At 49.2% G+C, this 54,682-nt stretch carries 73 protein-coding genes, 2 tRNA genes, 1 other RNA gene and 1 pseudogene (2 of these 77 cut by a window edge); 37 read left to right on the top strand and 40 right to left on the bottom strand.

The features are described from left to right. The 22 genes and pseudogenes from secY to K9W43_09750 form a co-directional block, all read right to left on the bottom strand. Nucleotides 1-1,439, bottom strand: partial view of a preprotein translocase subunit SecY gene (gene secY / locus K9W43_09855; protein ID MCF2137521.1) — the 5' portion only. The gene continues 64 nt to the left of window position 1, outside the view; only the first 1,439 of its 1,503 coding nucleotides appear in the window; it begins with the start codon at nt 1,437-1,439; its stop codon lies off the left edge, out of view. Between the two features lie 205 nt (nt 1,440-1,644). Then, nucleotides 1,645-2,094, bottom strand: a complete 450-nt coding sequence (locus tag K9W43_09850; GenBank protein MCF2137520.1) for a 50S ribosomal protein L15 — start codon at nt 2,092-2,094, stop codon at nt 1,645-1,647. A gap of 18 nt (nt 2,095-2,112) precedes the next feature. After that, a complete protein-coding gene (locus K9W43_09845) occupies nt 2,113-2,655 on the bottom strand; it encodes an Hsp20/alpha crystallin family protein (protein MCF2137519.1) in 543 nt (180 codons plus the stop codon). An 18-nt stretch (nt 2,656-2,673) separates the two neighbouring features. Then, nucleotides 2,674-3,156, bottom strand: coding sequence for a 50S ribosomal protein L30 (locus K9W43_09840; protein MCF2137518.1), 483 nt, complete (start codon nt 3,154-3,156; stop codon nt 2,674-2,676). Continuing rightward, entirely contained in the window at nt 3,156-3,830 is a 675-nt protein-coding gene (locus tag K9W43_09835; protein MCF2137517.1) for a 30S ribosomal protein S5, read from the bottom strand. Before K9W43_09835 ends, K9W43_09840 begins: the two co-directional genes overlap by 1 nt. 208 nt (nt 3,831-4,038) lie before the next feature. Further along, a pseudogene (locus K9W43_09830) lies at nt 4,039-4,608 on the bottom strand (50S ribosomal protein L18). Beyond that, complete coding sequence (locus tag K9W43_09825; protein MCF2137516.1) at nt 4,609-5,061, bottom strand: 50S ribosomal protein L19e; 453 nt, start codon at nt 5,059-5,061, stop codon at nt 4,609-4,611. Continuing rightward, nucleotides 5,058-6,032, bottom strand: coding sequence for a 50S ribosomal protein L32e (locus tag K9W43_09820; protein ID MCF2137515.1), 975 nt, complete (start codon nt 6,030-6,032; stop codon nt 5,058-5,060). Before K9W43_09820 ends, K9W43_09825 begins: the two co-directional genes overlap by 4 nt. Nucleotides 6,033-6,045: 13 nt before the next feature. After that, nucleotides 6,046-6,609: a 50S ribosomal protein L6 gene (locus K9W43_09815; GenBank protein ID MCF2137514.1), complete on the bottom strand. Its 564-nt coding sequence runs from the start codon at nt 6,607-6,609 to the stop codon at nt 6,046-6,048. A 15-nt stretch (nt 6,610-6,624) separates the two neighbouring features. Next, nucleotides 6,625-7,017 carry a 30S ribosomal protein S8 gene (locus tag K9W43_09810; GenBank protein MCF2137513.1) on the bottom strand — a complete coding sequence of 131 codons (393 nt, stop codon included), beginning with the start codon at nt 7,015-7,017 and terminating at the stop codon, nt 6,625-6,627. Between the two features lie 15 nt (nt 7,018-7,032). After that, nucleotides 7,033-7,206: a 30S ribosomal protein S14 gene (locus K9W43_09805; protein ID MCF2137512.1), complete on the bottom strand. Its 174-nt coding sequence runs from the start codon at nt 7,204-7,206 to the stop codon at nt 7,033-7,035. 9 nt (nt 7,207-7,215) lie between these two features. Then, nucleotides 7,216-7,809, bottom strand: coding sequence for a 50S ribosomal protein L5 (locus K9W43_09800; GenBank protein ID MCF2137511.1), 594 nt, complete (start codon nt 7,807-7,809; stop codon nt 7,216-7,218). Beyond that, on the bottom strand, nt 7,806-8,561 hold the full coding sequence (locus K9W43_09795) for a 30S ribosomal protein S4e (protein ID MCF2137510.1): 756 nt from the start codon (nt 8,559-8,561) through the stop codon (nt 7,806-7,808). The genes K9W43_09800 and K9W43_09795 overlap by 4 nt, the downstream gene beginning before the upstream one ends. Nucleotide 8,562: 1 nt before the next feature. Further along, nucleotides 8,563-8,952: a 50S ribosomal protein L24 gene (gene rplX, locus K9W43_09790; protein MCF2137509.1), complete on the bottom strand. Its 390-nt coding sequence runs from the start codon at nt 8,950-8,952 to the stop codon at nt 8,563-8,565. Nucleotides 8,953-8,963: 11 nt separating this feature from the next. Then, nucleotides 8,964-9,386: a 50S ribosomal protein L14 gene (locus K9W43_09785; protein ID MCF2137508.1), complete on the bottom strand. Its 423-nt coding sequence runs from the start codon at nt 9,384-9,386 to the stop codon at nt 8,964-8,966. A gap of 3 nt (nt 9,387-9,389) precedes the next feature. Next, entirely contained in the window at nt 9,390-9,755 is a 366-nt protein-coding gene (locus tag K9W43_09780) for a 30S ribosomal protein S17 (GenBank protein ID MCF2137507.1), read from the bottom strand. Between the two features lies 1 nt (nt 9,756). Then, nucleotides 9,757-10,041, bottom strand: coding sequence for a ribonuclease P protein component 1 (locus K9W43_09775; protein ID MCF2137506.1), 285 nt, complete (start codon nt 10,039-10,041; stop codon nt 9,757-9,759). Next, nucleotides 10,038-10,250 (bottom strand): 50S ribosomal protein L29, encoded by a 213-nt coding sequence (gene rpmC / locus K9W43_09770; protein MCF2137505.1) that lies wholly within the window; start codon nt 10,248-10,250, stop codon nt 10,038-10,040. Before rpmC ends, K9W43_09775 begins: the two co-directional genes overlap by 4 nt. A 2-nt stretch (nt 10,251-10,252) precedes the next feature. Beyond that, entirely contained in the window at nt 10,253-11,185 is a 933-nt protein-coding gene (locus K9W43_09765) for a 30S ribosomal protein S3 (protein MCF2137504.1), read from the bottom strand. Then, nucleotides 11,186-11,650: a 50S ribosomal protein L22 gene (gene rplV, locus K9W43_09760; protein MCF2137503.1), complete on the bottom strand. Its 465-nt coding sequence runs from the start codon at nt 11,648-11,650 to the stop codon at nt 11,186-11,188. 435 nt (nt 11,651-12,085) lie between these two features. Next, nucleotides 12,086-12,475, bottom strand: a complete 390-nt coding sequence (locus K9W43_09755; GenBank protein MCF2137502.1) for a hypothetical protein — start codon at nt 12,473-12,475, stop codon at nt 12,086-12,088. 75 nt (nt 12,476-12,550) lie between these two features. Further along, the gene (locus K9W43_09750) at nt 12,551-13,261 is read right to left on the bottom strand and encodes a hypothetical protein (protein ID MCF2137501.1); all 711 of its coding nucleotides are present in this window, start codon (nt 13,259-13,261) and stop codon (nt 12,551-12,553) included. Between the two features lie 112 nt (nt 13,262-13,373). On the opposite strand from K9W43_09750, the gene K9W43_09745 reads away from it, so the two are divergent. The 3 genes from K9W43_09745 to K9W43_09735 all read left to right on the top strand — a co-directional run bounded on the left by K9W43_09745 (nt 13,374) and on the right by K9W43_09735 (nt 14,986). Next, nucleotides 13,374-13,595, top strand: a complete 222-nt coding sequence (locus K9W43_09745; GenBank protein ID MCF2137500.1) for a 4Fe-4S binding protein — start codon at nt 13,374-13,376, stop codon at nt 13,593-13,595. A gap of 65 nt (nt 13,596-13,660) precedes the next feature. Next, nucleotides 13,661-14,251 carry a hypothetical protein gene (locus K9W43_09740; protein ID MCF2137499.1) on the top strand — a complete coding sequence of 197 codons (591 nt, stop codon included), beginning with the start codon at nt 13,661-13,663 and terminating at the stop codon, nt 14,249-14,251. A gap of 126 nt (nt 14,252-14,377) precedes the next feature. Continuing rightward, nucleotides 14,378-14,986: a hypothetical protein gene (locus K9W43_09735; GenBank protein ID MCF2137498.1), complete on the top strand. Its 609-nt coding sequence runs from the start codon at nt 14,378-14,380 to the stop codon at nt 14,984-14,986. A 13-nt stretch (nt 14,987-14,999) separates the two neighbouring features. On the opposite strand, the gene K9W43_09730 is transcribed toward K9W43_09735, so the two are convergent. Further along, the gene (locus tag K9W43_09730) at nt 15,000-15,296 is read right to left on the bottom strand and encodes a DUF211 domain-containing protein (protein ID MCF2137497.1); all 297 of its coding nucleotides are present in this window, start codon (nt 15,294-15,296) and stop codon (nt 15,000-15,002) included. A gap of 190 nt (nt 15,297-15,486) precedes the next feature. On the opposite strand from K9W43_09730, the gene K9W43_09725 reads away from it, so the two are divergent. Beyond that, nucleotides 15,487-15,807: a hypothetical protein gene (locus tag K9W43_09725; GenBank protein MCF2137496.1), complete on the top strand. Its 321-nt coding sequence runs from the start codon at nt 15,487-15,489 to the stop codon at nt 15,805-15,807. Between the two features lie 71 nt (nt 15,808-15,878). Continuing rightward, nucleotides 15,879-16,958 (top strand): hydrogenase formation protein HypD, encoded by a 1,080-nt coding sequence (hypD, locus tag K9W43_09720; GenBank protein MCF2137495.1) that lies wholly within the window; start codon nt 15,879-15,881, stop codon nt 16,956-16,958. Here the strand turns inward: hypD and K9W43_09715 are convergent. Both K9W43_09715 and K9W43_09710 read right to left on the bottom strand, forming a co-directional pair. Further along, nucleotides 16,955-17,584, bottom strand: a complete 630-nt coding sequence (locus K9W43_09715; protein MCF2137494.1) for a molybdenum cofactor guanylyltransferase — start codon at nt 17,582-17,584, stop codon at nt 16,955-16,957. The genes hypD and K9W43_09715 overlap by 4 nt on opposite strands. Nucleotides 17,585-17,633: 49 nt before the next feature. After that, the gene (locus tag K9W43_09710) at nt 17,634-19,613 is read right to left on the bottom strand and encodes a CoB--CoM heterodisulfide reductase iron-sulfur subunit A family protein (GenBank protein ID MCF2137493.1); all 1,980 of its coding nucleotides are present in this window, start codon (nt 19,611-19,613) and stop codon (nt 17,634-17,636) included. Nucleotides 19,614-19,830: 217 nt separating this feature from the next. Here K9W43_09710 and K9W43_09705 point away from each other — a divergent pair, with 217 nt between their 5' ends. The 5 genes from K9W43_09705 (at nt 19,831) to K9W43_09685 (ending at nt 24,023) form a co-directional block, all read left to right on the top strand. Beyond that, the gene (locus tag K9W43_09705) at nt 19,831-20,484 is read left to right on the top strand and encodes an isoprenylcysteine carboxylmethyltransferase family protein (GenBank protein MCF2137492.1); all 654 of its coding nucleotides are present in this window, start codon (nt 19,831-19,833) and stop codon (nt 20,482-20,484) included. 73 nt (nt 20,485-20,557) lie between these two features. Then, nucleotides 20,558-21,331: a geranylgeranylglyceryl/heptaprenylglyceryl phosphate synthase gene (locus K9W43_09700; GenBank protein MCF2137491.1), complete on the top strand. Its 774-nt coding sequence runs from the start codon at nt 20,558-20,560 to the stop codon at nt 21,329-21,331. Between the two features lie 52 nt (nt 21,332-21,383). Further along, on the top strand, nt 21,384-21,776 hold the full coding sequence (locus K9W43_09695) for a roadblock/LC7 domain-containing protein (GenBank protein ID MCF2137490.1): 393 nt from the start codon (nt 21,384-21,386) through the stop codon (nt 21,774-21,776). A gap of 74 nt (nt 21,777-21,850) precedes the next feature. Then, nucleotides 21,851-22,792: a type II methionyl aminopeptidase gene (gene map, locus K9W43_09690; GenBank protein MCF2137489.1), complete on the top strand. Its 942-nt coding sequence runs from the start codon at nt 21,851-21,853 to the stop codon at nt 22,790-22,792. Nucleotides 22,793-23,054: 262 nt separating this feature from the next. Then, the gene (locus tag K9W43_09685) at nt 23,055-24,023 is read left to right on the top strand and encodes a transcription initiation factor IIB (protein ID MCF2137488.1); all 969 of its coding nucleotides are present in this window, start codon (nt 23,055-23,057) and stop codon (nt 24,021-24,023) included. A 51-nt stretch (nt 24,024-24,074) separates the two neighbouring features. Here K9W43_09685 and K9W43_09680 read toward each other — a convergent pair whose 3' ends face one another. Next, nucleotides 24,075-24,416, bottom strand: coding sequence for a translation initiation factor (locus tag K9W43_09680; GenBank protein MCF2137487.1), 342 nt, complete (start codon nt 24,414-24,416; stop codon nt 24,075-24,077). A gap of 101 nt (nt 24,417-24,517) precedes the next feature. Between K9W43_09680 and K9W43_09675 the strand changes: the two genes are divergently transcribed. Both K9W43_09675 and K9W43_09670 read left to right on the top strand, forming a co-directional pair. Continuing rightward, complete coding sequence (locus K9W43_09675) at nt 24,518-26,098, top strand: B12-binding domain-containing radical SAM protein (GenBank protein ID MCF2137486.1); 1,581 nt, start codon at nt 24,518-24,520, stop codon at nt 26,096-26,098. Between the two features lie 61 nt (nt 26,099-26,159). Continuing rightward, nucleotides 26,160-26,303: a DNA-directed RNA polymerase subunit P gene (locus K9W43_09670; GenBank protein ID MCF2137485.1), complete on the top strand. Its 144-nt coding sequence runs from the start codon at nt 26,160-26,162 to the stop codon at nt 26,301-26,303. A 60-nt stretch (nt 26,304-26,363) separates the two neighbouring features. Here K9W43_09670 and K9W43_09665 read toward each other — a convergent pair whose 3' ends face one another. Continuing rightward, the gene (locus K9W43_09665) at nt 26,364-27,212 is read right to left on the bottom strand and encodes a hypothetical protein (protein ID MCF2137484.1); all 849 of its coding nucleotides are present in this window, start codon (nt 27,210-27,212) and stop codon (nt 26,364-26,366) included. A gap of 262 nt (nt 27,213-27,474) precedes the next feature. Continuing rightward, on the bottom strand, nt 27,475-28,440 hold the full coding sequence (locus K9W43_09660; protein MCF2137483.1) for an ArsA family ATPase: 966 nt from the start codon (nt 28,438-28,440) through the stop codon (nt 27,475-27,477). A gap of 280 nt (nt 28,441-28,720) precedes the next feature. Here K9W43_09660 and K9W43_09655 point away from each other — a divergent pair, with 280 nt between their 5' ends. Next, nucleotides 28,721-29,443 carry a hypothetical protein gene (locus K9W43_09655; GenBank protein ID MCF2137482.1) on the top strand — a complete coding sequence of 241 codons (723 nt, stop codon included), beginning with the start codon at nt 28,721-28,723 and terminating at the stop codon, nt 29,441-29,443. Here K9W43_09655 and K9W43_09650 read toward each other — a convergent pair. After that, nucleotides 29,435-30,280 (bottom strand): undecaprenyl-diphosphate phosphatase, encoded by an 846-nt coding sequence (locus K9W43_09650; protein MCF2137481.1) that lies wholly within the window; start codon nt 30,278-30,280, stop codon nt 29,435-29,437. The genes K9W43_09655 and K9W43_09650 overlap by 9 nt on opposite strands. A gap of 33 nt (nt 30,281-30,313) precedes the next feature. Between K9W43_09650 and K9W43_09645 the strand changes: the two genes are divergently transcribed. The 8 genes from K9W43_09645 (at nt 30,314) to K9W43_09610 (ending at nt 35,206) form a co-directional block, all read left to right on the top strand. After that, complete coding sequence (locus tag K9W43_09645) at nt 30,314-30,976, top strand: DUF47 family protein (GenBank protein ID MCF2137480.1); 663 nt, start codon at nt 30,314-30,316, stop codon at nt 30,974-30,976. 18 nt (nt 30,977-30,994) lie between these two features. Next, the gene (gene endA, locus K9W43_09640; GenBank protein MCF2137479.1) at nt 30,995-31,564 is read left to right on the top strand and encodes a tRNA-intron lyase; all 570 of its coding nucleotides are present in this window, start codon (nt 30,995-30,997) and stop codon (nt 31,562-31,564) included. Between the two features lie 84 nt (nt 31,565-31,648). Beyond that, the gene (locus tag K9W43_09635; GenBank protein ID MCF2137478.1) at nt 31,649-31,969 is read left to right on the top strand and encodes a hypothetical protein; all 321 of its coding nucleotides are present in this window, start codon (nt 31,649-31,651) and stop codon (nt 31,967-31,969) included. A gap of 65 nt (nt 31,970-32,034) precedes the next feature. Further along, a complete protein-coding gene (locus tag K9W43_09630) occupies nt 32,035-32,868 on the top strand; it encodes a hypothetical protein (protein MCF2137477.1) in 834 nt (277 codons plus the stop codon). A gap of 21 nt (nt 32,869-32,889) precedes the next feature. After that, a complete protein-coding gene (locus K9W43_09625) occupies nt 32,890-33,198 on the top strand; it encodes a hypothetical protein (protein MCF2137476.1) in 309 nt (102 codons plus the stop codon). Between the two features lie 350 nt (nt 33,199-33,548). Next, nucleotides 33,549-34,541, top strand: a complete 993-nt coding sequence (locus K9W43_09620; protein ID MCF2137475.1) for a hypothetical protein — start codon at nt 33,549-33,551, stop codon at nt 34,539-34,541. Nucleotides 34,542-34,597: 56 nt separating this feature from the next. Continuing rightward, nucleotides 34,598-34,819 carry a hypothetical protein gene (locus K9W43_09615; protein MCF2137474.1) on the top strand — a complete coding sequence of 74 codons (222 nt, stop codon included), beginning with the start codon at nt 34,598-34,600 and terminating at the stop codon, nt 34,817-34,819. Between the two features lie 39 nt (nt 34,820-34,858). After that, complete coding sequence (locus K9W43_09610) at nt 34,859-35,206, top strand: LysR family transcriptional regulator (GenBank protein MCF2137473.1); 348 nt, start codon at nt 34,859-34,861, stop codon at nt 35,204-35,206. A gap of 27 nt (nt 35,207-35,233) precedes the next feature. Here the strand turns inward: K9W43_09610 and K9W43_09605 are convergent, their stop codons facing one another. Together K9W43_09605 and K9W43_09600 are read right to left on the bottom strand one after the other, a co-directional pair. Then, nucleotides 35,234-36,295 carry a 4Fe-4S binding protein gene (locus tag K9W43_09605; protein ID MCF2137472.1) on the bottom strand — a complete coding sequence of 354 codons (1,062 nt, stop codon included), beginning with the start codon at nt 36,293-36,295 and terminating at the stop codon, nt 35,234-35,236. Between the two features lie 82 nt (nt 36,296-36,377). Then, the gene (locus tag K9W43_09600; GenBank protein ID MCF2137471.1) at nt 36,378-36,785 is read right to left on the bottom strand and encodes a hypothetical protein; all 408 of its coding nucleotides are present in this window, start codon (nt 36,783-36,785) and stop codon (nt 36,378-36,380) included. 93 nt (nt 36,786-36,878) lie between these two features. On the opposite strand from K9W43_09600, the gene selB reads away from it, so the two are divergent. From selB to K9W43_09580, 4 genes are all read left to right on the top strand, one after another. Continuing rightward, nucleotides 36,879-38,261, top strand: a complete 1,383-nt coding sequence (gene selB, locus K9W43_09595) for a selenocysteine-specific translation elongation factor (protein ID MCF2137470.1) — start codon at nt 36,879-36,881, stop codon at nt 38,259-38,261. Further along, nucleotides 38,262-39,578, top strand: coding sequence for an O-phosphoseryl-tRNA(Sec) selenium transferase (gene spcS / locus K9W43_09590; GenBank protein MCF2137469.1), 1,317 nt, complete (start codon nt 38,262-38,264; stop codon nt 39,576-39,578). Nucleotides 39,579-39,605: 27 nt separating this feature from the next. Beyond that, entirely contained in the window at nt 39,606-40,256 is a 651-nt protein-coding gene (locus K9W43_09585) for a hypothetical protein (GenBank protein ID MCF2137468.1), read from the top strand. A gap of 37 nt (nt 40,257-40,293) precedes the next feature. Further along, nucleotides 40,294-40,384: transfer RNA gene (locus K9W43_09580), tRNA-Sec, on the top strand. A gap of 8 nt (nt 40,385-40,392) precedes the next feature. Here K9W43_09580 and K9W43_09575 read toward each other — a convergent pair. After that, a complete protein-coding gene (locus K9W43_09575; protein MCF2137467.1) occupies nt 40,393-41,148 on the bottom strand; it encodes an AAA family ATPase in 756 nt (251 codons plus the stop codon). An 89-nt stretch (nt 41,149-41,237) separates the two neighbouring features. After that, on the bottom strand, nt 41,238-42,182 hold the full coding sequence (locus K9W43_09570) for a transcription initiation factor IIB (GenBank protein MCF2137466.1): 945 nt from the start codon (nt 42,180-42,182) through the stop codon (nt 41,238-41,240). Nucleotides 42,183-42,436: 254 nt separating this feature from the next. Between K9W43_09570 and K9W43_09565 the strand changes: the two genes are divergently transcribed. The 8 genes from K9W43_09565 (at nt 42,437) to rnpB (ending at nt 47,053) form a co-directional block, all read left to right on the top strand. Continuing rightward, a complete protein-coding gene (locus K9W43_09565; GenBank protein MCF2137465.1) occupies nt 42,437-43,042 on the top strand; it encodes an isoprenylcysteine carboxylmethyltransferase family protein in 606 nt (201 codons plus the stop codon). Between the two features lie 83 nt (nt 43,043-43,125). After that, a complete protein-coding gene (locus tag K9W43_09560) occupies nt 43,126-43,713 on the top strand; it encodes an adenylate kinase (protein ID MCF2137464.1) in 588 nt (195 codons plus the stop codon). Nucleotides 43,714-43,719: 6 nt separating this feature from the next. After that, nucleotides 43,720-44,271: a TMCO1/EMC3 family protein gene (locus K9W43_09555; protein MCF2137463.1), complete on the top strand. Its 552-nt coding sequence runs from the start codon at nt 43,720-43,722 to the stop codon at nt 44,269-44,271. Between the two features lie 98 nt (nt 44,272-44,369). After that, nucleotides 44,370-44,636, top strand: a complete 267-nt coding sequence (gene rpl34e, locus K9W43_09550) for a 50S ribosomal protein L34e (protein MCF2137462.1) — start codon at nt 44,370-44,372, stop codon at nt 44,634-44,636. A 4-nt stretch (nt 44,637-44,640) separates the two neighbouring features. Next, nucleotides 44,641-45,186 carry an AAA family ATPase gene (locus K9W43_09545; protein ID MCF2137461.1) on the top strand — a complete coding sequence of 182 codons (546 nt, stop codon included), beginning with the start codon at nt 44,641-44,643 and terminating at the stop codon, nt 45,184-45,186. Nucleotides 45,187-45,326: 140 nt separating this feature from the next. Continuing rightward, entirely contained in the window at nt 45,327-45,608 is a 282-nt protein-coding gene (locus tag K9W43_09540) for a 50S ribosomal protein L14e (protein MCF2137460.1), read from the top strand. Nucleotides 45,609-45,641: 33 nt separating this feature from the next. Continuing rightward, a complete protein-coding gene (locus K9W43_09535; protein MCF2137459.1) occupies nt 45,642-46,640 on the top strand; it encodes an RNA-guided pseudouridylation complex pseudouridine synthase subunit Cbf5 in 999 nt (332 codons plus the stop codon). Between the two features lie 69 nt (nt 46,641-46,709). Continuing rightward, an RNA gene (gene rnpB, locus K9W43_09530) (RNase P RNA component) lies at nt 46,710-47,053 on the top strand. Between the two features lie 39 nt (nt 47,054-47,092). On the opposite strand, the gene K9W43_09525 is transcribed toward rnpB, so the two are convergent. Then, nucleotides 47,093-47,629: a DUF367 family protein gene (locus K9W43_09525; GenBank protein ID MCF2137458.1), complete on the bottom strand. Its 537-nt coding sequence runs from the start codon at nt 47,627-47,629 to the stop codon at nt 47,093-47,095. Between the two features lie 359 nt (nt 47,630-47,988). On the opposite strand from K9W43_09525, the gene K9W43_09520 reads away from it, so the two are divergent. Then, complete coding sequence (locus K9W43_09520) at nt 47,989-49,323, top strand: tRNA(Ile)(2)-agmatinylcytidine synthase (protein ID MCF2137457.1); 1,335 nt, start codon at nt 47,989-47,991, stop codon at nt 49,321-49,323. A 33-nt stretch (nt 49,324-49,356) separates the two neighbouring features. Here the strand turns inward: K9W43_09520 and K9W43_09515 are convergent, their stop codons facing one another. The 3 genes from K9W43_09515 to K9W43_09505 are packed head-to-tail and all read right to left on the bottom strand — an operon-like array spanning nt 49,357 to nt 50,874. After that, nucleotides 49,357-49,752 (bottom strand): 30S ribosomal protein S11, encoded by a 396-nt coding sequence (locus K9W43_09515; protein ID MCF2137456.1) that lies wholly within the window; start codon nt 49,750-49,752, stop codon nt 49,357-49,359. Next, nucleotides 49,749-50,408: a 30S ribosomal protein S4 gene (locus K9W43_09510; GenBank protein ID MCF2137455.1), complete on the bottom strand. Its 660-nt coding sequence runs from the start codon at nt 50,406-50,408 to the stop codon at nt 49,749-49,751. The genes K9W43_09515 and K9W43_09510 overlap by 4 nt, the downstream gene beginning before the upstream one ends. Nucleotides 50,409-50,427: 19 nt before the next feature. After that, on the bottom strand, nt 50,428-50,874 hold the full coding sequence (locus K9W43_09505; protein MCF2137454.1) for a 30S ribosomal protein S13: 447 nt from the start codon (nt 50,872-50,874) through the stop codon (nt 50,428-50,430). A gap of 245 nt (nt 50,875-51,119) precedes the next feature. On the opposite strand from K9W43_09505, the gene K9W43_09500 reads away from it, so the two are divergent. The 3 genes from K9W43_09500 (at nt 51,120) to K9W43_09490 (ending at nt 51,857) form a co-directional block, all read left to right on the top strand. Beyond that, nucleotides 51,120-51,431, top strand: a complete 312-nt coding sequence (locus K9W43_09500; protein ID MCF2137453.1) for a hypothetical protein — start codon at nt 51,120-51,122, stop codon at nt 51,429-51,431. 27 nt (nt 51,432-51,458) lie between these two features. Further along, complete coding sequence (locus K9W43_09495; protein MCF2137452.1) at nt 51,459-51,677, top strand: hypothetical protein; 219 nt, start codon at nt 51,459-51,461, stop codon at nt 51,675-51,677. A 61-nt stretch (nt 51,678-51,738) separates the two neighbouring features. Further along, nucleotides 51,739-51,857: transfer RNA gene (locus tag K9W43_09490), tRNA-Ser, on the top strand. Nucleotides 51,858-51,880: 23 nt separating this feature from the next. Here the strand turns inward: K9W43_09490 and K9W43_09485 are convergent. The 3 genes in view from K9W43_09485 to K9W43_09475 are tightly spaced (at most 48 nt apart) and all read right to left on the bottom strand, a layout consistent with a single transcriptional unit that may run on beyond the window. Further along, nucleotides 51,881-52,930 carry an asparaginase gene (locus tag K9W43_09485; GenBank protein ID MCF2137451.1) on the bottom strand — a complete coding sequence of 350 codons (1,050 nt, stop codon included), beginning with the start codon at nt 52,928-52,930 and terminating at the stop codon, nt 51,881-51,883. A gap of 48 nt (nt 52,931-52,978) precedes the next feature. Next, on the bottom strand, nt 52,979-53,953 hold the full coding sequence (locus tag K9W43_09480) for a ribonuclease Z (protein MCF2137450.1): 975 nt from the start codon (nt 53,951-53,953) through the stop codon (nt 52,979-52,981). A 21-nt stretch (nt 53,954-53,974) separates the two neighbouring features. Further along, nucleotides 53,975-54,682 carry the 3' portion of a winged helix-turn-helix transcriptional regulator gene (locus tag K9W43_09475; protein MCF2137449.1) on the bottom strand. Its footprint extends 669 nt past the window's final position, so 708 of the gene's 1,377 nt are visible here — the last part of the coding sequence; the start codon falls outside the window, past its right edge — the gene reads right to left on this strand; its stop codon occupies nt 53,975-53,977.

Here is a 54,682-nt window from a genome sequence, read left to right as displayed (position 1 = left end):
ATCTGCTCGTAGTATTGCTTGATGATAGATACCATCAGCAAGATACCCGTGCCACTCGCCAGAGCACCCATGATATCCGCAACTGCGGCTAAGATACCAATAAGGAATCCACCAAGGCCTGCAACTATGGGGATGTAGCGATCCAACAATCGCTGGAGGACCTTCTCGCTTCGTCTGAACCCTGGAACAATGTAACCAGAGCTGAGGAGCTGCTGTGCCACATCACGTGGTGCGATCCCGCTGATATCGACCCAAATCACACTGAAGCCCCAACAGAGGAGGATCATAAGAAGCGCGTAGATGATGATATGTAATATCCCATCAGGTTGCTGAAAGACCATGAGCCCCTGTGGAGGAGTGATATAGCGGGCGAGACCTCCATCCGCAATCATCCTACTACTACCTTCCTGTTGCGTGAACGTCCCAAGAAGATTGAGGAATGGATTGCTTCGATCAGAGTTCCAGTTGTTATAGACGATCTGCCCAAAGAAGAGGATGTTCGCATACAGAGCCTGTGCGAGAATGACAGGAATATTTGAGGTATAGAGCAACTTGATCGGGTAACGCGCCTTCATGCCCCTATACTTTGCATATTGAAGCGGGATCTCAACACGGACGGACTCCATCCACAATACTGCAAAAAATATGCCAAAGGTGACAATCAGCGCAAAGATACTCGGATCGTAGCCATTCCTGAAGAACAGCCAAACAGCGTCAACGGCGGGGTTTGTCTGTGTACCAATACCAAACCATCGGAGAATGTTGACAACTATTGCTGCAATGATCCCCTTGGGCAGCCGTGTGCCACCAGGACCAGTGTAACCATCAGGTGCGGCGGACTCGAGTTCAAGCAAGTTGAAGGAGTTCCACATGACACGACCAGCAACATTGGTCATGATGAAGAGTGAGACTCCTGAACCAAGGCCCCAACCCTTCTGGATCAGTTCGTCCATGAGGATGACAATGACACCAGAGGCGAAGAGCTGAATAAACACCAAGACCTGCTGGTTTGGTGTGAGCTGACCGTAGGCATTGCCGAGAATGTATGCAATGGCCTGAAAGGCAGTCATCAACATTGCAAGGACTTTCTGACCACCAGTGAACAGGGCTCGATCCTCAGAATCGCTGTAGTCCACATCTATGATCTTCGAACCGGAGAGGAGCTGCATCACAAGACCTGCAGTGACTATTGGTCCAATTCCGAGCTCCATGAGTGTACCTCTGGTGCTTGCAAGAATGACTCGCATGGCCCAGAGATAGTCGGTTCCAGCTGTCTTGTCAACACCATAGAGTGGCATATGTGACATGACCAAGAATATTATCAGGACCACAATGGTCCAGATGACCTTTTCTCGAAATGAAACCTCTCTGTCAGGTGCCTTGACCTCAGGCATTATCCGAACGAGAGGTGACAGGGCTTTTAGAAACTTAGATGGCAAGACCCAATGTCTCCTGCAGGTTTTTTGTGGTTCCATCTGGGTTTGACCTTTAAAGATAGTGGTCGCTTCGCGATGGTGATTTATAGAGAATTAGTGGACTCGTATCTAGCAGCTTTTGCTAATGATAGTCATAAGAAAAAGTAGAGAATGCCTGAACAGAACAAAACTGCGGTCCTGTTCAGACGATCATACGTACGCGAAGAGATCAAGCGGCTGGGAGATCTAATGTTCCACCGACCTCGGTGACCTTAGTTCTCGCACTCTCGCTGATAGCCTTCACACCTATCAGGTCCAGCTTGTGTTTGACCTTTCCTCCACCAAGAATCTTATCGACTCCTAGCTTGGAAACATCAACAACATATCGGGCGCCCTTCTTGCTTGCAATTCCGCGGTCTACGTATCGGTCGACTTTTTGGTCGATCTCACCGATATTGAGGATTCGAACCTCCTCAACGAGCCTTGCAGGGCGTTTGAACCCCCATTTGCCGAAGTATCGGGGATTCTCCATCATGACCTTAATGTAGTGGTGCTTCTTAGAGCCTGCATTGCCCTTACCACCACGTTGACCAGAGGCGCGATGACCCTTGATACGGCCGTAACCTGCGGTTCTTCGCCCTCTCAGCTTTGTGATTCGTTTTGGTCTTCGATTTTGCATCTGATGTCACTCCTCATTCTATGCCTTCTTTAGACGGACTTCTAATACTCCATTTCTCATGGCGGACTTGGCCTGTTCTTTCTTGACTTTCTTTGGCAATTCGATACTCTTGTGGTAAGGTCGTTCAGGATTTGTCACATCAATGGTCAGCGTCTTCCCTTTGACCTTGACTTTGACCTGATCGTGTTCGACACCGGGTAGCTCAGCAACCACTATGATCTCATCGTTTTCTTCAATCACATCAACAAGTGGTTCCAGCTCGGGAGTCATTCTAGGCCCGTCGGGTGCAGGCCTATTTCCGAATCGCTGAATTACAGGCTTGCCATCTGGGCCGACCTTGACAGAGAACCCAAAGACAAAGGGGCTGATGTTGCCCGAGGTTCGCATGAGATCGTCCATGCGTTTGGGATCAAAGACACCACCCTCTGCCACCTCTCGAAAGATCTGGTCCATCATCTCTTCTAGATTCTGGAAGACCTCGTCTGGAAGAAAGTCCCCGAACCATTTACGCAGGGCCTTTCGCGGATCATCCGAATCATCAAATGGGTCGTCCCATGACATTTGGCACACCTCTTATGTTCATATCATCTTCTTAGCAAATTCGTTTATACCCTTACCTCTATAGCCATTGACTCCGCCCATTCCAACCGGCAGATGGCGTTTGCCTTTGAAGCCTCCTGTTGGAGGGGTGAGCCGAAATACGGGTTTGAGACCCTCAACATCCTTGACACTTGCTTTGCCCGCTGCAAGATCTTTTGCAAAGGCCTTGATACTGCTGTAGTCAGAATGCTTCTTCACATATGCATCTGTGAGGCGTTCGCCACCGGGCAAGCGTCCTCGCTTTGTAAGAAGCAGTTCAGCGGTTTCCGCATCAACTTCGCCCCATGTGATATAATCCTTTGATTTCGTGATCATCCCACGCAGACTTGGCGTGAGCTTGAGGATTACCGCATGATGAAGCCGAACAAGATGTAGCTTGTTGAGTGTGTCTTCGATCTGAGGGCGTACACTGACGGTCCCACGTAGTCGAATTGCAAGAACTACTGGCTCTTCTGCACTCATTACTCATACACTCCTGGTGTGGTCCATTCTTGAGGTGGCAGCATCTTGTAAGTCTTGGACAATGCATTGACGAATGCCTTTGCAAAGTTGGAGGATGTGCGTGATCGTCCCTTTGTGATTGACCAGACATCATTAAGTCCGGCGATACGGAGCACGATCTTGCCCACGTCTGCCGTCACAAGTCCAGTACCCTTAGGTGCAGGACGAAGCGTGACCTTTACAGAACCTGAACGCCCAGATACTTGGAAGGGTATACTGTGGGGTTCGCCACAACGGCATTCCCAAGAGCCGCAACCACGTCTGAAGACAGTAATATTGAGTTTCGCTCGCGATTCGGCCGCACGGACAGCAGGAACGAATTCTGGTGCCTTTCCAACACCTATACCTATAACGCCCTCACCGTTTCCGACAACGACCGTGACCCTGAAACTCTTTTGCTGACCACTATCCGACTGTCGCTGGACCATAGTCACATCGACAACTTCCTGCCGAAGATCGGGAAAGAGAACATCCACAACCTCTGGCTCACGAATGCGGAAGTTGTTCAGGAATATCTCTTCAAGAGAGTTAATGTGACCCTCTTTGACCATGCGGCCGAGACTGGTCTTTGGAACCCAGTCTTGAAGTGGGTCATAGTCGGATCGGGGTGTGCGTCGTCTTCTCTGTTTACTCATTATCATTCATCCCCTACTTCTTCTTTTTCTTGCCCTTCTTGCCTTTACTACGGGCAATCAGCTTCTTGGGCTTAGGCTTGCGTGGGACTGCACGTGGCGCCCGAACCTCAAGTCGTTCCCGTTTGGGCTTGGCCTTCTTGGCCGCAGCGGACTTGGCCTTAGCTGGAGCCTTTTTCTTTTTCTTTCGTTTCAGGTCAGCCGGAGGAATATCAAGAAGTGCCTTCTTGACTGTTTCGAACTTCTTTGGTAGTGAGGTGAGCGTCGTCTTTTTCACACCAAGTTTTGAGAACTGGGTGGTGCCTGAGATCTCGCTGAAATGCTTGTACGCTGCCACAATGTGTTGCCCGGAGATCCTCTCATCAGGAGGCAGGATCTCTGGATCATGTGGTACGTCAAGCTCGCCATCCAGAGCACCCTTGAGTGCGGCAAAGACCTTGGAGCCACGAATGGGCGGATTGAGTCCAATGTCCAAGATGGCCTTACCAGTGCCTCGTGCCTTTGCTCGTCGTGCTGCAAGGAGTCCTGTCAGATACGCTGCAGGGAGATTTGCAGTGCTGGCATCCCAGCCATAGTTCTTCAACTCAGTGGACACAGCCGACGCAATCGTCGAATCGCCTTGTACATGGGCACTCACCACTTGTACTATGATCTGAGTGTTCGTCTTTCTAACAACAAGACGCGGGAGCCTTGACAGAAGCAGACGTCGACGCCTGTAATAGTCTGTCTTACCTTCTCTGCGTCGTCTAAACTTGACTCGATATGTCGGTCCATGGGCCATTTACTTGGACACCTCCAACTTGTGTTCCGCAATGTAGGTCTTGAGGTGCGCTGTGTTACGGAAAGCATTGCCCTTTGCCTTGAGGTAAAGCTCGCGGTAGGTGCTCCGAGTGATCCGTCCCTCATCACGAAGTCGTCTGAGCTCATGTCGCATGGGTCGGATCTTGCGCATCCAGCGTTCCTTACCGGAGAGCTTTGCAGTGGCCTTGCCTTTTCGATGACCAGGCCCCTTTCGCTGCCCTTTCCGTTTTTGTCGCATCACATAACGGGCACGGCCTCGACTGACACCTTTCTTTTGATGCCTTTGAATTGCACCCTCATCAATAAGCCGACGAATGTCCTCTTTTGTAATTGCAAGAGATACTTCATCGATAAACTCTGGATCTATCCAGACACGAGACCTGCCTACTTTCATGACCTGTGCAGCAAGTCGCTTCTGTGTACTCAATTTCATCGTGTTCCGACCTCCATGTCAATGCCATCTAGCTCTGTAAAGAGGTCTTCTTCCATGATGCTCTCCGGAGTACCAGCATTGAGCACCCGAATCATCATGGTCTCAGCCTTCTTGATGATATCTTGACGCTTACGACTTCCCACGGTCCTAGCAATTCGGACTGCATGGATATCAGGATTGAGACCATCAAGATCGGCAGGTCTGTACACAAGCACTTCAACGAAACCTGAGGGGTGGAGGCCCCTGACCAGTTTGGGCTTGCGGAATCCGGCCTCGACCATAGCGATACGGCCGCGACGCTTCTGCCGAGTAGGACTGTCTATTCCTCGAACCTTACGCCACGAGTCTTTGACACGAATCCAGCGGTGTGCTTGATCATGTCTGAAAGCGGGCTGTCGATGGCGCATTGCCTGAGCAATACGAAATTCTCTTGACTTGAGGACCATCTCACGTGTGAGCGGGCCCTTGGGTTTAGCCTTAGGCTTTGCCTTGGCGGAAGCCTTCTTTTTCGGCTTGGTCTTGGTTGTGGTCTTTGCCTTGGCTGTTGTCTTTTTGGCTGCCGCCTTTGGCTTCTCTTCCTTGGCCTTTGTCTTCTTTGCGGGGGCCTTCTTTGGTTTTGCAGCCTCTGCCTTGGTTGACTTTTTGGTAGTCGTCTTCTTCTTGGCCGCCTTTGGCTTCTCTTCCTTTGCCTCAGACTTCTTTGCAGTCGTCTTCTTCTTGGCCGCCTTTGGCTTCTCTTCCTTTGCCTCAGACTTCTTTGCAGTCGTCTTCTTCTTGGTAGTCGTCTTCTTGGAGGACGTCTTGCTCTTTGGAGCCGCCTCGGCCTTCTTCGCGGTCGTCTTCTTGGTGGTTGTCTTCTTGGTGGTTGTCTTCTTGGTGGTTGTCTTCTTGGTGGTTGTCTTCTTTGGCTCCTTTGGAGTGTCTTCGGTCTTCTTCGTCTTTGACTTGGTCGTCTTCGACTTCTCTGACATCAATTACTCCTCCTTATACAATGGACTTTACTTCCTCGCCCTTCCGTTTCCGGATGACATAGATACCATCCAAGAAGACTCGGCGGTCTTTGTCACGAATCTTGCAGGCGAGCTGGATATTCGCCGCGCTCTGGGAGACGTGTTCAATGTTGATCCCGCTGATGATGATATCATCCTCCGTAATCTTCACTTCCACATCGCCAATGAGGCGGGCCTTTCGTATTCCTCGTTCACCGATGAAATTCTTGATAATGATCTCTTGACCACGCTGTTCCGCAGTGATTGGGAAGTGTGAGAACACAATCTTCATCTCATAGGTGTACCCATGAACTACACCGATGAACATGTTTCTAAGATGTGCAATGATCGTACCGACTAGGGCACGTGTGCGTTTACGTGAGATATTTGTGGAGGCCACTATCTCATTCCCGTCAAGACGGATCTCGGTGTAAGGCTCAGGGAAAACCCTCTCAAGGGTGCCCTTTGGCCCAGTCACTTTCACTGTCTTATCATCAACCTCGACTTGACATTCACTGGGAACTTCAATACGCTTCTCATAGAGTGCTTCTTTGGGCATTATCTTTGACCTCCATTAATACACGTAAGCGAGGAGCCGTCCTCCAATCCCGCGTTTCTTGGCCTCCTCGTGGGTCATCACTCCTTGCGGGGTGGTAACAATGAGGATACCATAGTTATAGGCTGGAAGGAATCGTTTCTCGAACTTTTCAAAGCCATCTCGTTTGACAGGGTAGCGTGGTTTGATCACACCGCATTTATTGGTCCGGCCCATGAGTTGAATCCGGAACCGGCCAGCCTTTCCATCGTCGATTCTCTCGAACTCGCCAATGTAGCCTTTTATCTGCATCACATGCAGTACACGCTCAATGAGGCTGGAGGCAGGTGCGATTACCACCTCAGATCTGCCGATGATCTCGCTGTTGTAGATGCTTGACATTGCATCAGCCAGTGGATCTAGTAGCGTCATTCTTTCAAGACCTCCCTACCTGTATTTGCGGAATCCCATCTTCTCCGCAGTTTCCCTGAAACAGCGGCGGCACATGTTGAGACCATAGGAGCGGATGATTGCGCGGTGCGTTCCACACCGGGTGCACGTCCTGCTTCCCTTTCCCATCTTGCGCTTCTTATCACGTTCTCGTCCTTTACTACTCATCATTAATCACCTCTAGAACAGATACGTGCGTTCACGCTCCTTCTCCAGAATCTCGACTCCAAACTCGTTCTTGACGAACACCATGCTCTCTTCACGAGTAAGCCTATGGCGCCAAGGAACCTTGTTCTTACGTCTACGGCGTCTCTTGACTCTGAAGCCTGGCCGTTCCAAGACCACGGTTATGTTCATGCCTTGAATTCCAAGCTGTGGATCATATTTGACTCCGGGAATATCGATGTGTTCTTTTATTCCGAAGGCAAAATTACCGTCTTCATCCCAGTTCTTGATCAGAAGGACATGCTCCTTGGCTTCTAATGCTCTCTTGAGAAAGTCTTTGGCCCGCTCATGACGAAGAGTCACACGGACTGCGATTGCCTCTCTCTTTCTGATGCCGAAATCACGAATTGTCTGCTTCGCGCGACTCTGAACAGGAGTCTGCCCCGTCAATTGCTCAAGGATAGTTGATGCGCGCTTCAACGGTTCTCCACCGCCTGTACACATATCGACAATGACCTTTGAGATGAAAGGCCGGCGCATGGGATATGCTTCCCATTCCTTGACAATGACATCTTCATGGGGTGTAAGAGTCTCTTCTACAGCGGTCATGCTGCAACACCTCCAGTTGACTCAAGTCTGACCTCTGGGTGATCGCTGCCCACAACAAAGACGTATTCAAGTGCTGTCTGGACGCGCGTGCCATTTGGATCCTCAAGAGTGACCGTACTGGCATGAGTGCCGAACCGTCGCTCAATAGCAATGATTCGCCCCTCGATACCGACGTTCTTGCCCTGAGTGATTACTGCATAGGCGCCCTCCTTGAGAGGATATGACTCGAGAAGTTTCTGATCGGGAACTGTGATCTTAATCGTATCGAGTGTCTTAAACTCGGATGCATTTCTACCCTCAGGTAGAAGGATGTTACGACCATCATGAAGGGTCATCTGGAGCTTTCCTCCAGACACCATCATCTTTCGCTCTATACGACAGAGCTTGATGGTCGCCTCGCTATCATCAATCTGAACAAGTCGAAGACCGCCACGGGTCTTTGGTAGAAGTCGGAACCGTTCGCCTGAAGAGGTGATCTCTATAACATCCATGACACCTACTGGGAATCGAGGCTCAGTTCTCACTCTGCCATCCACTAAGATCTGACGCGAGTTGAGGATACTCTTCACTTCTCGCATCGTCTCGGCGTAACCCAAGACCTCTCTGAGAAGTATAGCGAGAGTGAGTGACTCTTCTTTGGGGTGTGGCCCCGGAATCACTCGGGTCGCAAACTTACCATGTTTTCGTTGAATTGGCCAGTGTTTAGGTGCTGGCAGTCGTTTGAGATGCTTCTTTTGTCCTCGTCGCGCCACTCTACTCATCCTCCATTAATGTAGCAGCTCTGCGTTGAAGAATCTGCTTTCGTTCATTATCGAGTTCCATCTTGACAATCATGAGGTTCGATGGGTGCAGAGGAACTGGTGCCTCCTTGCCGTCTGCCTTTGCTGTAGTTGCGGCATCGACATAGACTCGAACATGTCTATAGTCTACATTTGTCACCTTAGCCTCAGTGTCACGAAATTGACCACGCATGATACGAACAAGATCGCCCTTTCTGACAACCATCGATCTTACGCCATATTCCTCTCTGAGCAACTCGTCAAGTTTACACCTGAGCAGTTTCTTGTGCGTGTGCAAGGGGGTCTGGGGGGATATACGTCGTCGCTGCTTGCGGGGAGACTTGCTACTCGGCTTTTTTGTCATCTTTCTCGACCTCATACTATCTTTGAAGCAATGGCTGCTACACGGGGCCATTTCAGAGTGACCTCACGAGCCATTGGACCGCGCATCTCAGAACCTTGTGGTTCACCACCTGGTTTGATGAGGACCGCAGCGTTGTCTTCGAACTGCATCCATGTGCCATCGGGTCGTCTGTAGGCTTTGCGCTGGCGGACGATGACTGCTGTAAGGACTTGTTTTCTCAATTCCTGCTTGCCTTTGGTTACTGCAACATTGACTCTGTCACCTATACCTGCCTTGCCAAGCTTGCGCAGCTTACCCTTGTAACCGAGGACTGTGATCAGTCTGAGCTCCTTGGCACCAGAGTTGTCTGCACAGACGAGTGTGGCACCAATAGGCAGACCACGGGACATCCTCGGAATGAACTTTCTAATTCCTCTGCTTAGCTTCCTCGACATTGATTACTCCTCCTGACCAACCTCGGGGTGTTTCACTTCAATAACAACGCACGAAACCGTCTTGCTGAGTGGGCGGCATTCTACAACTCTGACTGTATCTCCAACCCGTACCTCCATGCAATCGGGAACATGTGCATGCTTTTTTGATCTGCGTCTTTCGTATCGTGAGTATTTCTTGACGAGACTCAGATAGTCCTGTTGAAACGTACAGGCCTTATGCATTCGAGTACTTGTGACCACTCCCTCCATGATCCGACCACGAACAGGAAGACTTCCGTGGAAGGGGCAGTTCGGATCTTCACATGTCTTTTCAGGTGGCGTTACATTAGGGATGCCAATATTGCGCACCTTGACCTTACTCTTACTCATTTTACCATCTCCTCTTGATGGGCCTCTTTAGCCTGTCTTCCGGACGACCCGCAAGAAGGTGTCCGTCAACCCTGACAACTGTATCATTTGGCAATTGCATATCAAATACAGATACTGACTTGGGGACTTTTACAAGCCCGGAGAGGGTCTCAAGATAGACCATGTTCCGAGTTTCCCCGATGATAGTACCCTCTCTGCATACAAGGCCAGGATCACGAGCATCAACGATATGGGCGTGTAACCCCGTAATCTCATGCTTCACGAGAGATTCAGGTGTGATTGTCATTTGAGGGCCTCCAACTCCGATTCGCGTTGAATAGTGAGAATTCGAGCAATGGCTCTTCGCACACCGCGGATCTTGTAGGGGTTCTCGGTGCCACCACCAGTTGCAAGTTGTATTCTCACAGTGGAAAGCTCGTCATAGAGATCATCGAGCTTTTTCTTACGCTCGGCATCAGTAAGACTTCGAATGTCCTTAGCAGTAAGTCGTGCCATGATTACTCATCTCCTTCAATCTTGTCCAGTGCGTCGAGCTCTGAGAGATCCACATCGGTCGGACCCTCTTCCACTGGTTTTTCAGCCTCGGCGGTCTTCTCCGTAGAGGGCTCCTCAGCAGGTTGTGTGGAGTCTGTATCAGTCACAGGCTCACTTGATGTGGGTTCTGTGGGAGTGTCCTCGACAAGATCCAAGGCGTCCAATTCTTCAAGCTCGCGAAGCTCGTCGATATCGGTGATACCTTCGAGTTCTTCCTCGATAGCCTCAGCCTCTGTGACCTCTTCTTCAGTGGGTTCTTCAGGGGCCTTGATCAGTTCACGCTCTTTGACCTTCTTCACCTTTGGTTTCTTGACCGTAATGACGCCTGGCAGTTTAGCATCGGGTTTCATAATTCGAACTTTAACACCAATGACACCGGGTTTGAGAACCGCAATGTCATCAGCCTCATCAACAAAGACTTCGGCAGGACGCCCAGTCTTGGCGATAGTTGCCTGCCTGAATTTCTGATAACGTGCTCGCCGGCTTGACAGTTTACCTTTGACTATAATCTCGCAGCCCAATGCTCCTGCACGCATGACACGACGCAGAATCCAGTAGGCCATCCTACGAAATCGTACACCACGCTCAAGCTGGCGTGCCAATCGTGAGGCCATCACCTGCGCGCTGAGCCATGGGTTCTCGATTTCTGCAACTTCCACCTGTACATTCCGAATGCCAAAGTCGTGGTCCAAGATGTCTGTGAGCTCACGAATCTTTGAGCCGCGACGACCAATAACAACACCCGGTCGAGAGGCATGAATAATGACCTCGGTACGAGTGGGCATCTTGCGAATCTCGACACCACCATAGCCTGCCGAGTTGAGTTCCATTGCTAAGAACTCATCAATTCTCAATCGCCGGGCATTTTGTTCAATAAAATATTTGACTGCCGACACTTAGGCCACCTCTTCAACTACAATCTCAACATGTGATGTGATCTCGAAGTAAGGCGAACTCCGACCGAAGGCTCGTTCAATGAATTGTTTGTATGTCCGGCCCTTCTGGGTTGCGGCATGTACAATCTTCAGGCGATCGATATCAAGGCCCTTGTCATCGGCGTTTGCCTCTGCATTCTTGAGGACCTTCAGAATCATCTTTGATGCCTTTACCGGATGGCCTCCTGCAGCCCACTTCTTCATTCCTGCATGATGACCGCGTTTCTTTTTGTGTCGTCTGTAGGGGATCCATGCCTTTTCCTCGATCACACTCTCGAGAAGCTCAATTGCCTTATCGAGCATCATGCCTTTGATCGCTTTACAGACTTCTCTGCTTTGTTTCGGGGAACATCTCATATTCCTGCCGCTTGCTATGGCGGTCTTATCCGGGTCAATGCCTATTATGCTATATCGGTATGATGGCATGGTACCACACTTCCGGTGCTAATGACATGGCGTGGCCAAGTCTCTCACTATTGTGAGCCTGACTAATCGGTCGTTTTCCCTCAATAACCACCCCAAGACGCTCCGGCACACGTATACAGGCGGTTCCGCGAGCAGAAGTCAATGCCTGTACTGCTTCCTTCGGTCTTGAAACAGCTATTCCGTAAAGGGATACCAGCCCACCGCAGGGATTATCATTTAAACCTTATCACTCGACCATTTTATAGAAAAAGTAGGCCACTATCACTTCTTGGAACCTGTTATTCAAAGCACATCTGTAATATTTCAGATCTCTAATGTTGAATGTATTTTTGCCGTATTCGAGGGGCCATGCGGGAATAAAACGGTCCCGTATTCGGAGAAGCAGAGATAAATAATAATATAATAGATGCTTTTTATAGCGTGATTCAATTCGGTCTATGGATTATTTCCAAACTCGGCAGTCACACGCCTCAAGGAGGGTGTATCAATTGTCCCCTCAACAAGACGCACTCCCTTTTCGGTTAACGTTCCTTTGACGAAGAGATGCCCGGACGACCTGATATAGGCAAGCCCTTTCCGTTTCAACCGATCAAGGCTGCCAAGTACAATCTGGGTCAGTTCGTCATCGGTTATTGGAACGCCCCCATCAGGGGACTGAATGCTCTCAGTCATGCGCAGAACATTCTTCATACTGGAGAGTTGTCTGCGTTTGCTCTCATACGGATTCGAGTATAGCCACAGTAGGACAATTAGATCGATTATGTTGAGGCCTATATCAGGGGAATATCTCAGAATCTTCTTGGCGACCAACTCAACTATCGGCATTCTCTTTGGCGTCCCTTTCTTATTCTCTTGTTACCTTAGTCACTCTCTGAACCTTTTCATTTAAGCTCTCGGGAATCACAACGCACGCACGTAGTTTGGCTTAGGCTGATAGATCTCATTCTGTCGCATCAGACGTTCAAGTGCCGCATCAACCGACTCCTCAGATACCCCATGTTGCGCATAGTGAGCGTACAAATCTTTAACAGAAACCTCTTCATCATGTTTCCGCAGATAGGCCAGCAATTCGTTCGTGATATCCACAATCGTGCTGGGCTTCTTCTTGTCCGCATGCGCACCAATGTAACGAATCTTCCAAGGGGTTGGATAAAAGACTTCACCAGCAGCAAAGAGCTTCTCCAGTTGAGCCTCAGCCCAAGACCATTGAAGACCATACTTTTTGCATGCGTCCTCCAACTCACCAATAGTGCAGGGTTGATCAAGAGCCAAGCGTTCAAGAAGCATCATGAGCCGACGAGTCTTCCCAGTCGGTAGCGTCTCTCCTTTGACATCATCAGCAACGTCCCCCACCTTGAGGCGGGAAGGAGGTAACAACCGAAGGATCTTCTCACGGGACTCCCGCACAACCTCCTCGAAATCGTGATCCTTACCGGCATTGAACTGCTTGACGGCCTCGGCCGCAGCATGCGAGTCATCAAAGAGAGCAGTTGCAGCCTTTGAGATGTCGATGATCTTTCCACAGTAGCTACAGACCCTGCGTTTCTGACCGACTGGTGCGTTTGTGTAGTGCCTACATCGAGGGCACATGAAGACAAGATACTGTTTCATCGTGCGAACTCCAATCAACTCTCAGTAATCTGTGTATTTAATTGACACTCTCGGCCGCCGAATGCCAAGCATTATATCGGGGACGCCTGAGGCCCAGAGTGGTGACTAGTCAGTGCCTCGAAAAGCGAAGGAAATAGCCGTTGACGGTAAGTTGTGCAAAGGATGTGGGATATGTATCTCGGTCTGTCCTCATGATGTTCTTGCACAGGCCGACAAAGTTGATAATAGAGGGTTTTACCTGCCTGTAGTTGCCGATCTCGAAGCTTGCGTTGTATGTCACATATGTGAGATGGAATGCCCTGATTTCGCTATCAGGGTCATCGAAGATACGTGAATATAATACAAGCGAAGATATACAAGTGCAGGAAGACTTACCTGCTCGGGCAAGTCTTTGAAAAGGTGGTGCATGCACTGGAAGATCCTCGCATACGAATTCTCTTAGAATTGAGAAAAGAACTTGATGAAGAATACGAGAGACTCAGTGCACGGTTAGAAAAGATCCGAGCATACCGTCAGGCACTGGATAATACTATAGGCGTTGGGAGCTTTGCCACTGCCGATACGGCCCTTGGAAAGGTCGATACCACACAACCAACAGCCACAGTGCAGAGGACACCGGAGACCGCTGCACCCGAGACCCCCAAGACCATAGAGGTCTTCAATAAATCACGAACGACTCTCTTGGCCACGATACAGAACGAGAATGGCACGCTCGTGATCACCCCTGCTGAGGATGCACTCTATGACATCAAGCGAGGTGCATTTGCAAGGTTCTTTGTAGAACGAATACTCGGCAAGTTCCAGCAGGAGGATCGTCATAGGGTCGAGAATGGCGAGATCACATGGGATCAGGTCTTCGACTTCAACGTGAGTGATGAAGAGGGATTCTTGAAGGAGATAATCATTAAAAATTATGGAACAAAGGCACGATTGGAAGAGATTCAGCGTGCGCTACGATGGGCCTTGGAAAAGGTTTACACAAAACGATAGGCAAAAACGTCGAAAAACGGCAGCGCGCGGAATCCCCTCACCTCAACTTCGCATGCAAAATGGTTTATATTCAGAAAATCCCCGAGAGAACATGGCTGTCGGTTAGAGACGGCAGGAGAGAGCATCGTGTATCATAGCGAGAACACGGAAATGGTTGTCAACCCGCAAGTAGTAGTGAATTTTGTGCGCGATGCTCACGGATTTTACGAGGAGAACAGGGTTGACGAACGCTATCAGTCAGTAGCGTTGGACTTGGTCAGACGATACATCTCCCAAATGGGTGCCCCACGAGAGGCAGACTCCCTTTTTGGTGCAGCATTATACATTGTCTCACGACATCCTTGGAGCCACCCCAACCCACTGACAAAGAATGAGTTTGCCATGCGACTCAGATTGAAAGAATCGAGCCTCGAATGGTATACGGATAGCATAGTTGAGACCTTGGGATTCCTTGTCTTCCGCGACAGGACACAGTTACCCTTCTTTGCAGACCCGAATGGCACAATCGCTAGCGTGATAAATTCGATTGTGAAATCAAGCGTTGGAGAAGAAGTCGTACTGAGTATCGTACGGGGCGGAGCAGTATCGCCAGCCGCACTTGCGGAACGCATCGTAGACAGGCTCTGTAATGTCGTGAAAATAATTCCAACGGTATTTGAGCAGGAACTACTTGGAATCGTAAAAAGAAAGATCGAGGTCGAGAGTCAACGACTGGTCAAAGAACTTGACCATTGACTCTCAACAGACATCAGCTATTCTCTGGTTGAAGAGTGACCTCTTCCACGAATCGCTTTCCAGCGACTACTTGATCAATTGAATGGATGACAGCACCTGCTTGCTCAAGAATCTCCTTGATCGATTCAAAGTCGAGGTCATCACCCTCAATTGTCACCGAAATTGACTCTGTATTCTGATCAACCTCTTTGAGAGAGAGATTAATACCGTTCACCCGCTCATCCCGCGAGATCATCAACGCAAGGTCGGTGATTCGTGGTGTGTGCGGTTTCAAAACGTCCAAAACTATTCTACGGATGCCGTGTGGCAATTGGTAATCATTCCCCAGGTTGCTGGCTCGAGGCCAGTAATCTTATACTATTAGACCACTCAGAAGCATCTAGTTAAAGCTTACTAAATTGGCTAATGTCCAGTTCATCTCCCTCAATGTTTAAAACATTCTTGAGAATACTATCCTTGGACTCAGTCCACGCCGGGATGCACTACCTGAAGGGATGCAGATGAAACAGAAGAGATTGACGGATCATTTTGAACCAGCAACTCCACTCTCAAAGACGAACACATCTTCAATAGGACGACCAGTCTTTATAGGACCCCTCTTTGATGAAGACTTAGGGGATGTCAAAAACAATCCGCTCTGGCCCATTCTTGTAGAGACCACTCGAAGGAATCCTCTTTATCCGGGTCTTGCAAGCTATTTGCAGGCACACATATTGCCAGAGAGACCAGACATTTCACCGCGTGAGCTGGCGGGTCGCCTCTCAATATCGATCGGGGAGGCCTTGGTACTTTTAGATGAGGCACACTCGAAGACCACTTGAGATCCGTCACGGCCATATCATGGCTCTTTTATGGCCTCACAACATCAGACGCGACGAGGCCCTGAAACAGAATGCTCGACTTCAAGAAATTCCGTGATCCTCATTATGCAGAGGCAATTGTTCGAGAGATCCAACGTCGCTCCAAAGGGAAAAAGATTCGAATCGTCCATGTCTGTGGCACTCACGAGGACACGATCAGTAGTAATGGTCTCCGGGCGCTTCTTCCTGAAAACATCTCACTCGTTGCGGGTCCGGGATGCCCAGTCTGTGTCTGTGCTGCCGAAGATGTCGATAAGATCGTAGAACTTGCACGACAGGGACATATCATTACAACATTTGGTGACATGATACAGGTTCCCTCGACCACCTCGTCGCTTGAAAAGGAACGGATGAAAGGGGCTGATGTGCGAGTCGTATATGGAATCAACGATGCCGTTGAGATAGCCCGCGAGAACCCCGACAGAGAGGTCATTTTCATGGGAGCGGGTTTTGAGACCACTGCTCCAACATTCGCAGTAGAGATACTGAGAGGCCCTCCCGAGAACTTCTCGCTCTTCACCTCACTAAAGGTAATCCCTCCAGCAATGGAGATCCTTGTGCATATCGAGGGGTTTGCTGTTGATGGCTTCATAACTCCAGGTCATGTGAGCACGATCATTGGTACGAAGGTCTACGAACCACTTGCGGAGAAGCATCATGTTCCCTGTGTTGCAGCAGGGTTTGAGCCATTAGATGTGCTCGAAGCAGTAAGGATGATACTGGTCCAGATCGAGGAGGGACGCGCAACCTCTGAAAACGAGTACAGGAGAGTGGTCCGTCCTGAGGGGAACCCCGTTGCTCTCAAGATGCTGGAGGACGCATTCTATATCGATGATGCTCCATGGCGAGGTCTCGGTGTGATAAAGAAGTCGGGATATTATCTACACGAGAGATTTGCGGATCACGATGCCCGTAAGAAGTTCGAGTTCCCACCAATGGAGTCTGTAGATATTCTTCCCGGATGCCAATGTCACAAAGTCATTCTTGGAATATTAGACCCTGAAGACTGCCCATTATTTGGAAAACAGTGCACGGCCGCTGAACCCTACGGCCCCTGTATGGTCGGTCATGAGGGAACATGCAGAATACGTTATCTGAACATGAACCTCTAACTTGCACGGCCGCGATGCCTCTCAAGGCGCCTGAGATCTTGTTCGGTATTGATATTAGCAAAGGTTCTCAAGTCGGGATCAAATTCTTTGAGGACCAGTGTGGATATGTAGAGCACATTAGGCAGGACATCGAGAAGGGCCTGCATCTTCCGGTCGCCCTGTTCAAAGATGCCGAGACCCCGTGCATAGGCGGTCTCTGTACGATAGACCGCATGGAGAGGCTCAACATAGCCCTCAGGCCAAGAGGGGACAATAGCACTATGCGTGCCCCTAAGATCGTACAGTGCCTTCAGAAGAGGCACGTTTGCCAAGGGCGTGTCTACAGGAAGCAGGAGCGTAAACGGGGAACCAACATACTCGAATGCGGTCAAGGCCCCTGTGAGTGCACACTTCTCAGTGCCCTCAGGGTCGGAGACTATCTTGACCGAACCCACCAGTGGTCTGAATCGGTCCGCCTGATCCTCGCTCGAGACCACAACTATGACATTAGACGATACTTGATGGGCAATAGCCAACATATGCTGGAGTAGGGGGCGTCCACGAAACTGAGCCAGAGCCTTATCAGTAGTAAAGCGAGTGGAATCGCCTCCAGCAAGAATTGCCACTGTCAGTTGCGGTTCGGTCATACCGACTACACTCTACGACCTACGGAAAATGCTTCCGATATGTATCGTTCTATTCCTGTGGCGCCCCGATCGTTCCGGACAGATACTCGTTGATCATTGCAAGAATCTGGCCATCGGTATAGTGCTGCGATGTGATAGCTCCACTAGGGCAGGTCGCAGTACAGGTTCCACAGCCCTTGCAGAGCGCAGGATTGACATTCGCCTTCTCGCGTTCGTTGATCGTAATTGCATTGTAGGGACAGACGGAGACGCAGACCCTGCAGCCAGAGCACTTGTTCTCGTCAACAATGGAATAGTATGGCTCAATACTGATCTTACCCTTGCCCATTAGTGCCATCGCACCTGCTGCCGCAGCCTTGGCCTGAGCGACAGTATCGGGAATATCCTTTGGACCCTGAGCCATGCCTGCAACAAAGATACCATCATTAAAACTATCAACAGGGCGAAGCTTTGGATGCGCCTCAAGCAAGAACCCATCAGGGGACTGACTAAGATTGAGAATATGACGGACCTTCTTTGCCGACTCTGGAGGCACGACCCCGGTAGACAGAACAACAAGATCCACGTCATCCAGATTGACGGGTTTCCCGAGAAGCGTGTCCTCACCCCTCACAGTCAGACTATGAGTCTCGTCATCTTGCAGGATCTCTCCAACACGGCCACGAATGAAATTGACACCGGCCGCTGCTGTTGACTCATAGAACTCCTCGTAACCCTTTCCGAAGGTTCGAAGGTCAATATAGAAGATGTAGATCTCCGCACCCAACTTGTCACGGATCATTCGAGCCTGCTTGATTGCAGTCATACAACAGACACGCGAACAATACCGGTTCGTACGCTCATCCCGACTGCCAACACACTGGACATAGACGATACGTTTCGGCTCTTTCAGATCAGAGGGGCGGACCACATGTCCTTGTGTCGGTCCGGCTGAACTGAGCATGCGTTCCACTTCGCCGATATTGACCACATTCGGAAACTCGCCGTACCCGTACTCTTCTTTCTTTGTGGCGTCAAAGAGGTCAAAGCCCGTTGCTACAATAATGGTACCGACTTTGATCTTGATCGTCTTCTCTTGATCGTCATAATTGATAGCCTCTGCACCGCAGGCCTCCTTACATTTGCCACAGCGTACCGCATCAACACCAAGACAGTTGTCCATGTCCAAGAGGTAGGCTGAGGGAACTGCCTGCGCAAAGGGAATATAGATCGCCTTACGATATGTCAGATTTGCATCGAACTCTGCGGGAACATCAACAGGGCAGACATCAGAACAGTCACCGCAACTGGTACACTTGTCAATGTCAACATAACGTGGTCGCTGTTTGATGGTCACCTCAAAGTTACCAACGAAGCCCTCCACCTGATCGACCTCGGCCATCGTCAAGAGCTCGATGTTTGGATGAGACCCGGTCTCCGCCATTCGCGGGGTCAGAATACAGGAGGCACAATCAAGTGTGGGGAAGGTCTTGTCCCAGCGGGCCATCTTTCCGCCAATGCTGGGCTCCTTTTCGACAATGTATACTTTGAATCCCGCATCGGCCATGTCAAGGGCGGCTGAAATACCTGCGATCCCGCCACCAATGACCAGAGAGGATTTCTCAATGGCCACTTCGGTTTCTTCAAGTGGCTCCAATAATCTTGCGCGCGCGACTGCCATACGGATGAGATCGATAGCCTTCTCGGTAGCGGCCTCGGGGTGTTCCTGATGAATCCAGCTGTTCTGTTCACGTAGATTAGCAATCTCAAGAAGGAACGGATTTAGATTACCCTCTCGCATGGTCTGTCGAAAGGTCAGTTCATGCATCCGCGGAGAACAGGAACCAATGACCACTCGATCGAGACGCATCTCATTGATTCTATCCTTGATGATCTGCTGGCCGGGTCTGGAACAGAGATACTTGTAATCCTCCACATGCACGACATTTGGAAGATTCTTCACCTCATCTAGTACTCGGCCTATATCCACGACACCTGCGATATTACTACCACAATGACAAATGAAAATTCCAATTCGTGGTTCAGGCATGATCGATTCCTCGTCGCGCACAGCGTGCTTTGCAGTTCATACCTGCACAGCCCCGTTGTCGATATTATGAGGAACGATGCACTAGAGGAATAATAAAGGATTACGTTCCATTTTCGGTCATACAGCTCGTGAAATATGTTCGAAAGTGTGTATCTGCATGATACCAAATGAACAAATCCAATAGTATCTTCAAAATTCATAGGTGTGCTGACGCAGTATGATAGATCTTCAGATCATTGGCCCAGTAACGGGCATACTTACAACGGTGGATGTCATCACGCATATCTATCTTGATATTAAAAAAATCAGGCGACAGAAGAACGCCGGATTAAAAGAACCAAATGAGGACCTTCCACGAAACGTACTTTGGATCGTGACAATCACTACACTGCTCTCATTTCTATTGGTCCTGGTCATATCCGTCGCATGGCTACAGCACAATATGACGCTATTATTACTCGTACTCATAGTATCATATGATTCTCCCATGTGGCTCTGGATTGTCGGTTTTGCATTGTTGGAGAGCGGCATCTTTCTCCATCTATGGTCACGAGCCGTTCGCGGAGCAGGGGCTAGCTCGTGGCTAATGCCTAAAGATCACAGGCTTGTCACAAGGGGGCCGTATTCGCAGGTCAGGCATCCCTCATACCTATCATATTGGTTGAGTTTTGCGGGGCTGTTTCTGATGTTCCCCTCACTCGTGACGGCGATACTACTCACTGGGATCCCTGCATACTATCAGATCGCTATTGTTGAGGAGAGAGGCCTCTTGCACCACTTTGGAGATACATACCGCGAATATATGAACAGAACAGGACGATTTCTTCCGCGCATAAGAAGCAGGAACGATCAGAACGGGGCCTCAAACTAGTGACGCAGCACAATCACCAAAACTGTAAAAAGCCAGCCATGAGGCAGCTTCGTTATACACTGGAGACAAAATCATGTCCGAAAAAGTCTGGAAGTATATTAGGGACAAGATAGACACCGAAGGTGCACTTCATTTTACCCTACTCGATCCCGATCCATTACAGATGTCCACTGACACGGTAGTCAAACTGGCCCAGCTCTCGGAGCAGGCAGGGACTGACGCAATCATGATAGGGGGAAGCACCATCTTTGGAGTCATCGACGAGGCCGTCAAGGCAATCTCAGAGGCGATTGATATCCCGACCATTCTTTTTCCGGGCAATATCACTGGGGTCTCCGAGTATGCTGATGCCATGTTCTTCATGAGCCTTCTCAACAGCACAAACCCATACTGGATCGTCGGTGCGCAGTCACTTGCAGCGGCCCGTGTCAAGATGTCAGGTCTTGAGGCGATCCCGATGGCATACTTGCTCATCGCACCGGGGAAGACGGCTGCATGGGTCGGCGATGCCAAACCATTTCCACGAGATAAACCCAAGCTGGTACTAATGTACGCACTTGCTGCCGAGCTCATGGGATTCAAGCTTGTCTATCTGGAGGCAGGGAGCGGTGCGGAAGGCGGAGGAGTACCAATTCAGATCATCTCGACCGTCTCCCAGTTCTCTGACATCCCGATCATCACAGGTGGCGGATTCAATGATGCTCAGTCCGTGACAAATGCGGTCGAGGCAGGAGCTCATATTGTGGTGCAAGGGACGTATGTGGAGAAACAGGCAATAAGAGATAATGGTACAGGTCTCACCAAAATAGTCAAAGCACTAAAGGAGACTGGCGCCAAGAGAGTTTAAATAGTGAGGCTCTTCCTGAATATAGTGCGCGCCTAAGGGAGGTCACCCGTAATTGTCCAGTAAGACAGAGAAGCTTACCGAGCTGCTTGAGGACCTGAGCAGAGCCTCCCAAGGAAATGTTCAGGCCAGTTTAATCATATCGAAGTCACAGGGACTAACAATCTGTTCCCATTACCCCGATGGAAAACCGGGTAGTGATGTTCCAGATGAGGATATCATTGCAGGAAGGACGACTCAGATCGACATGTCCACACGCAAGGTATTCAAACAGCTGAAGCGTGGCGAGTTGGTCAGAATGCTTGTGGAGGGCGAGAAGGGGTACATTATCATCTGTAATGCGGGAGAAGATGCATTGCTCTGCACGCTCACAAGTAAGAAGGTCAACCTTGGGTACATGTTCTTCATGATGACTCGTGTAGCAAACAAGATCGCATCTATCCTGTGAGAGAATATCACATTCCAACACTTTTATCAAAGGAGTCCATTGCCTCCATACGGCCATATCACAGGTGAATCGATTTGTCAGACAAAAAACCAACCCCCGACAAAGAGACCAAAGAGAATGATGAGAATGAAGACCCACTAGATAAATGGCGTCGCGCGGGCGTGGTGGCAAGAGAAGCACTTGATATTGCTCGCCCCATGATCAAGCCCGGTACCAAAGTGATCGACATTGTCGAGGCTGTGGAGGGATATATTCTAGAACATGCGGACGGCACGTCATTCCCTTGCAACGTGTCGATCAACAATATTGCAGCACACTACACCTCACCCCTGAATGATGAAACGGTCATCCAAGAGGGAGATCTTGTCACTGTCGATTGTGGTGCACATATTGATGGGTATATCTCTGACACCGCATTCACTAAAGCCCTTAACCCGGAACATGAGAGCCTGGTCAAGGCGGCCCAAGAGGCTACGACAGTAGCTATCGAGTTAATGAGGCCGGGAGCAAAACTCAACACGATTGGTGCACTCATAGAAGACACGATCCGAAGCGCAGGATTTGAACCCATCAAACAATTGACGGGACACCAACTTGAACGCTGGGTTCTACACAGTGATAAACAAGTACCTTGTGTATCGGGGAAGGCGGAGGTCAAGGTAGAGGCGGGTGAGTTCTATGCCGTTGAGACCTTTGCAAGTACGGGCTCTGGAAACATCAGTGATCTGCCCAACCCGGTGATCTATCAACTTCTCCCAATACGAGTGCCTGTCCGCTTCAAGGGGTCAAAACAATTTCTTGGGATCGCTCGACGCGAATACAAAGAGTTCCCATTTGCCGAACGATGGTTGGCCAAGCGTATGAAACATGCCGCGTTGAAGATGGCGATCAGAGAACTACAACAGAACGGGGCCCTCATCTCGCATCATATCCTAGCAGAGGAAAAGGGAGAACTTGTGGCTCAGCACGAACACACCATAATCATCACAGAAGACGGCCACGAACAGACCACCTAGAGGATCAAGTTCTACAAAAATAGCGCTTTCCCGTTGAAATATGCATCTAACAGACCGTAATAGTCTTCCCACAATCATTAAATGCGTCTTTGTGGATATGATATGAGGTGGGTTGCAAGCAGCAACAGAAAGATTGGACAACTTGTTCAACATTATACAATCAACATTGGGCAATTCTCGGGCCTAGTACACTACGATGCCTCGTGCTGTCAACGATTTCTTGCTTCGAGACACCCGCCAACCTGTACAGGGGAGGAAATGTGTGGAAGGTTCGCAGAGCAATGCAGAACGGGATTTACCAGAGGGGAGTAGTATACAACAGATTGTATGTCCCGAATGTGGGTCAACTCAGGTCGTAGAAGACCTTGCACGTGGTGAACGCATCTGTGCGGGATGCGGGCTGGTCCTATCAGATCACAGGATTGATACAGGCGCAGAATGGAGGGCATTCAGTGCAGAAGAGGCTGATGCACGAAGTCGTGTGGGAGCACCAATGCGCTACACGATCCATGACAAGGGCCTCTCGACAATGATTGATTGGCGAGATCGGGATACTTCAGGGCGAAAGCTGAGTCCCTCACGCAGGTCCGAGATCTATCGATTACGAAAGTGGCAGATCCGTTCACGGGTGCATGGATCAATCGACAGAAATCTTGCACAGGCCATGTCAGAACTTGAGAGACTGGCATCCCAGCTGTCCCTGCCAAAATCCATCCGAGAACTTGCAGCAGTGCTCTACCGCAAGTCAATAATCAAGAAATTAGTACGGGGACGATCAATAGAGGCGATGGTCGCCGCAACACTCTATGCAGCATGCAGGATTCGACAAAAGCCCCGACCTCTTGACGAGGTGGCTGATGCGTCACGAGTCGATAAGAAAAAATTGGGGCAATGTTATAGACTGCTCTTACGAAGCCTCAAGGTCAAGATACCACTTTCCAATCCAATTGACTACATCCCCCGATTTGCATCCGATCTATCACTCTCCAGTCCTGTACAGATAAGAACTGTAGAAATACTACGAAAGAGCAGAGAGATGGGTCTCACGATAGGCAGAGATCCGCTAGGTCTTGCAGCGGCAGCGATCTATGTGGCATCAATTCTATTGGATGAGCGCAGAACACAACGCGAAATCGCTGAAGTCGCACGAGTAACAGAGGTAACCGTCAGAAATCGATACAAAGAGATAGTACGAGTTCTCCGTATCGATTCCGTAGATACACTGAACTAGCTAGAGCGTGACCGCTCTCGCCTCGCACGACAAGCAGCGCGTAAGAGTTACTTACCTTCGACCGGATCTTTTGAACGACCAATCGATGTGGATGGACTCTTCAGGGAACCCCAGTTTACTCAAGACATCCTTGATCACACCACGATGGTCGCCCTGAAGCTCTACATGCCCGCGCTTTGCAGCGCCACCACAGGCAAGCTTACTTTTGAGCTTGGTCGCCATATCGTTGAGATCGATATTCTTGTCAAAACCAGAAACAACCGTTGTGAGCCGACCCCATTTGCGTCGTTCAACGGTGACTGTTATTCGCGCCTCTTCTTGTGCGATGGTCTCGCAGACACAGAGGTCTTTGGGGAGACCACAATTTGGACATATTCCGTCTTCGTCTGACAGGTTTCACGTTCTCCTGTTGATTGTTACTTTAATGCTACTTACTTTGCCCCAGTCGAGCATATAAGTTAAACTGAAGCATGCTATTGTAGACATGAACAGTAATGACAGACCACCGGATATTGATCGTTGATGCATTGAGTGCAGGAAGTGGTAAACGAATCACATCACGTGATGCCATTGGTTGTGGTCCCAGATCAATAGCTGGTATCTTGGAGGAGAGAGGATATCAGTGCAGGATCAAGAGAGTGGAAGATATCCTCCATGGAAAGGCACGCCTTCGTGAATTCGAACATGTGGCAATAAGTGCAATGAGCATGGACCGACCAGCAATATCCAAGGTCATCCGTTCTTGGAGAAGACATCATAGAGGGCGCGTTCTTCTCGGTGGGCCTATTGCCTCAGGAGGTAAGTCAGTCCTAACCGATCTCAGGTCTGATGCGATCGTGATTGGGGAAGGGGAGGCCACCCTGTCAGAACTGCTGGACAAGGGATTCTTCGAGGGAGAATGTGACCTTGCAGATATCAGAGGGGTTGGGTATATGGCCGATAAGACCCCGACCATTACCGAGCCACGCCCTCTGCTAACACCTGAAGAGATGGATCGCTTCAGACCCTCCATCCAACGAGTGATGGACTATCCGGCATATCAGGCAAGTAGAGTGTACGTGGAAGTCATTCGCGGTTGCTCGAATTTTCGAAGACCCACAATTCCACTGCCGGATGGAAGGGCATGCACCGACTGCGGAAACTGTGACTCACCAGACTATAAGGCGCGGATCTATTGCCCAGAGGACATTCCACCGGGTTGTGGCTTCTGCAGCGTCCCAGCAACATGGGGAGCACCTCGTTCACGAAAACAGAGCACAATAGTTGAGGAGGTACGAGACCTTCTGGACCTAGAGGTGCACAGGATCGTCTTGGAGGCACCCGACTTTCTTGATTATGAGAGAGGACCGTATCCACTCACAGATCCATGTAGTCCTACAGCAAATATCGATGCGATCAAGGAACTACTTGCAGACATCACTGCCTTGCCACAATTCGAGGAGGGAACTGCCCATCTCGCGATAGAGAATATGAAGGCCTGCCTCTTTACGGAAGAGGTTGCACAGGCCATCACACAATATGCTCACGATACCTCTCCAAACATAGGTCTCGAATCAGGCTCCTCAGAGCATATAGAAAAGATAGGTAAGAGCGGAACCCCCACTGATGTGCTCAATGCCGTGCGAGTGGCTCACAAATTCAACATGAGCCCATTTGTATATCTGATATATGGACTGCCCGGGGAGACCTCCGAAACCGTTGAGGAATCGATCAGACTAATGATGAAACTCAGTAAGGCGGGTGCAGAGAGAATAATACTCTACGGGTTCCAACCACTCCCGGGCTCCGCGTTTGCAGACTTCCCACCTGCCTCGTTCAATGATCCGTTAGGAAAACGATTACGAGATGCAGCCGAGAAGATCAATCGCGGAAAGAAAGATCGGTATCTGAATACAACCATCAAGGGGATTGCCGCCGAACCCTCTCTGACCCATAGAGGATATACTATGGTGTACCCATTAAGTGAAGGGCCGATCATGACAGTACCGGGTGGCTATTCTGCGGGCACGCTGTTGACGGTCAAGATCACCAAGGTCCTGAGTGCAGGCCTGCTTCTGGGGAGAGTCGTTCACTGAGAATGCAGCGATAGGCAAAGCTTCATATGGCAAACTTTTGAGGATAATGTTCGGTGGTCAAATGACGTATATCTGTCACTTCTGTCACGCTGAAGTTCAAAAAGAGGATCTAAAGCAGCTCCCTGGTGTCAAGTGCCCTCATTGTGGTGGGAGAATCCTCTACAAGATCCGACCCCCTGTCGTCAAGAGAGTCAAGGGTGTATAATAATAATCATCATCATACAAGACCTAGACATATGATGAGTTTAGACAGCAAAGACTCGTATCACCTAATATTTTTTGAACGCCAATTCTCAATAGATGTGATCAGTAGGCGTACATCATCAAATATTGATTCAGGTGAAGTTCGAAGTTTACCGAGTTTATCTTTATGAGCGGCGATATTCCGAGCTTTACGTAGATCATCTGTCGAGTTCCACAAACGCTTGAGCTTTTGTTTATTGATGCCTAGCTTCTTTGCAGAGAAGAATCGTTTTGCCGTTTCGAGATTGTTAGCGAGCGTGTCATCAAACCAAGTTCGCCACATAAGCAACTGAGTTGTAAAAGAAAACCTATACCGGCTCGCATCTATGTTCCTGAATGTCTGCTCTAGTGCGCGAGTGAGATCCATATAGAAATTCTTGAAGTCCTTTTTCTTGAGATTGTTATCTGCCTGGTTTATTAATTTTAACACTTTTTTGCGAGCCGTTTTACTTTGATCACGAATCATTTTCTCTCGCCTTCGCGGGATTGCCAGATTAGCAGTCCCACTAATTATTAATAATATCACGTATGTTGTCCCAATCACAAACACATCATCAGGAACAAGTCCTCTGAACAGACCATAGAGAAGCATTATTAAAATAATAGCCTTGAAAATGGAAATGATGTAGGTACTAACGCTGGCGACTTTTTTGTCATCGATCCATGGAGCAGCAGACAGTAAAGTCAGCCCAAACCAAAACAGGAAGTAGCCGATTATCACATATATGACCAAGAGCGGCCAGAACTGGAGTTGTGTCAGATAGAACCAATCGATCCCACCAAATAGTATGATGAGGATTGGAATCAGTCCTATAAGCAGACCTGCACCAAGGATGAAAAGGAACCACATTTTATTGGCATCTATATTCAAAACTCGCGTCCCCTAAGTTCCAATAACAAGTCCAAGATATAAAGGAATTCGGCATATAATCGAAAGAGGTTCATTCTCTACCGTTAAGAGAGTCAAGGGGATAGTTGAATCACACCACCGCACACAACGGTGGGGACGACTCTTCGTTTACGTCTCACAAGCATGGATTAACCTTTGAATACAAGGTAGGCTGCTGCAACAAGAGATGCAATGAACAGTAACAGGAAGAGAAAGGATAGGATCTTTTTTCGAACCGCGTATCTCATTGTGTGGTCTCCTCGTTGATTAGTATGTGCCCGAGCCTTCTAAGTTCATCTATTCCTCGGATCTCATGGTCAAAGAGCGGTACCTCTGTGACATGGAGGTCATGATACAACTCCCTGATATCGACAAGGTTGGACTGTTGCATACGTCGCCGACTTGTACAGAAGGGACACGATGGGTTCTCTGGAACAAGCTGATTGACGATGATATTGCTCACGGGGATGCTCCATTTATTCAGACTGGAGAGAAGACGCTGGGTCTCAAAGACTGCCATCGCCTCGGGGATCATGACAACAACAAACTGCGTCAGCTTTTCATCGGCCAGCATGACGCTTGCAGCACGGATCTTCTCTTTGGTCTGTTGCAACATCTTCCACGAGTCATCCTCCTCAGGAGCAGCACCACCAAGGAATGCCTTGAAACCAGACATCATAGAACTGATACGCTGCCTAAGAGTCAACATCTTACCCAGCCAGCTGTCCAATAGGTCGGGTAGCTCAAGCAGTTTGAGAGTATGCCCAGTAGGTGCAGTATCGAAGACCACCCGATCATAATTGGGGTCGCCTATGAACTCCAGCATCTTTCCAAAGGCCATGGCCTCATCTGAGCCGGGGGGGGGCATACTATCCATTCCACCCATTAATTGTGATGCCATCTCGACCTCAGGTCCTTGCATCTGGCCAAGGTTCTCTTGGAACTCACGCATCCCTTTTTCGGTGTTAATCTCCATCCCCCATAGATTATCGATGCCTTCGACCTTGATAACATCGCCACCAGAGAGGTTCTGATCAATGCTATCACTGAGGCTGTGAGCCGGATCTGTAGAGATCACAAGTGTGCGCAGCCCGTATTCGGCTGAGAGAACAGCAATGGCTCCGGCGCAGCTTGTCTTACCAACACCACCCTTACCGCCAGAGAGGATAAATTTGATATCCTTATCGTAAATGATATCTCGAAGGTTCATCGTAAACACATCGAGACTCCACGCTATTGCTCTTTTAATGCTTCGATATGCAGGGAGCTGTGTGAAAAGTCCACAGACATAGATCGTTCAAGTCAGAATGGATCCCGAAACGTTTTGGATTCGATCGCAAAATGGTGTTCATACTTCTCATGATCACTATTTCACTGACTTTTCACACAGAGCCGATATGCAGGTTGCATTAATAACACAGTATTAAGACCTTTAAGTGTGAAAGAATTCATTTGTGCAACGGGCTCTGACTACGAGCAGGATGTATCAGATGTCATTTCCACAGATATCGGTTTCTGCACACGAATTCCCATCATCAATCCTAGGTATGATGGACATCGAGATTCCTGATAGATTACCAGCACCAAATGCGGATCTAATTGAACGATTCAATCCACGAGCCGTGGTCATAATATCAATTGATAATTTCGGGCTTTTTGAGGCGGTCGTATACAAGCCAGAGTTCATCATCAAGAAACTTGAAGTGTTAGCCCTCTTAGACACACCCGATCCTTATGCGGTCCCTCTGATTCGGTCATTACTTCGAGGACCAGCATTCCATTTAATCGACTATGTACAACAATACGGCAAATTCGTCAGGGTCATCTGTCGTGGTGATGACATGGACACCTTCGGATTCGACCCTGGCTATACGATTCCAACACGAGATGACATGACATCCTATATAGAAGCAACAAGACATGTATTCAAGAGCGAACTTATGTTCGTCCATTTTCTTGACTTCGAGAGCCTATATGCTCAATATGGGCACCAGACACCACCAGAGAAGCTACTCTCAAAGATCGTCAAGAGAGCAGACAACTGGATCAAAGTGTTGTACCGTCAATCACGTATAGGAACCCTCTTTGTAGTAGTCGGAAATCATGGCCGTCATCCAGTACCGCTGAACTACGAGGGAAAATTAGCTGAATGGCGAAAGGCTAATGCACCTATCGCCATCATGTTTCAAAAGCATGAGGAGCTATCAGAGTAAGGCGGGTATGCCAAATACAATAGCAACAGTACCTAACACTACGCAAAGTTTCCAGAATTCTATCTTTCGCGCCAATCGTAGCAATGCCTCCATTGACGCAAGACCCACAACAAAGACTATTGCCTCCATAATTATGAGTTCACCCAATGGGATAGTAATCGTCACTACCTCACCAGTCAAGACATCAAGCATCACAGCAGCAATGACAGCCGGGACGCTCATTAAGAAACTAAACCAGAGCGCCTTTTCTTTGTCTACATGTTGCATTAGCAGAGCAGACATTGTCACTCCAGATCTGCTCAGTCCGGGTAACACAGAGAACCCCTGCACAAGTCCCGTGAACCCTGCCTTCTTGTCATCGACTTCTTCAGTATGTAGCACTTCATCGGGGTTGTGTCGTGTAGGCAGATAGAGAATAAGAGCTGTAGCGAACAGCATACCTCCAACTAACATATTGATAATCTCACCATGAAACGCGGTGATACTGCCCTTCAGGAAGAAATAGAGAGGAATACCTGCTACAGCTGTAGCAATTGTTGCAATCATAAGTAGCCTGAACAGATTGCGATCTTTCAGTGTTATAATTCGCCAGAAATCGCGAGGATAGCGCACAATCACAGCAAGAGCGGTACCAAGATGAAGCCATATGACCACCGATACTAATGCTGATGAAGGTACTGAACTAAAATTATAAACAAAGAGGATTGCTTGCCCCTCGCTGCTAATTGGTAACCATTCTACAAGACCCTGAATTAATGCTACAATCAATTGCCAAGGTTCCATAAATGCACCTTCTTTGATGAAAACTCGCAGCTGCGAAGATTTAAAACTGGTCATCAATGGAACGACGCATCCAAAGGATGTGCAGATATGGTACTTGACAATGGGCGATTCCTCACAAGTGAACTGGCAAACGTCACGCAGATGCTTGACGAACATTTCAGAGCAGCCTTCTCAGCAGCCAAAATGGTTTCTAGTGCCGTCTTACAATGGATGGAGAATGGAGAGGTGCTCGGTGAGGATGACCTATCCAAGGTGACTCATCTTGAGGAAAAAGGTAATGAGTTAAAGCGGGCGATTCTAAGTGAATTAGCCAGAGCGAACACGCTTCTTCAAAGAGAGGACCTCTTGAGACTAGTCCACTATAATGACAAATTAATTGATGCGTCAGAGATCGCGTGCTATCATCTTGCTGCATTTATGGGGTCATGGAAGCCGGAAGGCACATTAAAAGAGAAAATCGTAGAACTTGGAGAGAAATATCTAGAGATCGTGACCCACCAGCGAAAGGCCATAAGATTCCTCTCTCTCGACATGGAAAAGGCACTTGCAAAGACGTATGAGATTTGCAACGTGGAAAAAACGATTGATGTATTAATGAGAGACATTTGGGCGCTGCTCTATCCGATGAAACTTCCCATCGAGATAATTTTGCGAGTCAGAGATTTTGTCAATGCACTTGAAGAAGGCAGTAACTTTGCAGAGGATGCATCAAATACGATCAGAGGTCTCTCACTCACGCTCAACACGTAGAAGTGTTGGTGAAAGTGGTTGACAGAACAACAGACAGACGAGGTCCCAGAGGCAGAATTTCTTGGCGATAGAGCCGTTGTGTGGAATCCAGAAGATGGAATGAGGCTCTATGCTGAGGGGTACTTTGGCCAGCCTGTGGGGATTAGAAAACCAAAGTCCCCAATATTTGACAAGCCACTGGAACTGTCATTATTGGAGTGCACATATCTGTTAGAACAGGACCGTATCAGGGTCCACGATCCGGTCACAGATCGATTTCTCACGTCTAAAGACCTGATCAAGATAGGCCTTGAACGGTCTGACGAGTACTGGGACAAGTTTCTCGTGTATAAACATCTCAGAGAACGAGAGTACATTATTCGTCCAGGACTGAAATTCGGGACCGATTTTGCAGTCTACGAGCGAGGCCCGGGTCTGGATCATGCACCATTCTTAGTGCATGTCATCCCACAACGAAAGGGGGTCCTCCCATTAGATATCGTGCGTGCAGGAAGACTTGCCACTTCAGTTCGCAAAAAATTCATCATTGCAACAGTAAAAGAGAATGGAGAAATCGTCTATTACTCATTTGTATGGTTCCGGCCCTGAGAGTAATGTGTCCTACCAGCAAAACAAATAAGGCATAACCTAATAGAAGTCAAGTAATCTCATCTAGCTTGATGGTGAATATGAATGTCAAATAAGGCAGAAAACGCAAAGGCCTTTGGAGCTGTACTTGCTGAGGCGTGGGAGCATACTCCCTCATTCATTTGTAGTAACGATGATTACATCTACTGCCTCTACCCAGCCGATGAAACAAAAGAAAAATGGATCGAGGCATCAATCACATTTCCGGACGGATCCTTAGACAAGAAGGAGATTGATGCAGTAAAGGCTATTGCGCTCCTTGTTGAAGAACTAAAAGTGCTTCCAACGTATGGAGCAGACTCGATAGTCACATCAAAGGCCAAGCTGGATGAGGCAGCCGGTCGTCTAGCTTCGTTAGTATCATGAGTGTGAGGTTCTATTGAGAGTAAGGCCAGTCGGCCTTATTGCATTATTTTTTGGCGGAGTGTTCTATGACAAAGCCACTAGTTATTTGTCCGACCTGCGGCGCAGAGGTTCCTTTAGACCGCTATTGTAGTTCCTGTGGAAACCCCTTGATACCAGACCTCGAGCTCGTAATCAAAGATGAACCAGTGGAAGAAGAACAGATGGAGGAAACTATACCGCCAGAAGCATCACCATCAGTTGAAGCAACGACTACTGCGGCACCCATAGATGAAGGGCATCTACCGAAGCTTCCTGTTACTGTGGAAGATATGGACTATCTGGTCCTGACCTATCTTCTGACCCAATCCGAACTGACCATTCTCAATAGTGATCTTGACAGGTTGATCGACAAGATTCGTGCCACTCGACAGGCTTTGTCTTTGGATCATGCGGACAAACAGGTACTCGCCGCACGCGCCGAGGAACTAAAGCTTGCTCTTGAACGTACAAAGGCACGGAAGAATGAATTATTACGTGTCAGGTTGAGTGTTCCACTCCAAGATCTGGCAAGCAACTTACGTTCCGAAAAGACGAAACTCGCAAAGTTGGAAAAAATATCTTCAACGGTTGACCCCCAAGTCTATCGGGAACAACAGAGAGAATTATCTGAGAGAATCAAATCTCTCAAACGAGAGGTCAAACGTGAGATCAAGCTGGCACATACATGGCTTAAGGCAATGCGGAAAAAACAGCGTGTGATTGAACGCGAGATCAACCGACTTGAGGCAAAACACAAAATCGGGGAGATTTCTACGGCTCAGTATGAGACACAGCGAACACAGACTGAGAGAAGTCTTCACGTACTCTTAGGTGGAATCGAATTATTAGAAAAAATAGTGAAATTCGCAGAAAAGACTTGAACAACAACAAGGTGAAGTGTCATGACTTCAAAACTGTCCGATTGTACTCCGCTCTGCAAGAGCTTCCGTTGTGATCGACGGCCCTCGGCCCTAAAGATCATTCGTAAGGGCGGAAAGAAAGTCATCTGGTGCACATGGGTCGATGATGAATGCGATGGCCCCTGGTGCCAGTTTGGAGTCTGTAAGGAGCTCAAGATGACTGCTGATGGCAAATGCAAGAAGTCCGCTCCGACTCCAAGACCACGTGTTCCCGTCGATGACGATGATTTTGTGGATCCAGATGACATTCCGGAGGAAATCGCAAAGAAGATACGAATCAAGGGGCGATAGATGCAGGTCATCATCACCCCAGAGCCAATAGTAAACCTCTGGGACCAAGTTCTCGGATGGTGATACTATTGAATCAGTTCAGAAAAGACCAATGAATACATCTGTGGCGTGAAGAGGCAAAGTTCAACCACGAGAGAGACTTGCGCAATCTCTATAAGAGAGACCCGAACCACCTAACCTGTAAGGTGACTATGAAGTGTTCGACGAGATGCGACCTGAAATGCGAGCGCTCATCTTTCTCATGATCGGGCTCTCATTCCTTGGTATAGGGATCATTCTCAATCAGGCTGATTTTGCCATTAATTTTCTTGGTCCACCGTAGGATCGCATAACAGAAAGAGTGGTCTCAAGTGTCACGCATTGGAGAGATCATTCATCTTCTTCAGAACTTTGAGGGGATAACCCGTAAGTATGTCATACCCGAGATAATACGGCGTCTACGCGAGTCCTCATATCAAGGAGGTATGCCACATTCTCTTGGAGAAGATTCGGCCACAATTGGCACAGACTCCGGAGACTTTGTTCTGCTCACCACCGATTCAGTCATGCAAGAGTTCTGCCTGGCCCATCCCCGGGCGGCAGGATTTAATGCGGTCTTGGCAAATATAATGGACATCTATGCTGCTGGAGGAACACCGACTTCTTTCGCTGTGGCATTATCTTACTCTGAGGACAAGATCGGAGAACAACTGCTTCAGGGAGTCATTGATGGTTCACATGCATTCAATGTGCCCGTTGTACGGGGGCATACCAGTCCCTCAGCAAGCTCAACGTATATTGTAGGTTCGGCCACGGGGACTGTCAAAAAGAGCGATGTGCTATCTGCGGGTGGCGCCTTAGAGAATGACATCCTGATCTTACTCTTTGATGTTCAAGGCCACCGAGGAAAATACTACAAAATGGGCTGGGACACTGTTACAGACAGAAGCGCCGAAGATAATGTTCGCAGGCTGTCCGTGATGAACGATCTGGCCCAACGACACCTGCTCACGGCGGCCAAGGACATCTCAACAGCTGGAGTCATAGGCACAGCAGGTATGATGATCGAATATTCCGGGATGGGGGCGACTATAGACATAGATGCGCTAGACCGGACACGGCCACAAGAGATAGAAATCGAGGATTGGCTACGTATGTTCATAGCACTAGGCTTCCTTGTTGCTGCTGACAGCGCATCTCTGAGAGAGATCACAGAAACCGCCGGACAACATGGTCTCTTTGCTGTGGCAATCGGGACGGTTGACAGGTCAAGTGTAATGAGATTACGGTTCCAGGGTCAGGAGGAGAGCCTCTTTGACTTTCGCAATGGCCCACTATTGACTCCCAGAGGACAACAGGAGTGACATGTAGCCGTCATAGTTAAATCACTTCACCAAATTGTTTCTGTGAAGTGGCCAAGGTGTCAAAGTCTGAAAAGAAAATATGCAGTATAGTTGGATGCGATAAACCATCCAAGAGATCATTTGCCACATCGCGAATTGGCGAGAGTGTTGCTGCAAAAGGCCTTCGTCTAAAGGACGCCCGTGCACGCAAGACGTATCTCTGTGCAGACCACTGGAAGATAGTGAAGAAGGCGTTCAAAAAAGAAACTAAGGCTGAACGAATGCGTTGGGGACACTAGGACCATAGAAGGTATGACACCATCAAAGAGGTGAACGTATTGGATGATAAAATCTCAATTGCTCAGACCTTACAACCCAAGTGGAAGATTTGGTTAGAAAAAGATGGTGTCTATGTTTTAGGTCCTGGTGCCTATTCTCTTTTGAGTGCGATTCATGAGTCTGGGAGCCTCACCGCAGCCGCTAAAAAAATCGGAATGTCGTATCGCTATGCGTGGGGTGTCATAAAGAAGATTGAGAGAAAGATCGGAGTAAAGATCGTGGAAACATTTCGCGGAGGATCTGTTGGCGGAGGCGGAGCCCATGTCACAACCGAAGGATTAGAAATGATGAAGCTATTTGCTCAAGTAAATAAGGAGTTCGAGAGAGCCGCCTCCAAACATGGTTGAAGGCGGTCTTGAACTGCATTGGCAGTATTAGGAGAACCGCAACTCGATTGCTTTGTTTGGACAATGACTCTTGCACTCAAGACAAAGAATGCAATCAGCACTATACATGTGATCATATGGAAAGTCGCGGATTCGAATATTCATGGGGCAGACGACCTCACAGACATTACATGTGTCCGGAGTGCATCGTGCTGGGTTCCGGCCGATACCTATCAATGCGTCACGGGAGAAGAGTCCATACAACCATCCGGCAGGACAGAGCCAGCGGCAGAACCAACGTGGGAACCAGATGGACACGATGAACACAAAGCTCACAAAGCCAATCTGCAACCACACGGTCGTGGGCCAGAGTGAGAGGTACCAGAGTGTATCAACACCAGTAGGCCAGACCTGCTGAGGAATGACAACAAAGAGTATGTAGGCGGGATTGAACGGATCAAAGGCTGCATCTGCAAATATACCCAAGACCGCAACAAGGTCATCCGACGTTCCTAGTAGCCTTGTAATTCCAACCCATGCCATCAGAAAGAACACGATGATAAAGATGTAACCTTTAACTCGACGCATCTCCTTCTCGGTATTAGGTGCTGGACGAATCTTGGTACGTTTTGGCAAAGTCGCAAAGTCCTGAATTGTACCAATAGGACAGATCCAACCACAGGCCACTCGACCAAGCACAGTCAAAATGATGATCATTGCACCCAGTGTGAAGAATGGGAAGAATCCAGAGCTGAGTTCCCGTTGCATTGTGTCAAAGGAACCCGCGATCACCCCAAATGGCGCCTCAAGAGGTGCAAGAATGGGCAGAGTCGGAAGTACATTACGGAAGCTCTCCCAGAAAGCAGTAATAGCATCATTTCCCCACCAGGCTGCAAAGATGTACCCATTGATGCCTAGGAAGAACAGTATCTGAACGATCCTCCGCAGCATTCGAATGTTGAATATGAAACCCACTGGATTTCTCAACTTCAATGATTTCTTTTTCTTCTCAGCCTTTTTGGGCTCTGGCGTTGTGGTCTCTTTGGTCTCAGATGGTCTTGTTTCCTCTGGGACTTCATCCACCTCAGACCGTTCGGCATCTTCAGCCATGAGAATCAATCCTCGCCACTGGCGTATTGAACCGCGAAGACCTGAGCCATGATTAAAAACATTGTGCTGGATTGAGGCCGACTCATACTGCGGTGAAGATTATCTCGAGGACATCGCTCTTTAGGCTAATCGTCACTATGTAGGTAGCACATAAATCAGGTGGAGTGAGATCTATCGTATGATTGTAAGAGATAGTCCATGTCTTGGTCGTGCTATCCTGCGCAGTATAGGAGACCGTCAATACCTGACCGGCGGCCGAAACCTCAACACCCTCAGGTAGAATCAGTTCAAGGGACATAGACTCTGTTTGAAGGCCATCGACCTTGGCGGTCGCATTATGTAATTGGTGGGCAAACATCTGAGCCTGCTCATACTGAGACACGGCTTGCAGAGTATTGATCGAGTAGAGAAGCACGGGCACTCCCACTAGAACAACGGTGGTCAACCCAACAGCAATTAACATCATCTTCTCAAGTGAACGCGAAACCATGTCTTGGTGTGGCCCATGGCAGGCAATAAACCCCTCTATTTTGTGATGTGGGGAAAGTTATAACGTGGCATCAATATGACACTGGCGAAACAAATGAAAGAACCGACTCCAGTTCATGTAGGTCTCATGGGTCATATAGATCATGGAAAGACAGCATTAGCCAGCGTACTAAGTGAGGGAGTGTTCACGGCTGGTCTTGACAAACACCCACAATCGAAAGCACGTGGAATCACGATAGATCTTGGATTCACCATGTTCCAGCTGGAGGGGTTTCTGGTGACACTGGTAGACGCACCAGGCCATGCCGATCTAATTCGCAGTGTTGTAGCCGGAGCGAATATCATCGATGCAGCCATCTTGACGGTGGCTGCTGACGAGGGCCCAAAAGTTCAGACCGGGGAACACATCATAGTACTTGAGGCGATGGGGATTGACACTGTTGTCGTGGCAATCACAAAAATCGATCTCGTAGATGAGACCCAATTGAGAAAGGTGGAAGCACAGATTGAGAAGATCATCGGAGAGATAAATTTCAAGAGAACTGAAGTTGTCAGAGTCTCAGCAAAGACCAGAGAGGGAATCGATAATCTTCGAGAGGCCCTCTTACGAGTGTTGACCCCACGACCACGCAATATCGATGGAACTTTTCTCATGCCAATAGACCACGCATTTCATGTACGAGGCCATGGTACGGTCACCACAGGAACAATATTGCGAGGACACGTTCAGGTCGGCGATACCGTCCAACTCATGCCTCACAAGACATTAGCCCGAGTGAGGAGCATCCAGACATTTGGGAATGAGAGAGAGAAGGCCCAAGCAGGAGACAGGGTCGGAATCAATGTTCCCGATATCGACCCCAAAATGATCAGCAGAGGGGACTATCTGTGCGAACAGGACTCGCTGACCACGGCCTCAATCCTGATCGTTCGTATCAAAAGAAATCCGCTGTACAAACGGCCCCTTACAAAGGCCATGATACTAAGTGCGCACATCGGAATGTCTGCGGTCATATGCGAAGCATACCCATTTGAACAGGTCAACGGTCACCGAGTTCTCATACCTCACACAGAGGCTGACGATTACGAACTTGTACTCCATTGCCAGAGGCCGATTGCCTCAGAGATTGGAACCAAGGTGCTCCTTCTGAGAACGGACCTTGGCCCCACAGAGATGCGGATTATTGGACATGGAGAGATATTAGAACTAAGTGAGTCACTTGTGGTCTATCGCCGGAAGCGACGTACAGGGGTCGTCACTAGAGTCCGAGAGAACGATGTGCTTGTGGAGGGCCTTGCATCACACAAGGAGATGGCTCAACAGATGAAGGGGGTGCAGGTATCAACAGAACAGGGCGATCTTGGAGTTGTTCAGGCCGCCTTTGGCACAAAGGGCGTGGTGGCGGTATCGTTCAAAGGCCCAGTTGCAGAGGGCACTATGGTCTATTATGACAGGTTTGTTGAGGAGAGGATGTAGGTGGATAAATTAGAAAAGCGATTACTGGAGCTCATACCCAACAACATGGTCGAGCGAGGTCTCATCACTCTTGACTCGATAATCAATCCAATCAGGGACATTCTGAACCGGCGACAGTTCCCACTCAGACCACTGACCGAACTTCAAGTGGAATGGATGCTCCAAGTACTATCATCCCTTGATACCGATAAAGATCCAAAGGCGATTCGTGTCGGCGAACGAGAGGCACGTGTGGCGTCGCCACTTATAGCACGGCTTGCAGCGGGATTTAATCATGGTATTGGTCGTAGTGGGCATGTCACAGCACCACAACCAAAAGCCGCAGGAGCGTCCCTGATGCAACAGGTCTGCAATACGATGGCCACAGATGCCATTCGCCGACTTGGGACTCCGAATGTCAAACGTGGAATAGTACTACCCCTCTCGACAGGAATGAGCATTGCCCTCACATTCGGTGCACTTCATCGTGAGTTAAAGACTCGCAGAGTACTCTATCCACGAATAGATCATACCTCACCTCTAAGAGGGCTGGCATTAGCAGGAATGGAGGTCACTACGATTCCGACAACACTTGCCGATGATGCCGTTGTGACAGACATGAGCACTCTGGAGAGAGAGATTCTGGCCGCGGAGGATACCGCGGTTCTTGCGACCACGACCTTCTTTCCACCAAGGGAGGCGGACCCGATTAAAGAGATTGCGCGACTCTGTGCGGATCATGATGTGCCCTTGGTGATCAATAATGCATATGGGGTTCAGTCTGAAAAGATCATGAAATCAATAAGATCGGCCATTGATGCAGGCCGTGTGGACTTTATCATCCAGAGTACTGACAAAAACTTTCTCACACCAGTGGGGGGTTCGATTGTAGTCTCGCCAAGTAGTGATGAGATCGAATGGGTGGCTGAGACCTATGCTGGGCGAGCCACCGCAGCCCCCGTTGTGCAATTGCTGGCCGCCCTGACAACCATGGGACTGGAGAGATACCAGCAGCTCCGAGAAGAACAGATGACTAATCGTAGACTACTGGATGCACGTCTAAGAGAGCTTGCAGAAGAAATCGATCAACGAGTACTTGAGACTACAAATGAGGTCTCCAGCGCGATCACCCTTGATGGACATGATGCCCACAAGATTGGTGCAATGCTCTATAATCGCCGAGTGACAGGCCCAAGAGCGGTTGCTAAAGGGGAGCCCGGTTCATGTATTGAGGACTATCCTCACAGTTACATTGTAATGAACGCAGCCATCGGAGCGCGCCAGAGAGACGTGGAAGAGGCAGTTACGAAACTCTTTAAGGTGGTTTCGAAGTTATAAGAACAAACTTGAGAAGAAGGTATTTGCGTGACTGAGGCTGACGATCAAACCAAGATATCACGATCTATAGACTACGAGAGAGTGGATCCATCTGCCGCCTTCAGAATTGCATGGTACATTATTGCCTCAAAGCCAGGAATTCTTCTCAAGGAATACACAGAGGCCGAGAGCCGCATTTTTGAGGCCAGCGCCTTATTTCATGTCGATCTTGATGACACGAACATAAAGGTGCAAGTCATAGTAGAAGAGGAGCCTCCTAATCTAGTTCTTAATGCATGGGGCGAGAACGAATCTGTTTTGAAAACGTATATCGATAACACATTGAGCGAGATACAAAAAGCCTTCAACAAATTCAAGTCGCTCGACGATGATCGAAGACAACGCCTGACACGAGCCCTCATTGCGAAAGCTTGCTGGGACAAGCTTGTGGCTGACATCTTCAGAAAAGCGCCCTTGAGTGACATATACGTGCAGTTAGCACATGGCCGTGAAATGATCATCAAGGCTACTGAGGGCGAAGAGGTCTCACCAGTATCATTGACCACTAGCGCATGGTTGTCAAAAATCGAATCACTGCCACGAGATGAGGCACTGCCAGGTGGAGTGGCTGCGGAGATAGCCAAAAAATCCGTTGAATGGAAAAAGGAGACCATCGCATTCATCAGCCGCTTTCTCTGAGTGGAAGTTATCGAATAAGAGGCAAACCAACAGACGTGGCTCCCTACAGGATTGGTGGTCCAGTCCCGCGGGCTTCAAACCCGTGATCGTGCAAGCGATGAGAGTTCGATTCTCTTAGGGAGCCGCCATAACTATTCTATTCGCCAGCGTCTAACATTTGACGTAGCAAAACTTCGGTCTCATCGCGCGACAACTTGCCGTCTATTGCCAGTCTAAGAGATTTACGTCGAATCCGTGAGACCATGGGTGACCCTCTCCGCTCAGGGTGCTCGACCAAGTATGCAGTGACCGCCTGTCGTGTGATCACATCGTACAGGGAGAGGTTCTCATCATCATCCGAAGGATCATCTCTTCCAACCGTTAGCAGAGGTAGTTCACCCAAGTGCTCAATGGTCAGGTCAACAGCGTCGTCAATAGACCTACGCGACAGATCAATATCTAATAGGGGGACATCCCAAGAATAACGCCTTCCCGGGGGGTCGAACCGTTGAGCTATTCGTTCCACCACCATATCAGGCACAGGTCCGACACGTTGCTGGTTCCATAGGAGAGCCACCTCCAAGGGTGTGGAAATATGAACAATGCCAAACCTCACGTGAGCACTCCGCGCAATATCCATCAGTTCATGGCGCATACTGGTATAGTAATTTGTGTCATCAAAAATGACAGAGATGCCCTGTCTGACTAGGGATGCAGCCTGTTGCAATGAGGCCATACGCACATGACGCTCACGCTCGGGTTGGAAATTGCGATAGTAATCGGTATCACGCAGATCATCTGTACTGACAACCATCACTTGCATGGACTCGAGAAGACTGTCTCGGAGTGCGTGCGCAAAAGTCGTCTTTCCTGATGCGGGAAGACCACAGAGAGTGAGTAGGAAAGGTATCAAAGTATGTCACATAATCAAGTACAACAGTCTAAAAGGAGTTTACGGCCATCCCGGGGCGGAGAGCCCCGAGAATAGCACTAGTGGAAAGTCTATGGACGAATAGTGATCTGAAGGCTTGTTGCAAGGTCCTTGTAACGATTCCGCACAGTGACCTCTGTCACATTTGAGGCCTCTGCAATCTCTCGCTGAGTTCGCCGATCATCAGTGATGATACCAGCAATATAGAGCGCAGCGGCTGCAAGACCACCAGGATCTTTTCCAGCAGTTATTCCGCGCTCACGAGCCTCATTAATGATCTCCATGGCCTTCTGAACTGTTTGCCCATCAAGACCGAGATCCGCAGAGATTCGTGGCATGAGATCATTTGCCGAAGGAATTGGAACATTGATACGAACATTACGAAGGATAAGCCTGACACACTGACCGAGTTCCTTGCGGTTGACGCGGGCCTCAGTCACGATCTCATCAAGCTGTCGGGGAATCCTATGGATTCTGCATGAGAGATAGACGGATGCAGCTACCATGCCCTCTATGCTTCGCCCCCGGACCAGTCTGCGACTGAGCGCTTTCCTGTAAATGAGAGCAGAGGTCTCCTTAGTCTCACTGGGAACGCCAAGTTGAGAGGTCAGCCGGTCAAGTTCGCTCATTGCGATACTGAGATTCCTGTGCTGAGAACTGTGGACCAGTGTCCGGATCTGCCATTTACGCATCCGATAGATAGCAGCACGATTGCTTGCAGCAATTGCTCGGCCATTGGCATCCCTGTCGCTCCAGCCTAAGGTAGTAGCTAGGCCCTTATCAGCCATAGTAAGAGTCAGTGGTGAACCAGTCCTCGCCCTCGCATTTCGTTCCTCAGCGGTGAATGCTCTCCACTCAGGTCCTGTGTCCATGATCTTCTCATCAATGACACATCCACAGGACACGCAGATGTATTCGCCGCGGGTCTGGTCTTCATAGAATTCAGTGCCTCCACAAATTGAACATGCTTGTGTACCTTGTCGTCGTTCGGCCATAGCCCGGACTGGTTTCGCCATATTTGTTCACCTTTTATTCCGTCACCTCGGGATGTGGTCTACCACCTGAAGCCTACAAACAGTGGGCAAAACCACGTTCCATAGGAGACGCTGGCGAATCGCCTCATCGCCGCCTAATAAATTTAAGCATTTACGAAAGATTGTATCATCATAGAATAATGAAAGGTCAATAAAGATGTCGTGATACCACGCCCGTGTGGTATGACCTGAATACTTAAGCCGTGAGAGAGGTTCGAGTCGAGATGATGTGAAGGATGATAGACTACCTGATGATAGTGATCACTACGGGAATATTTGGACTGCAACACAGTGGCCTTGCCGCTCATCGGGTAAAGAACAGGATCATTGACAGATGGGGGAAAAAAGCATACTCGTACATATTTACAGGATGCAGTACTATCGCTTTCTTGATTGCAGTTTTCGCAACTGATTACAGGCGTTGGTTTTCAGTCCTTATTGATCCGTCCACAATTGACTGGCCATTTTTCATTATTGCCATCATGATGGGAGGACTCGGTGTAATCGTTGCACTACGTGCGTCTAAGGTCATCTCAATCAGTACAGTTGCGGATATGCGAACAGAGAGAGAACCCGAGCTCATCACTGAGGGAATCTATGCAAGCATCCGTCATCCACTCTATCTGGCCACAATACTGGTGCTGCTTGCGATCATCCCGCTCTACATGGAGCCGCATATTGCACTATTCGGCTTGGCAATGTCTGTATATACTCTCATTGGAGCATATCTAGAGGAGAGAAAACTGATTGGAGCATATGGACAGACATACCTAGCATATCGAAGGAGGGCAGGGTTCATTCTTCCTAAATTTCGAAGAATACGAGAGGAAACAAGACAATAGTGACGTTCCTACGAGCCACAGAATAGTATATAAAAGAACCAGCATGAATTCGAAGCAACTTGACAGTAGAGGTGCAGTCTGGCATGAGTGAAAGGAATGCAGTCATAGTCACAGGAATCCCAGGTGTTGGAAAGACGACCGTGATCACCACAGCCGTGGATATGGTCAAGGATAAACATGGCGAAGATGTACAGGTGCTCAACTTTGGAACGGCAATGTTTGAAGTTGCCTCAAAGGAGGGTCTTGTCAAACACCGTGATGAGATGCGAAAGTTACCAACAGCCACACAGCGCAAGATACAACAGTTGGCAGGTGAGGCCATAGCCAAACAGGCAGAGTCTGCGCGCGTGATAGTTGACACACACACATTGATTGCAACACCCAATGGTTTTCTCATCGGACTGCCTGAATGGGTCATTAGGGCAATACAACCAAAGACCATCGTACTGGTAGAGGCGGATCCTGAAAATATTGCACGACGCCGGAGCGATGATGCGACTCGTGAGCGGGATGCACAGGCTGTTGAGGAGATCGATACCCATCAGCAGATGTGTAGAGCAGCAGCGGTCGCAGCAGCAACACTCACCGGAGCGACGGTACGAATCATTAAGAACCGCCAAGGACAGGTTGAAACGGCCGCGACCCAACTGTATGATACATTAATGGAGTAGACTCGTATGCAGGACATCTTTGCGGCTCTTACCGATTGGTTCACATTATACTTCAAAGATCCGCCAATGTCGGCGATTCTAATCATGGCGGTGTCGGTGGGGATCACCTTCATCAGCAACCTCGCCATGCTAAAATTCTCAGATGTTCGACGACTGAAGAGATATCAGGCGGAGATCAAGGCGTACCAAGAGCTGTCAAAGAAGGCAAACGAGGCAGGGAATGAGAAGCTGCTACGAAAGGTGAAGCGTCGCAAACCCTATATTGACCGTATTCAGAAAGAGATGATGACTGCACGGTGTAAACCATACATGTTTTTCATCATTCCATTCATGCTCATCTTCTCGTTTCTTAATGGCTTTTACATAGGTGCGGGAGGAACCCCCATCATCGTAGCGGTCATTCCGTTTCACATTGAAAAGCTGATACCATTTCTCATCGGCTGGGTTGGAACTCCAGTGGCCGGTGGTTTTGGAATGTACTTCTTTGGATTCTATATGTTAGTGGGACTGGGATTAGGCCAGATGCTCCAGAGAGTCATGGGCACTTCACTGACATAGAAGAGAGAATCGCTTGAAAGACAACAATAGCTGATAGACCGTTGAGCTTAAAAGCACAGAGAATGGAGTCCGCAAAGTAACAGCCCAAGGTGAATATTATGCCAAGACCGGGTCAACTTACAAGATCAAGAGCAAATCGAGCTGTCAAGACCCCCGGTGGAAGACTTGTGATCCACCGACGTAAGATCTACAGGACAAAGGGCCATTGTGCCATTACCGGAAAGCGCCTGCAGGTCCCACGCAGTGCCAAACATGGCCGAAGCCGAAAGGCCAGCAAATCAACCAAACGCCCGAACCGCCCATTCGGTGGATATATGACTGCCCGGGCCCTTAAACGTGGGATAATCAAGTCAGTCCGAGAATAAGAAAATGAACCATGTGATCACCCTGGGCGGCCTGCACGGCACTGGAAAGAGCTCCGTTGCAGATCTGATAGCAAGTGAGTTTGACATGAGACGGACCTCGGCCGGAGCGATTTTTCGAGGGCTTGCCAAAGAGAGAGGTATGACTCTTGAAGAGTTCAGCAAGCTGGCAAAGGAAGACCCACTTATCGACAAGATGCTTGATGATAGACTAAGAGAAGAGGCCGAAAAAGGTAATGTGGTCATCGACGGGCAGCTGGCATCGTGGATGGCCGGAAAACATGCAGACCTCAAGATCCTCCTGACTGCACCATTAGAGGTTCGCGTGAGACGAATAGCCAGTCGAGATGGGCGCGATTACGAGGAGGCGCTTCATGAGACCAAGACCCGTGAGGAGATCGAACGCGAACGGTATAAACGGTATTATGGAATCGACATCACAGATCTCTCGATCTACGACCTTGTGATCAATACTGAGAAGTTTGACCTCGAAGGGGTCTATAGCATAATCAGAACAGCTCTGCAGAGACTATTTTCCTCTAAAGAGGCATGATCACTCGTCAACTGGCAATAGCGGAAGGCTCTTATTGGTTTCACAGAAGACCACCGCACATTCTCATGGTCCGTCGGGATGAGAGTCTTGAGGCGACTTGTGATATCTCGCTTGACCGGGACATGTTGAGGTGAAAGGAAATGACATTGTATGAAACTGGACGCGTTTGCGTAAAGACAATGGGTCGAGAGGCTGGAAGCTACTGTGTTGTGATCCAGCAGATGAATGGTAAGTTCGTCATGATAACTGGTCCGAAGAAGATCAATGGTGTCAGACGGCGAAGCTGTAATATACGTCATCTTGAGCCCTTAACTCTCAAAATTGACATCAAAGAAGGGGCAAGTGATGATGATGTGCTCAAGGCACTTGAGAACGCAGACTTGCTTGAGCGTTTCAGAACCAAGGTCCAAGTGCATCATTAGTCCATAATGAGGGGAGGTCTCTGATTGCCGGAAATGCTCCCTGCTGATAGACCGCGTGAGACCCTTATCAAAGTGACAAATGTTACAACAGACCCGGCCTATGGGTTTTCCTCACCGAAGGAGATTCCTGTTGAGCATCTACTAAAGAACGGGGTCATCTGTCTGGACAAACCGGCCGGACCTACCAGTCACGAGGTCTCCACATGGGTACGAAAAATACTTGATGTGGACAAAGCGGGGCACTCCGGAACACTGGACCCTGGAGTCACAGGAGTCCTCCCTATTGGAATTGGTAATGCCACCAAGGTGATGCAGGCGTTACTTCCCGCTGGGAAAGAGTATGTTGGCGTCATGCAACTCCATCATCCTGTCGAAGAATACCGGATCCGTGAAGTCATGTCTGAGTTCACCGGGAAGATCTATCAGAGACCTCCGCTCAAATCTTCTGTCAAGCGAGTCCTCCGAGTGAGAGAGATCTACTACAACCGCATCCTTCAGATAAAGGGCCAGAGAGTTCTCTTTCGAGTCGGGTGCCAAGCTGGCACATACATACGGAAGCTGTGTTTTGATATAGGAGAGGCACTCGGAGTAGGAGCTGATATGAGAGAGCTGCGAAGAACCCGAGTGGGAAAGTTTACCGAGGACGAACACCTGTGTACCCTGTACGATCTCAAGGATGCATATCATTTCTGGAAAGAAGATGGTGACGAGACGGATATTCGGAAGTATGTCCTCCCTGTAGAATTTGCATTACGTCATCTTCCAGAGGTGGCCATTCGAGACTCTGCTGTGGATGCGATCTGTCACGGGGCCGACCTTGCTGCCAGTGGCGTAGTATCACTCTCATCAGGGATCAAGACAAAAGACCTCGTTGCGATCAAGACCCTAAAGGGAGAGGCAGTGGCACTGGGTCGAGCGGTCATGAATAGTGATCAGATAGTATCCAAGAACTCAGGCATTGTCATCAATAATGAGAGAGTCATCATGGAACGCGGGAGATACCCACCTATGTGGAAGAGGCATAATGAATAGGAGCCAATGGGCCTATTACCGCACCGAGCTATTAATTACAGAAACTACTTGTTTTACAGCCAGTGGCCTTGGAGCGAAAGCGCGACTGACGGTACCGGACTAGCAATAGGAAGGTGCTGAGGAAGATCCCAACTACATGCCGATGCCGGTCCTGCGGGAGCAGGGAGGCGAGAGCCTCGCTCTGGGAGCAGAAACGACACGTCCGTACAGGAGATGACAATGATGCGGTATAATCAAGCCGTTGAGGACCTGTACGGGACCGTTGAAACGGCCCATCACCGGGTAGCAACTCCAAGAGTACACCGATGAGGAGTCGGCCCGAGGTGTAGGGTAGGAGGCGTAGTTCAATGTCGCAAGGTCCGCTCACGGCGACGAGAGCAGACGGAACAGAATTGGGGCTACTCTTCGCACCAAGGCCACACCTCATTAATAGTGACCGAGCCGGTACAGGATCATCTCTTGCGTTCGTGGGACTCGATGATCTCTGATTGAAGTGCGACTACTTCAGTGCTGGTCGTACATTCCGAGTATGCTTCAAGCCACTCCTTGTTGAGCGTGAGAAAGGTGGGACCCCACTTGAACACCGACATGATGTCCTCAGCCATCTCCTTTAGACCAACAATATAGAGCGCGGCTGCGATCGCCTCGGCCGTCGATAACTTCACGGGCTTGTAAGTGTTGGTAGGGTTTGCAGCGATCAGATAGGGCAGAGCCCGTTGATGACCATACCTCGAGTTCCGAAAGATGACCTCTGCCGTTTTCCACGAACAATCGAGCGCAACAAGGCCATATCGCTCAATGGATCCCCTCTCAGCAGGGGAGAGAGCAACTTTAGAAACCGGATTTAGGACGATCCCCCCTCGGGGAATACGATGAAGATCTCTGACGATGGTAGCACGGTTGAGTCGTCCAAGCCGGAGCCCAGTACATTTCTTTGGGTCACACTGGTTCGCATGATATATGATGATCCTTGGCCGAGTATCGTGCATAGTGTTCCTGAATATAGATTGCACAAGAGATTTCAAGATTACCGTCAACGAGAGAGAGAGCCTGTATGACACTCTATATCCCAGGAGACCATTGTGAGGTATGCGGACGTTCCAGTGAGAACCTTGTACGTTGCGAGATCTGTGGGGCGTACATCTGTGACTCATGCTATACTGAGGACCACATCTGTTTAGTCTGCGCAGAGGCACGATGCTACATCTGTAAGAGGTATCTGGCGAGTAGAGCGTGTGACATATGCGGTCGTCCTGTCTGTGAAGATCACAGTATGAAGATAGGGGAGGCGACCCTTTGTGACAGATGTCGCGCTGCAAGGAATGTCAGAGAGGAGGAGGCATAGAGAATGAGTCAGGAGTTCCATCTCGGACTTGATGATGTTGATAGTCCACGGGGTGGCTGTACGACTCACTTTGCCAGTATCCTGATCGAGCGACTCTCTGAATGGCCACTTGAATGGCTGGACTATCCTAACCTCATCAGACTGAACCCAAACATCCCATATCGCACACGGGGGAACGGTGCACTAGCACTTCGGTTCAGAACTGATCGCTCAGTGGCCGAAGATGTAGTTGAACTCGTGACAAAGATGATTCCCGAGTACATTGAGAGAGATTATCCTAATACGAATCCGGGGGCTGTTCTTATTGCTGGCGAGCCACCAGACGCGGTAGTACGGCTCTCGGAGATTGCACTCTGGAGGGTACTCTCGTTGGAGGTCACTAAACAGACCCTTCAGAAACTTGGTGCCTGGCATTACACTTCTGGTAATGGTCGAGGTCTCATTGGCGCTCTTGCAGCAATCGGAAACAGACTGATGGGCGATCATACCTACGAGTACATCACATATCGCAACATCAGAGAAACAACAGAGGAGCGAGGGGTCGATCACGAGTCGGTCTTTGAGATGAATAGAGCAATGGGCGATCGGACCTTCTCCAATGTCGATCTGAACGAACACACGATTCTCATTGAACCTCACGGCCCGGATCCAGTATTATATGGAATTCGTGGGGATCGCCCCGAGGACCTCATAGAGGCGGCCTCAATGGTCAAGACCCGTCAGAGGATTGATAGGTGGACAATCTTCAGGACCAATCAGGGGACGGGACAACATCTGGAACACAGGGTCAGGATTTTGGATCTTCGCCCATACATGTCAGCAATAGTAAGGGGGACTGTCACGGCTCCGGGGAGGATGAGAGAGGGAGGACATCTCTTCTTCTCTATCCAAGACGAGACGAATACGAAGATTGAATGCGCGGTCTATGAACCAACAAGACAATTCCGAGAGATAATGAGTCAGCTGATAGAGGGGGATCTCGTTGACATCATGGCCGGAGTTCGCCCCGCGTCAAGAACGCACGGAATGACGCTCAATGTGGAGGGCATGAGGGTCATCAATCTGGCGACTAAACAAAGACTCGTAAATCCACTCTGCCCGGAATGTGGAAAGCGAATGAAGAGCGCAGGTCATGAAAAGGGGTTCAAGTGCCCAAGATGTGGATTTAGACTACGAGAGAGAAAAAAGATCGCAATTGTTGAGGAACGTGATCTCAGGCAAGGAGTCTATCTTCCACCACCGCGAGCCCAACGACATCTCACGCGGCCCTATTCCAGACTAGACAGAATAAATGAGAGGCCAATATGGCCTCCGAACATTACATGGTATCAGCCATAGAAAAGACAAGGCATGAACGTGTGAGGGAGTGACCTACACTCGTCTGCCACGTCTGCCACCGGGCTTGCGAGTACCATCATGAGGAATGGGAGTCACCTCATCAATGATACCAATCCTGAGACCTGCACGGCTTAGTGCTCGGATTGCAGCCTGAGCACCGGGACCGGGTGTCTTGGGACCATGACCACCGGGTGCACGGACACGAATGTGAATACCGTAGATGCCCTTGTCCTTTGCCTCACGGGCTGCTTGAAATGCCGCCTGCATGGCTGCATGTGGTGAGGACTCATTACGATCAGCCTTCACCATCATTCCGCCCGAGTATCGGGCAATGGTCTCGGCACCGGTAATATCCGTGATGTGTACAATCGTATCGTTGTAAGATGCGTAGATGTGAGCTACACCCCACTTTCTCTCTTCACCGCTCATACTCTCTCATCTCCTGTGACTTCGGCCTCCTTCTCCTCAATGTCAGGAGGAACAACCTCATCTTCTGCTACGATCTCTGGAATAGCATCGGTTGCCTCAATGACCTCCGAAGAGGAAGAGACTGTGCGTCGTGCTATGTCTGCTGCTGCGATTCGTGCGGGGTGTTGAGGATCGTTGAGTGGAGAACTTGGTGTATATGTGATGAGGCCTTCTTCCTCAACGGTGATGATCCTGCTGGGTGTTGTGACACGGGCCTGGTCAATTGCAATGTGACCATGAGTGACAAGTTGACGCGCATGATACATGGAACAGGCGAGGCCTTTTCGAAAGACGACACTCTGAAGCCTGCGTTCAAGAAGATCCTCTAAGGTGAGGTCGAGAACACTGTCAAGAGTGGGTTCGCCTCTGAGAACGCCCTCTCGAAGAAGTTTGTTGACGAGTTCCTTCTCTCGCTGTAATCGCTCGTCCTTAGGTAGTGCTAGGAGCTGGCGGGCCTGCCGACGATAGCTGGATAGTTTTGTCCTGTGTTTCCACAGTTCTCTCTTATTTCTGAGACCGTAACTTCCAACCAACTGAAGTTCCTGTTCGAACCTATCACTATCAAAGGGACGTTTCGGTGTCACGTACTTCTTTTTCTGTCGCCTCGGATCACCCATCAGACACTACCCCATTACATTATAGTTTCTTTCTTGATACACCAACAGTTCCACCATGACGACCAGTGGTCCGTGTATGTTGTCCTCTGACTTTCAGACCCAGAGAATGTCGAATGCCACGCCATGCACGAATACGCCTGAGACGCTCGATATCGCTCTTCTGAGCAAAGTCGAGATCTGAACCAATCAGATGAAGATCCTTACCAGTGTATCTGTCACGAGGCCTGTTGACATACCATGCAGGTAGTCCAGCTGCCAGGGGATCGCTGAGCATACTCTCAATCTTCTGGATGGTCTCGTCAGGGAGAAGACCAAGCCGCATCGAGGAATCTAACTCAAGCTTTCGTATGATTGCCTTAGAGAGCCTTAGACCCACTCCGGTGATACGGGTCAACCCCTGCAGCAAATTTTCTTGGCCGTCTATATCTTTGCCGGCCACACGTACTATGTGTCTATATTCTTGCATGGACATGGTATACTACCTCAATCCAACTGAAGTGAGGCTTGGCTCGTCTTTTGGGGAGGCCTTATAACCATTGCCATCAAGCAAGAAAAGTTACTTCGCTTCATTATAATTATTATGGCTCGATGTAAAAGCGCACAAAGTCCAATCGGCAAAACAATAATTTAATTGATTTTTGGAAAAAACCATAACACTTCGCGCCATAGTATGATCATCTGTGTAATGTGATCACAGAGGGGCAACAAAAAATGATCCAAGAAATGGTGATCTTTGGAATCGGAGTGGCAATGCTGCTTGGATTTCTCGTAATACTTTTGCTTTTTGCCTGTCGAGGATTCTCGACTCCATCTTCAGGAGCGGTTGAGAGACCCAGACCCGTGAGCGGAGATGTCGATGGAATTAGCGTTAGTCGTTCATTCGACTATTCGTATGCACCAGGCATCAGTGGTGACAAGGGAGGTCTTCCCGTATCACTTAGAACTGAAAGAGAAAAGACAGATACGTGGGAACTTGCTGAAGAGATCCACAGGGAAGAGACCGACTCCGAACAAGGTCACTGAAATAGTAAAATACCGGAGAGAGATATCATGATTGAATTCATCATTGCAGGCTTTGCCATCATCATGCTTGTTCTTGCATATATGTGCTTCAAAGGAAGTGATGAGGACCGCCGCTATTCGAGTCGGTATGTGAGAGGCCGACCTTCAGAAGCGGAGATAGACGCGGATCTCACAGAGATTGAGATGAAGGCCCGAATTATGACGGACCGCGAAGATCTCAGGCGGCAGAGATATCGTTCAATGTAACTGGTCACGAGTACGTGAAAGAAAAACCTTGAAAAGCAAAACCGCCCCACACGAGATACGAGCCCGGATAGCCAAGTGGTTACGGCGGCAGCCTGGAGACGGCGGTCATTTGACGGCCAGTCGAACAGGCAGCTGCTCTCCCTTTGGGAGGCATGAGTTCGAATCTCATTCCGGGCGCCAATTCTATTTTTCAGTCAGTTCACTCACTCGTCAAGAGCATACTCTTGGCCTACGAGGGGCATCTCACCAATATAATCAGTGGACATCATCTTTCGGACCTGGGTGGGGTCATGAGTATGCCCAAGGACCCAAGCGAGTTTTACAAGGGTGGCCTCGGAAGTCATGTCAAAAGCGCTCATTGCACCAACATCAAGTGCTGAACGGCCTACGGCGTAGAGGGACAGATCGGTCTGGCCAAAAGCGCATTGAGAGCTCACTATGACAAAGCACCCTTGATTGATGGCCTGTTGGATTCCACTGGCAAGCGAGTTCTCCTCAGAGGGAATGTTGCCCGTACCAAAGCCCTCGATGACAATTCCATGGTAGCCCATGTCTACAATACGTGAGATAATACCGGGGGGAAGACCGGGGAAGACCTTGAGCAGAAAGACCCGATCATCCAGTCGTGTGTCGAAGCGTGGTACGAGATTATGGCGGGGAGAACGACGCTCGAAGAGTACAATGTCCAGACCTAGTGTGCCCAAAGGCGCAGGATCGACCGAGTCAAACGCATCATAGGATTGGGATCGTGTCTTCTTGGTTCGTGTAGGTCGATGGACCTCCCCATTGAATACGATACAGGTCTCACCCAAATCGGCAAAGGCTGCCACTCGAATTGCATCGAGAAGGTTTCGTGGGCCGTCACTCCAAGGGGTGATCAGAGGGATCTGCGCACCTGTAAAGACAATGGGTTTTCCAAAATCTTGAACCATAAAACTCACAGCGGACGCAGTATAGACCATTGTGTCAGTACCATGAGTGATGACTATACCATCAAGATCCGGAAACTCATCATGTATCGTCTTAATGGCACTGGCAATCTGCTGCCAGTGGTGTGGTTGAGCATTTGCGGAGTCGAGTTCCATGATCTCACGGGTGATGACATCAACATGACCAAGCCCTTTGGGGAGAGACTTGAGTAGTTGTCTAACGGATAGACCAGGACGCAATGAGTCTGTAGTGGGATCATAGATGCTACCAATAGTCCCACCAGTACTGAGCAGCGCAACTTGAGCATCTCGGCCTTTTCGCACGTGGTTCCACCAACCTAGTGATGACTAACACTGCGTTTATTGATGTTGTTATTTGTCAGATGCGGACTGTATCTCAATGCCGTTCCACGAGAGCCGAATACGCATCAGATCATGAGCCAGCGTCGTTGCGGGAAAGATGGCCTGCGCTTCTTGGAGGATTTGAGAACCATTCTCAAGTTCGTATCTGGGACTATAGTGCGTAAGGGCCAGATGTTGGACTTGTGCATCCCGAGCCAGCTCTGCCGCTTGGCGTGCGGTCATATGACCTCGCTCATCGGCCATCTCGGCCTTGTCAGAAGCATACATTGCCTCGCAGATGAAGACGTGCGTATCTTTGATCGCATCTCTTAGACTATCACATGGTCGAGTGTCGCCACTGTAAACTATCTTGAGAGGCGGGGGCGGCGGTTCGGCAACCTCCTCAGGAGAGATCGTCCGGCCGTTGACTTCAACACTATGACCTGTGGCAAGCTGGTGCCATAGTGGCCCCTTTGGGACACCTAGAGCCTGCGCACGTTCCGGGTGAAACCGCCCCATCTTTTTAGTGTAGGACAACCCATAGCCAAAGGTCGTACCTCTATGCGAGACCGGAAATGCCGTGACCTCGATACCATCATCTTCCAAAACGGTTCCGGGTTGAATTGCATACACACGCGCATCATAAGTAGTACCTAGACCTATAGAGGCCTGAACTGCCTTCACATAATCAATAAGTTCGGAAGGCCCAAAGATCCGTAATGGCCGTTGACGACCAAGAAGCGCCATTCTAAGAAGTAGCCCGGGGAGGCCTATCACATGATCTGCATGTGTATGAGAGATGAAGATGAACATGGGATGATTCAGACCGAGGCCTGCACGAACAAATTGCCTCTGAACATCTTCTCCTGCATCAAACAAGAAAATTGACCCTTGGAATCTAATGGCGATTGCAGGATGATTTCGCCCCTCGGTTGGAATCGAACCGCCCGTGCCAAGAAAGATGATCTCAAACATTCTGTACTCTGATGCCGTGTCCGACCTCATAACCATTTTGACTATGGCCAATCAGGTTGCAAGGTCTATTGGAATAGTAGTGGGATTGGCCTCTCGTCGCACAATAGCATAGCCGCGCACATCCAAAAAATCACCCTGATTCCAACGCCAAGAGGCTGTACGAGTGTTAAACATTGAGGCAACAGAGAGCTGCTGGTCGCTTGCGGCGGAGAGAACGTGAACGGACAACTGATCGATAGCAGAGGTCTCCTCAAGTATTATCTTTGACAGTTGCCAGCCTGTTCCTGGCGGTAAGGCCGCAAGCATGATGGCCCGTGTCTGCGGGCCATTCTCGACATTGAATATCCTTGATCTATAACTTAACGGCAGATGAGACCATGCATGGCTGATAGCAGGAACTGCATCAGTAGAGAGGAGAAGCAGAAGTCGCTCGCTCAGACTAGGGATAGTAATCCGTGCCCGTGGAAGGACAAGAGCTGAATCGCGCGTCAATGCAACACGACGCTTGAAGACCGTGGACTCGGAGAGCCCTGTTTTTTCAACCATATCTATGGCAGAAGCATTGTAATTCTTTCTCAGGGCATCGACTAAGAGCGCATCTGACTTTGTGATGTGCACGGGTTTGACTGCATCTTCATAGAAACGACTGGTAGCCACGGAGTCTCGCTCGTGACGTAGTTGAAGTCGAAAATGCACTTGATCTATGTCCCAAGCTCCGGCCTGTCGATTATAATAGATGTTAGAGAAGTGAAGCCTGCC

The organism is Candidatus Thorarchaeota archaeon (assembly GCA_021498125.1).
GTDB lineage: Archaea > Asgardarchaeota > Thorarchaeia > Thorarchaeales > Thorarchaeaceae > B65-G9.
The sequence above is the reverse complement of the archived record's forward strand: the minus strand, read 5'-3'. Positions and strand labels throughout refer to the sequence as shown.

What these genes read in the sequence shown, in the direction of transcription:
- K9W43_09850 (MCF2137520.1), bottom strand. Translation starts at nt 2,094, where the DNA reads ATGCAAAATCGAAGACCAAAACGAATCACAAAGCTGAGAGGGCGAAGA.
- K9W43_09845 (MCF2137519.1), bottom strand. Translation starts at nt 2,655, where the DNA reads ATGTCATGGGACGACCCATTTGATGATTCGGATGATCCGCGAAAGGCC.
- K9W43_09840 (MCF2137518.1), bottom strand. Translation starts at nt 3,156, where the DNA reads ATGAGTGCAGAAGAGCCAGTAGTTCTTGCAATTCGACTACGTGGGACC.
- K9W43_09835 (MCF2137517.1), bottom strand. Translation starts at nt 3,830, where the DNA reads ATGAGTAAACAGAGAAGACGACGCACACCCCGATCCGACTATGACCCA.
- K9W43_09825 (MCF2137516.1), bottom strand. Translation starts at nt 5,061, where the DNA reads ATGAAATTGAGTACACAGAAGCGACTTGCTGCACAGGTCATGAAAGTA.
- K9W43_09820 (MCF2137515.1), bottom strand. Translation starts at nt 6,032, where the DNA reads ATGTCAGAGAAGTCGAAGACGACCAAGTCAAAGACGAAGAAGACCGAA.
- K9W43_09815 (MCF2137514.1), bottom strand. Translation starts at nt 6,609, where the DNA reads ATGCCCAAAGAAGCACTCTATGAGAAGCGTATTGAAGTTCCCAGTGAA.
- K9W43_09810 (MCF2137513.1), bottom strand. Translation starts at nt 7,017, where the DNA reads ATGACGCTACTAGATCCACTGGCTGATGCAATGTCAAGCATCTACAAC.
- K9W43_09805 (MCF2137512.1), bottom strand. Translation starts at nt 7,206, where the DNA reads ATGATGAGTAGTAAAGGACGAGAACGTGATAAGAAGCGCAAGATGGGA.
- K9W43_09800 (MCF2137511.1), bottom strand. Translation starts at nt 7,809, where the DNA reads ATGACCGCTGTAGAAGAGACTCTTACACCCCATGAAGATGTCATTGTC.
- rplX (MCF2137509.1), bottom strand. Translation starts at nt 8,952, where the DNA reads ATGACAAAAAAGCCGAGTAGCAAGTCTCCCCGCAAGCAGCGACGACGT.
- K9W43_09785 (MCF2137508.1), bottom strand. Translation starts at nt 9,386, where the DNA reads ATGTCGAGGAAGCTAAGCAGAGGAATTAGAAAGTTCATTCCGAGGATG.
- K9W43_09780 (MCF2137507.1), bottom strand. Translation starts at nt 9,755, where the DNA reads ATGAGTAAGAGTAAGGTCAAGGTGCGCAATATTGGCATCCCTAATGTA.
- K9W43_09775 (MCF2137506.1), bottom strand. Translation starts at nt 10,041, where the DNA reads ATGACAATCACACCTGAATCTCTCGTGAAGCATGAGATTACGGGGTTA.
- rpmC (MCF2137505.1), bottom strand. Translation starts at nt 10,250, where the DNA reads ATGGCACGACTTACTGCTAAGGACATTCGAAGTCTTACTGATGCCGAG.
- rplV (MCF2137503.1), bottom strand. Translation starts at nt 11,650, where the DNA reads ATGCCATCATACCGATATAGCATAATAGGCATTGACCCGGATAAGACC.
- K9W43_09755 (MCF2137502.1), bottom strand. Translation starts at nt 12,475, where the DNA reads ATGCCGATAGTTGAGTTGGTCGCCAAGAAGATTCTGAGATATTCCCCT.
- K9W43_09750 (MCF2137501.1), bottom strand. Translation starts at nt 13,261, where the DNA reads ATGAAACAGTATCTTGTCTTCATGTGCCCTCGATGTAGGCACTACACA.
- K9W43_09725 (MCF2137496.1), top strand. Translation starts at nt 15,487, where the DNA reads ATGAAACAGAAGAGATTGACGGATCATTTTGAACCAGCAACTCCACTC.
- hypD (MCF2137495.1), top strand. Translation starts at nt 15,879, where the DNA reads ATGCTCGACTTCAAGAAATTCCGTGATCCTCATTATGCAGAGGCAATT.
- K9W43_09715 (MCF2137494.1), bottom strand. Translation starts at nt 17,584, where the DNA reads ATGACCGAACCGCAACTGACAGTGGCAATTCTTGCTGGAGGCGATTCC.
- K9W43_09710 (MCF2137493.1), bottom strand. Translation starts at nt 19,613, where the DNA reads ATGCCTGAACCACGAATTGGAATTTTCATTTGTCATTGTGGTAGTAAT.
- K9W43_09705 (MCF2137492.1), top strand. Translation starts at nt 19,831, where the DNA reads ATGATAGATCTTCAGATCATTGGCCCAGTAACGGGCATACTTACAACG.
- K9W43_09700 (MCF2137491.1), top strand. Translation starts at nt 20,558, where the DNA reads ATGTCCGAAAAAGTCTGGAAGTATATTAGGGACAAGATAGACACCGAA.
- K9W43_09675 (MCF2137486.1), top strand. Translation starts at nt 24,518, where the DNA reads ATGACAGACCACCGGATATTGATCGTTGATGCATTGAGTGCAGGAAGT.
- K9W43_09670 (MCF2137485.1), top strand. Translation starts at nt 26,160, where the DNA reads ATGACGTATATCTGTCACTTCTGTCACGCTGAAGTTCAAAAAGAGGAT.
- K9W43_09660 (MCF2137483.1), bottom strand. Translation starts at nt 28,440, where the DNA reads ATGAACCTTCGAGATATCATTTACGATAAGGATATCAAATTTATCCTC.
- K9W43_09655 (MCF2137482.1), top strand. Translation starts at nt 28,721, where the DNA reads ATGTCATTTCCACAGATATCGGTTTCTGCACACGAATTCCCATCATCA.
- K9W43_09650 (MCF2137481.1), bottom strand. Translation starts at nt 30,280, where the DNA reads ATGACCAGTTTTAAATCTTCGCAGCTGCGAGTTTTCATCAAAGAAGGT.
- K9W43_09645 (MCF2137480.1), top strand. Translation starts at nt 30,314, where the DNA reads ATGGTACTTGACAATGGGCGATTCCTCACAAGTGAACTGGCAAACGTC.
- K9W43_09635 (MCF2137478.1), top strand. Translation starts at nt 31,649, where the DNA reads ATGTCAAATAAGGCAGAAAACGCAAAGGCCTTTGGAGCTGTACTTGCT.
- K9W43_09630 (MCF2137477.1), top strand. Translation starts at nt 32,035, where the DNA reads ATGACAAAGCCACTAGTTATTTGTCCGACCTGCGGCGCAGAGGTTCCT.
- K9W43_09625 (MCF2137476.1), top strand. Translation starts at nt 32,890, where the DNA reads ATGACTTCAAAACTGTCCGATTGTACTCCGCTCTGCAAGAGCTTCCGT.
- K9W43_09605 (MCF2137472.1), bottom strand. Translation starts at nt 36,295, where the DNA reads ATGGCTGAAGATGCCGAACGGTCTGAGGTGGATGAAGTCCCAGAGGAA.
- K9W43_09600 (MCF2137471.1), bottom strand. Translation starts at nt 36,785, where the DNA reads ATGGTTTCGCGTTCACTTGAGAAGATGATGTTAATTGCTGTTGGGTTG.
- selB (MCF2137470.1), top strand. Translation starts at nt 36,879, where the DNA reads ATGAAAGAACCGACTCCAGTTCATGTAGGTCTCATGGGTCATATAGAT.
- K9W43_09570 (MCF2137466.1), bottom strand. Translation starts at nt 42,182, where the DNA reads ATGGCGAAACCAGTCCGGGCTATGGCCGAACGACGACAAGGTACACAA.
- K9W43_09565 (MCF2137465.1), top strand. Translation starts at nt 42,437, where the DNA reads ATGATAGACTACCTGATGATAGTGATCACTACGGGAATATTTGGACTG.
- K9W43_09560 (MCF2137464.1), top strand. Translation starts at nt 43,126, where the DNA reads ATGAGTGAAAGGAATGCAGTCATAGTCACAGGAATCCCAGGTGTTGGA.
- K9W43_09555 (MCF2137463.1), top strand. Translation starts at nt 43,720, where the DNA reads ATGCAGGACATCTTTGCGGCTCTTACCGATTGGTTCACATTATACTTC.
- rpl34e (MCF2137462.1), top strand. Translation starts at nt 44,370, where the DNA reads ATGCCAAGACCGGGTCAACTTACAAGATCAAGAGCAAATCGAGCTGTC.
- K9W43_09545 (MCF2137461.1), top strand. Translation starts at nt 44,641, where the DNA reads ATGAACCATGTGATCACCCTGGGCGGCCTGCACGGCACTGGAAAGAGC.
- K9W43_09540 (MCF2137460.1), top strand. Translation starts at nt 45,327, where the DNA reads ATGACATTGTATGAAACTGGACGCGTTTGCGTAAAGACAATGGGTCGA.
- K9W43_09535 (MCF2137459.1), top strand. Translation starts at nt 45,642, where the DNA reads ATGCTCCCTGCTGATAGACCGCGTGAGACCCTTATCAAAGTGACAAAT.
- K9W43_09525 (MCF2137458.1), bottom strand. Translation starts at nt 47,629, where the DNA reads ATGCACGATACTCGGCCAAGGATCATCATATATCATGCGAACCAGTGT.
- K9W43_09520 (MCF2137457.1), top strand. Translation starts at nt 47,989, where the DNA reads ATGAGTCAGGAGTTCCATCTCGGACTTGATGATGTTGATAGTCCACGG.
- K9W43_09515 (MCF2137456.1), bottom strand. Translation starts at nt 49,752, where the DNA reads ATGAGCGGTGAAGAGAGAAAGTGGGGTGTAGCTCACATCTACGCATCT.
- K9W43_09510 (MCF2137455.1), bottom strand. Translation starts at nt 50,408, where the DNA reads ATGGGTGATCCGAGGCGACAGAAAAAGAAGTACGTGACACCGAAACGT.
- K9W43_09505 (MCF2137454.1), bottom strand. Translation starts at nt 50,874, where the DNA reads ATGCAAGAATATAGACACATAGTACGTGTGGCCGGCAAAGATATAGAC.
- K9W43_09500 (MCF2137453.1), top strand. Translation starts at nt 51,120, where the DNA reads ATGATCCAAGAAATGGTGATCTTTGGAATCGGAGTGGCAATGCTGCTT.
- K9W43_09495 (MCF2137452.1), top strand. Translation starts at nt 51,459, where the DNA reads ATGATTGAATTCATCATTGCAGGCTTTGCCATCATCATGCTTGTTCTT.
- K9W43_09480 (MCF2137450.1), bottom strand. Translation starts at nt 53,953, where the DNA reads ATGAGGTCGGACACGGCATCAGAGTACAGAATGTTTGAGATCATCTTT.